This is a genomic window from Collinsella sp. AM41-2BH (genome assembly GCF_003468085.1).
Taxonomy (GTDB): domain Bacteria; phylum Actinomycetota; class Coriobacteriia; order Coriobacteriales; family Coriobacteriaceae; genus Collinsella.
Genome location: NZ_QSGH01000002.1, coordinates 57672 through 114703 on the forward strand (window position 1 = coordinate 57672; position 57032 = coordinate 114703).

The 57032-nt window shown below is 59.8% G+C and carries 55 protein-coding genes and 1 tRNA gene; 10 read left to right on the top strand and 46 right to left on the bottom strand.

The features are described from left to right. The first annotated feature begins 398 nt into the window (after positions 1-398). Positions 399-665, top strand: coding sequence for a type II toxin-antitoxin system Phd/YefM family antitoxin (locus tag DW899_RS01595; RefSeq protein ID WP_117799771.1), 267 nt, complete (start codon positions 399-401; stop codon positions 663-665). Next, the gene (locus tag DW899_RS01600; protein ID WP_117785945.1) at positions 655-960 is read left to right on the top strand and encodes a type II toxin-antitoxin system RelE/ParE family toxin; all 306 of its coding nucleotides are present in this window, start codon (positions 655-657) and stop codon (positions 958-960) included. The genes DW899_RS01595 and DW899_RS01600 overlap by 11 nt, the downstream gene beginning before the upstream one ends. Before the next feature lie 14 nt (positions 961-974). On the opposite strand, the gene DW899_RS01605 is transcribed toward DW899_RS01600, so the two are convergent. Beyond that, on the bottom strand, positions 975-1739 hold the full coding sequence (locus tag DW899_RS01605; protein ID WP_233539867.1) for a DeoR/GlpR family DNA-binding transcription regulator: 765 nt from the start codon (positions 1737-1739) through the stop codon (positions 975-977). Between the two features lie 206 nt (positions 1740-1945). Between DW899_RS01605 and DW899_RS01610 the strand changes: the two genes are divergently transcribed. After that, complete coding sequence (locus DW899_RS01610; protein WP_117799777.1) at positions 1946-2998, top strand: aldose epimerase family protein; 1053 nt, start codon at positions 1946-1948, stop codon at positions 2996-2998. A 194-nt stretch (positions 2999-3192) separates the two neighbouring features. Here DW899_RS01610 and DW899_RS01615 read toward each other — a convergent pair whose 3' ends face one another. Together DW899_RS01615 and DW899_RS01620 are read right to left on the bottom strand one after the other, a co-directional pair. Next, the gene (locus DW899_RS01615) at positions 3193-4458 is read right to left on the bottom strand and encodes an ATP-binding protein (RefSeq protein ID WP_158566545.1); all 1266 of its coding nucleotides are present in this window, start codon (positions 4456-4458) and stop codon (positions 3193-3195) included. Positions 4459-4912: 454 nt separating this feature from the next. After that, positions 4913-5395, bottom strand: a complete 483-nt coding sequence (locus tag DW899_RS01620) for a PTS sugar transporter subunit IIB (RefSeq protein ID WP_117799779.1) — start codon at positions 5393-5395, stop codon at positions 4913-4915. Between the two features lie 207 nt (positions 5396-5602). Here DW899_RS01620 and DW899_RS01625 point away from each other — a divergent pair. After that, positions 5603-5678: transfer RNA gene (locus DW899_RS01625), tRNA-Thr, on the top strand. Positions 5679-6459: 781 nt separating this feature from the next. After that, a complete protein-coding gene (locus DW899_RS01630; RefSeq protein WP_117799780.1) occupies positions 6460-6825 on the top strand; it encodes a hypothetical protein in 366 nt (121 codons plus the stop codon). A 135-nt stretch (positions 6826-6960) separates the two neighbouring features. Here the strand turns inward: DW899_RS01630 and DW899_RS01635 are convergent, their stop codons facing one another. Genes DW899_RS01635 through DW899_RS01650 form a run of 4 tightly spaced genes read right to left on the bottom strand, consistent with a single transcriptional unit; the run spans position 6961 to position 9515 of the window. Next, positions 6961-7434, bottom strand: a complete 474-nt coding sequence (locus DW899_RS01635; RefSeq protein WP_117799781.1) for a YhcH/YjgK/YiaL family protein — start codon at positions 7432-7434, stop codon at positions 6961-6963. A gap of 32 nt (positions 7435-7466) precedes the next feature. Further along, a complete protein-coding gene (locus tag DW899_RS10840) occupies positions 7467-7601 on the bottom strand; it encodes a hypothetical protein (protein ID WP_255415072.1) in 135 nt (44 codons plus the stop codon). A 37-nt stretch (positions 7602-7638) separates the two neighbouring features. Continuing rightward, positions 7639-8574, bottom strand: coding sequence for a hexose kinase (locus tag DW899_RS01645; RefSeq protein WP_117799782.1), 936 nt, complete (start codon positions 8572-8574; stop codon positions 7639-7641). Between the two features lie 59 nt (positions 8575-8633). Then, entirely contained in the window at positions 8634-9515 is an 882-nt protein-coding gene (locus tag DW899_RS01650) for an aldose 1-epimerase family protein (RefSeq protein WP_117799783.1), read from the bottom strand. 157 nt (positions 9516-9672) lie between these two features. Here DW899_RS01650 and DW899_RS01655 point away from each other — a divergent pair, with 157 nt between their 5' ends. Beyond that, a complete protein-coding gene (locus tag DW899_RS01655) occupies positions 9673-10257 on the top strand; it encodes a hypothetical protein (RefSeq protein ID WP_089572399.1) in 585 nt (194 codons plus the stop codon). A gap of 75 nt (positions 10258-10332) precedes the next feature. Here the strand turns inward: DW899_RS01655 and nagA are convergent, their stop codons facing one another. The 21 genes from nagA to tmk all read right to left on the bottom strand — a co-directional run bounded on the left by nagA (position 10333) and on the right by tmk (position 31510). Then, positions 10333-11502: an N-acetylglucosamine-6-phosphate deacetylase gene (gene nagA, locus DW899_RS01660; protein ID WP_117646248.1), complete on the bottom strand. Its 1170-nt coding sequence runs from the start codon at positions 11500-11502 to the stop codon at positions 10333-10335. 119 nt (positions 11503-11621) lie between these two features. Beyond that, a complete protein-coding gene (locus DW899_RS01665; RefSeq protein WP_117640368.1) occupies positions 11622-12788 on the bottom strand; it encodes an SIS domain-containing protein in 1167 nt (388 codons plus the stop codon). A gap of 114 nt (positions 12789-12902) precedes the next feature. Continuing rightward, positions 12903-13634 (bottom strand): GntR family transcriptional regulator, encoded by a 732-nt coding sequence (locus tag DW899_RS01670; RefSeq protein WP_117635805.1) that lies wholly within the window; start codon positions 13632-13634, stop codon positions 12903-12905. Between the two features lie 184 nt (positions 13635-13818). Beyond that, complete coding sequence (locus DW899_RS01675) at positions 13819-14901, bottom strand: PTS system mannose/fructose/sorbose family transporter subunit IID (RefSeq protein ID WP_089572402.1); 1083 nt, start codon at positions 14899-14901, stop codon at positions 13819-13821. Then, on the bottom strand, positions 14891-15691 hold the full coding sequence (locus tag DW899_RS01680) for a PTS sugar transporter subunit IIC (protein WP_035137676.1): 801 nt from the start codon (positions 15689-15691) through the stop codon (positions 14891-14893). The genes DW899_RS01675 and DW899_RS01680 overlap by 11 nt, the downstream gene beginning before the upstream one ends. Before the next feature lie 90 nt (positions 15692-15781). After that, complete coding sequence (gene agaV / locus DW899_RS01685; RefSeq protein ID WP_117716286.1) at positions 15782-16264, bottom strand: PTS N-acetylgalactosamine transporter subunit IIB; 483 nt, start codon at positions 16262-16264, stop codon at positions 15782-15784. Between the two features lie 36 nt (positions 16265-16300). Next, positions 16301-16582, bottom strand: coding sequence for a preprotein translocase subunit YajC (yajC, locus tag DW899_RS01690; protein WP_117564749.1), 282 nt, complete (start codon positions 16580-16582; stop codon positions 16301-16303). Next, positions 16582-17025: a PTS fructose transporter subunit IIA gene (locus DW899_RS01695; protein WP_117564748.1), complete on the bottom strand. Its 444-nt coding sequence runs from the start codon at positions 17023-17025 to the stop codon at positions 16582-16584. The genes yajC and DW899_RS01695 overlap by 1 nt, the downstream gene beginning before the upstream one ends. A gap of 629 nt (positions 17026-17654) precedes the next feature. Continuing rightward, entirely contained in the window at positions 17655-18740 is a 1086-nt protein-coding gene (locus tag DW899_RS01700) for a hypothetical protein (protein ID WP_117799784.1), read from the bottom strand. Positions 18741-18866: 126 nt separating this feature from the next. After that, positions 18867-19952 carry an isocitrate/isopropylmalate dehydrogenase family protein gene (locus DW899_RS01705; RefSeq protein ID WP_117799785.1) on the bottom strand — a complete coding sequence of 362 codons (1086 nt, stop codon included), beginning with the start codon at positions 19950-19952 and terminating at the stop codon, positions 18867-18869. A 6-nt stretch (positions 19953-19958) separates the two neighbouring features. After that, positions 19959-20657 (bottom strand): HEAT repeat domain-containing protein, encoded by a 699-nt coding sequence (locus tag DW899_RS01710; RefSeq protein WP_117799786.1) that lies wholly within the window; start codon positions 20655-20657, stop codon positions 19959-19961. Between the two features lie 15 nt (positions 20658-20672). Beyond that, the gene (locus DW899_RS01715; protein WP_055310425.1) at positions 20673-21101 is read right to left on the bottom strand and encodes a hypothetical protein; all 429 of its coding nucleotides are present in this window, start codon (positions 21099-21101) and stop codon (positions 20673-20675) included. A 5-nt stretch (positions 21102-21106) separates the two neighbouring features. Further along, complete coding sequence (locus DW899_RS01720; RefSeq protein ID WP_117785955.1) at positions 21107-22186, bottom strand: NAD(P)-dependent oxidoreductase; 1080 nt, start codon at positions 22184-22186, stop codon at positions 21107-21109. A 98-nt stretch (positions 22187-22284) separates the two neighbouring features. Further along, positions 22285-23238 (bottom strand): DegV family protein, encoded by a 954-nt coding sequence (locus tag DW899_RS01725; RefSeq protein ID WP_117799787.1) that lies wholly within the window; start codon positions 23236-23238, stop codon positions 22285-22287. 79 nt (positions 23239-23317) lie between these two features. Continuing rightward, positions 23318-23902, bottom strand: coding sequence for a ribosome hibernation-promoting factor, HPF/YfiA family (gene hpf, locus DW899_RS01730; RefSeq protein ID WP_035137685.1), 585 nt, complete (start codon positions 23900-23902; stop codon positions 23318-23320). Positions 23903-24219: 317 nt separating this feature from the next. Further along, on the bottom strand, positions 24220-25245 hold the full coding sequence (locus DW899_RS01735; protein WP_233503126.1) for an ABC transporter substrate-binding protein: 1026 nt from the start codon (positions 25243-25245) through the stop codon (positions 24220-24222). Between the two features lie 732 nt (positions 25246-25977). Continuing rightward, on the bottom strand, positions 25978-27087 hold the full coding sequence (locus DW899_RS01740) for a hypothetical protein (RefSeq protein WP_117799789.1): 1110 nt from the start codon (positions 27085-27087) through the stop codon (positions 25978-25980). A gap of 10 nt (positions 27088-27097) precedes the next feature. Next, positions 27098-27904: a ComF family protein gene (locus DW899_RS01745; RefSeq protein WP_233503119.1), complete on the bottom strand. Its 807-nt coding sequence runs from the start codon at positions 27902-27904 to the stop codon at positions 27098-27100. 102 nt (positions 27905-28006) lie between these two features. Next, complete coding sequence (locus tag DW899_RS01750) at positions 28007-29707, bottom strand: regulatory iron-sulfur-containing complex subunit RicT (RefSeq protein WP_117799790.1); 1701 nt, start codon at positions 29705-29707, stop codon at positions 28007-28009. Beyond that, on the bottom strand, positions 29698-30825 hold the full coding sequence (locus DW899_RS01755; RefSeq protein WP_117799791.1) for an ATP-binding protein: 1128 nt from the start codon (positions 30823-30825) through the stop codon (positions 29698-29700). Before DW899_RS01755 ends, DW899_RS01750 begins: the two co-directional genes overlap by 10 nt. 1 nt (position 30826) lies before the next feature. Beyond that, the gene (tmk, locus tag DW899_RS01760) at positions 30827-31510 is read right to left on the bottom strand and encodes a dTMP kinase (RefSeq protein WP_117799792.1); all 684 of its coding nucleotides are present in this window, start codon (positions 31508-31510) and stop codon (positions 30827-30829) included. Positions 31511-31729: 219 nt separating this feature from the next. Between tmk and DW899_RS01765 the strand changes: the two genes are divergently transcribed. Further along, complete coding sequence (locus DW899_RS01765) at positions 31730-32713, top strand: zinc-ribbon domain-containing protein (RefSeq protein WP_117799793.1); 984 nt, start codon at positions 31730-31732, stop codon at positions 32711-32713. Positions 32714-32855: 142 nt separating this feature from the next. On the opposite strand, the gene DW899_RS01770 is transcribed toward DW899_RS01765, so the two are convergent. The 7 genes from DW899_RS01770 to DW899_RS01800 form a co-directional block, all read right to left on the bottom strand. After that, positions 32856-35450, bottom strand: coding sequence for a DNA topoisomerase I (locus DW899_RS01770; protein WP_117799794.1), 2595 nt, complete (start codon positions 35448-35450; stop codon positions 32856-32858). A gap of 54 nt (positions 35451-35504) precedes the next feature. Further along, positions 35505-36188, bottom strand: a complete 684-nt coding sequence (gene hypB, locus DW899_RS01775) for a hydrogenase nickel incorporation protein HypB (RefSeq protein WP_117583579.1) — start codon at positions 36186-36188, stop codon at positions 35505-35507. A gap of 55 nt (positions 36189-36243) precedes the next feature. Further along, on the bottom strand, positions 36244-36600 hold the full coding sequence (gene hypA / locus DW899_RS01780) for a hydrogenase maturation nickel metallochaperone HypA (protein ID WP_117565013.1): 357 nt from the start codon (positions 36598-36600) through the stop codon (positions 36244-36246). A gap of 6 nt (positions 36601-36606) precedes the next feature. Then, positions 36607-37398, bottom strand: a complete 792-nt coding sequence (gene tatC / locus DW899_RS01785) for a twin-arginine translocase subunit TatC (RefSeq protein WP_055285525.1) — start codon at positions 37396-37398, stop codon at positions 36607-36609. Continuing rightward, the gene (locus DW899_RS01790; protein ID WP_158566546.1) at positions 37398-37970 is read right to left on the bottom strand and encodes a twin-arginine translocase TatA/TatE family subunit; all 573 of its coding nucleotides are present in this window, start codon (positions 37968-37970) and stop codon (positions 37398-37400) included. The genes tatC and DW899_RS01790 overlap by 1 nt, the downstream gene beginning before the upstream one ends. 153 nt (positions 37971-38123) lie before the next feature. Then, complete coding sequence (locus DW899_RS01795; protein WP_089572422.1) at positions 38124-38438, bottom strand: STAS domain-containing protein; 315 nt, start codon at positions 38436-38438, stop codon at positions 38124-38126. A gap of 66 nt (positions 38439-38504) precedes the next feature. After that, positions 38505-39809, bottom strand: coding sequence for an aminotransferase class I/II-fold pyridoxal phosphate-dependent enzyme (locus DW899_RS01800; RefSeq protein ID WP_117799796.1), 1305 nt, complete (start codon positions 39807-39809; stop codon positions 38505-38507). Positions 39810-39958: 149 nt separating this feature from the next. Between DW899_RS01800 and DW899_RS01805 the strand changes: the two genes are divergently transcribed. After that, a complete protein-coding gene (locus tag DW899_RS01805) occupies positions 39959-40213 on the top strand; it encodes a hypothetical protein (RefSeq protein WP_022093864.1) in 255 nt (84 codons plus the stop codon). 373 nt (positions 40214-40586) lie between these two features. Here the strand turns inward: DW899_RS01805 and nhaA are convergent, their stop codons facing one another. The 7 genes from nhaA to DW899_RS01840 all read right to left on the bottom strand — a co-directional run bounded on the left by nhaA (position 40587) and on the right by DW899_RS01840 (position 48169). Continuing rightward, positions 40587-41945, bottom strand: coding sequence for a Na+/H+ antiporter NhaA (gene nhaA / locus DW899_RS01810; protein WP_117637073.1), 1359 nt, complete (start codon positions 41943-41945; stop codon positions 40587-40589). A gap of 267 nt (positions 41946-42212) precedes the next feature. Further along, positions 42213-43136 (bottom strand): manganese-dependent inorganic pyrophosphatase, encoded by a 924-nt coding sequence (locus DW899_RS01815; protein ID WP_117799797.1) that lies wholly within the window; start codon positions 43134-43136, stop codon positions 42213-42215. A gap of 166 nt (positions 43137-43302) precedes the next feature. Then, complete coding sequence (locus DW899_RS01820; RefSeq protein WP_233539868.1) at positions 43303-44256, bottom strand: ROK family protein; 954 nt, start codon at positions 44254-44256, stop codon at positions 43303-43305. A 239-nt stretch (positions 44257-44495) separates the two neighbouring features. After that, on the bottom strand, positions 44496-44828 hold the full coding sequence (locus DW899_RS01825; RefSeq protein WP_199570242.1) for a PTS lactose/cellobiose transporter subunit IIA: 333 nt from the start codon (positions 44826-44828) through the stop codon (positions 44496-44498). 9 nt (positions 44829-44837) lie between these two features. Beyond that, positions 44838-45140, bottom strand: a complete 303-nt coding sequence (locus DW899_RS01830; RefSeq protein ID WP_117735519.1) for a PTS sugar transporter subunit IIB — start codon at positions 45138-45140, stop codon at positions 44838-44840. 155 nt (positions 45141-45295) lie between these two features. Continuing rightward, complete coding sequence (locus DW899_RS01835; protein WP_117799799.1) at positions 45296-46648, bottom strand: PTS sugar transporter subunit IIC; 1353 nt, start codon at positions 46646-46648, stop codon at positions 45296-45298. Positions 46649-46768: 120 nt separating this feature from the next. Further along, positions 46769-48169 (bottom strand): glycoside hydrolase family 1 protein, encoded by a 1401-nt coding sequence (locus tag DW899_RS01840; protein WP_117799800.1) that lies wholly within the window; start codon positions 48167-48169, stop codon positions 46769-46771. Between the two features lie 302 nt (positions 48170-48471). Here DW899_RS01840 and DW899_RS01845 point away from each other — a divergent pair, with 302 nt between their 5' ends. Beyond that, entirely contained in the window at positions 48472-49191 is a 720-nt protein-coding gene (locus tag DW899_RS01845) for a GntR family transcriptional regulator (RefSeq protein WP_117799801.1), read from the top strand. A gap of 73 nt (positions 49192-49264) precedes the next feature. Continuing rightward, positions 49265-50197, top strand: a complete 933-nt coding sequence (locus DW899_RS01850; protein ID WP_369832229.1) for a type I phosphomannose isomerase catalytic subunit — start codon at positions 49265-49267, stop codon at positions 50195-50197. 238 nt (positions 50198-50435) lie between these two features. Here DW899_RS01850 and DW899_RS01855 read toward each other — a convergent pair whose 3' ends face one another. The 4 genes from DW899_RS01855 to DW899_RS01870 form a co-directional block, all read right to left on the bottom strand. Then, positions 50436-51203 (bottom strand): hypothetical protein, encoded by a 768-nt coding sequence (locus DW899_RS01855; protein WP_117799803.1) that lies wholly within the window; start codon positions 51201-51203, stop codon positions 50436-50438. Beyond that, positions 51191-52129 (bottom strand): hypothetical protein, encoded by a 939-nt coding sequence (locus DW899_RS01860; RefSeq protein ID WP_117799804.1) that lies wholly within the window; start codon positions 52127-52129, stop codon positions 51191-51193. The genes DW899_RS01855 and DW899_RS01860 overlap by 13 nt, the downstream gene beginning before the upstream one ends. A gap of 551 nt (positions 52130-52680) precedes the next feature. Further along, positions 52681-55581 (bottom strand): ATP-dependent helicase, encoded by a 2901-nt coding sequence (locus tag DW899_RS01865; protein ID WP_117799805.1) that lies wholly within the window; start codon positions 55579-55581, stop codon positions 52681-52683. 356 nt (positions 55582-55937) lie between these two features. Further along, on the bottom strand, positions 55938-56918 hold the full coding sequence (locus tag DW899_RS01870; RefSeq protein ID WP_117799806.1) for an undecaprenyl-diphosphate phosphatase: 981 nt from the start codon (positions 56916-56918) through the stop codon (positions 55938-55940). Positions 56919-57032 lie beyond the last annotated feature (114 nt).

The window sequence follows — 57032 nt, forward strand, 5'->3', positions numbered from 1 at the left end:
GGCAACGAAGGCGATGAACACACCACCGGATGAACTGCATCCTGGCCTTTTTGTTTTTAGAATCGTGTTGAGCGTGTCACTTGCCCCTGCTTGCAAGCCTGCTCCACCGGCCGCCGCGACTATCGCGCGCGATTGAGCGCCTTACCAATCCCGATTGCATGGGCGCTGCGTCCATGCGCCTCTTTCCGTGTGGCGGATACGACCTTCCCGGTGGATGCCCCACATCCTTGGTCGTATCTGCCTTTTTTGCTTTTGAGCGGCCCGCGCCGCACGTTTGTCTCAATCTGTAACATCGAGCCGGGTTTTCGGTCCCAGCTGTTACAGACCGAGACAATTCGGCGACGCCGATTATTCGATACGGTGTGGTACAATTATATCCCAACGCAAAGGAGGTACCTATGCCCACCTGTGTGCCTGTCCGAGACATGAAGGACACCGCTGCATTTACCGCGCTTGTTGAGTCCGAGCGCGACGTCACCGTAACCAAGAACGGCTACGAGGCCATGCACTGCATCAGCAGCGACCAGTATCGCCTCATGCAAGACGAAATCGCCAAAGCCAAGCTGCTGTCTCGCATGATGCTGGCAGAAGACGAGATATCGCAAGGCGACTACAGCGACTACGACTCCTTCGCGACCTCGATACGAGACAAATATGACCTATAACGTCGTAATACTCAAAAGCGCACGATACGAATACGAGAGTATTGTCGGATACCTTGCTCAAATCCTCATGAATCCACGTGCAGCAGGCAATTTTGTCGCTGAGTTTGAATATCAGCTTGATCTGCTTCGCGAGCAGCCGCTCCTACGGCCTCTCTCCCATATACGAGAGCTGGCGGCACGCAATTATCGATCGTTTCCCGTCAACAACTACGTGTGTCTTTACAAGTGTGAGCGCGATACGATCTATATCGCCCATGTCTTTCACCAGTCACAGGACTACGCCCGCCTGGTCTAGCCCGGCAGCACGAGCTAGCAGATGACCTGCGTGTGTTCCTCGATGGCGGCGCGGTCCTCGGCGGCGATACCTGGCTCGCACACCACGGCGTCTAAATTGTCCAGGCGACAGAAGGTATAGAAATCGCGCTTGCCGATCTTGCTGGAGTCGGCGATCAGATAGCGCGAGTCCGCCTTGCTAAAGGCGAGCTGCTGGATACGGCCCTCGTCCATGTTGGACGTGGATACGTCACCGTCCAAGATACCGTTGGCGCCGATAAACGCCGCATCGATGCCCAGTGCACGTAGGGTATCCTCGGCCGTCGGCCCCACAAAAGCGGCAGTGCGGCGGCGGTACATACCGCCCACGAGGCACAGCTCGCAGTCCTCGCGCTCCTCGAGCAGGTTGAACACCGAAAGCGAATTGGTCACGATACGCAGGCGAAACGCCGGCAGCATCGAGGCCATCTGCTCAACCGTGGTGCCCGTGCCCAAGAAGATGGTCGAGCCTTCCTCGATAAGCTCCACAGCGCGGCGCGCGATCTGCAGCTTTTCCTCGGCATGCTTAGTGCGCTTTTCGCTGTGCGAATACTCGTGGCGCAACATAGCGTGGGGACGGCCCTGTGCACTGCGGGCTCCGCCGTGCACGCGCTCGATCTCGCCTAGGCTCGCAAGCTCCTCAAGGTCGCGACGGATCGTCATGTCCGACACGCCCAGCGCATCCGAAATCTCCTTGACCGAGACCGTGCCCTGCTCCTCGAGCAGCTGACGAACCTTATCCTGTCGCTCTGCCTTAATCACGATGAATCCTCGCCGTTCTTTGCGCGCATATCATTCAAACAGTAACGAACAAATTGTATCAGACTCGTACGCGTCAAAAATGAACGCCCGCACAGCTCCAATCATCACTTTTTTGAGAAAAATACCCCCCGCTTTAGTGGGGTGTAGTGATAATCTCGCCTGTTCGCGCTACAGTTTGTCCGAAATACCTCGATGTTAGGAACCAAATGATCACTTCCGAGCTTTTCGGCACCGCGCCGTGCGGTACCCCCGTTCATCGTTACACCCTCAACGGGCCCGAGATCAGCGTTCGCATTATGGACTATGGCGCCACCGTGCTGGGTATCGATGTGCCCGACATTCCCGGCAACGTGCGCGATGTGGCACTGGGCTTCGATAAGCTCGAGGATTACTTTGACAACCCCGCCTGCTTTGGCGCGACCATCGGCCCCGTGGCAAACCGCACCGCGGGCGCCACGATCACCATCGACGGCACGGACTGGCATATGCCCGCCAACGAGGGCGCCAATAACCTACACAGCGATCTTGAGCACGGCCTGCATAAACGCGTGTGGGACGTTGAACTCGACGAGACTCGCAACGCCGTTCGCATGACCGCCTCGCTTGAGGATGGCGAGCTGGGCCTGCCCGGCAACCGCACCTTTACGGCCGTGTTTACCGTGACGCGCACCGGCGTCTTCCGCATCGAATATGGCTGCGAGAGCGACCGCGCCACGTACGTGTCCATGACCAACCACACGTACTTTAACCTTGCCGGCCATAACGCCGGCATGGACTGTGAGCACTTCTTTGTTGTCAACGCTGCCCACTATCTGCCCATCAACGACCAGAACATCCCCACCGGCGAGATCGCTCCGGTCGAGGGCACGCCGTTTGACTTCCGTGAGCTGCGCCCCGTCGCTCCCGGCATGGAAGCCGACGACCCGCAGATTAAGCAAGCCCGTGGCTACGACCACTGCCTGTGTATCGATGGCTATCAGTACGGCCGTAATCTGCGCCGCGCGATGCACGTCGAGGAGATGTGGACCGGTCGTGAGCTGGACTACTACACCACCGCCCCGGGCGTGCAGCTCTACACCGGCAACTGGCTGGGCGACGAGCACGCCAAGGACGACGCCAACTATGGTTGGGGCGCCGGCTTTGCCCTCGAGGCCGAGATGTACCCCGACACGCCGCACCAGCCGCTGTTCCCGCAGGGCATTGTGGGCCCGGGTCACCCCTACAGCAATGTGATCGAGTACCACTTTATGAGGCATTAAGCCCACAACGCGACATATCGCACACCAGCGCCCGCCGGCACCACCGCCGACGGGCGTTTTTCTACCTAGTCGCCTGCGACGTTCTTAAACGACTAGTCGTTGTGGGCACTCTTTGTCGAATGTGGCCGCCGCATCATCGATGGTACCGTGTCCTCGCGCGCAATGGTGGCGTCCGTCCCGCTTCGACCGTCGCGTTACGGCGCGAGAACATCCAGCGGAACAACTTGGACGCCACGCTCGGTAACATAGGCTTGCGAACCAAACCCAATGATCACGACTTTCGAAACCGGCGGGTTGTTTCCGGCGGCAACCATGCGTTTCTCGACAGCAACAAGGCTGTCAGACGCCTCTTCGATTTGAGCAGAGCTGAGTTTAACTTCGACCGGAATCCACGTTCCGCCGGGAGCCGCAATGACCGCATCGACTTCTAGATCGCGAGAATCATGATAGTGATAGAGGCCCATTCCGTTTGCTCGCGCATAAACCCACAAATCATGAAGCACCAGCGATTCAAAAAGCAGTCCGAGCGTCTTGAAATCTAGCAGTAGTGTCTCCGGGGTCGCCCCGAGTGCGGCGGCCGCCAGCGACGGGTCGGCGAGGTGATGCTTCTTTGAGTCTCTTAAATGCACCGGAGATCTCATTGCAGGGTTCCACGCGGGAATATCGCGAACGAAACTAACCCGAGCAAGAAGAGATATATATGATGCCGCCGTCTGTCTCGACACCTCTCCGCCAAGATCGGCTACAAGCGTCTTGAGTGTCGCCAAAGTGGATTCATTTCGCGCAAGCGATTCGATGACGGCTTTGACCTTCTCAGGGTCGCGGCGAGAGCCATCAACACGAGATAAATCTTCTTCGGCGACTATGCCGATATAGCGTTTGGCCATCGCGGACGCAGCCCGCGTATCGCGTCCAGCCGCTGCAGGCCATCCGCCACGAACAACGCACTCGGCAATCGAGGCAGAGTCCAACGACCCGAAAGCTCCATTGAACTTTTCGCCAGAAATAATGCCCGATAGCTTAACCGCACCGCTGGATTTCCCGAGTTCGAAAAGCGTCATGGTGTCCATGCGCAGTTTGGCGAATCTTCCAGCGCCACTGTGCATCGGACGTTCGTCGTCTCGCGGTGTTGCCGATCCCGTAAATATGAACTGACCAGGCTCGCCACCGCGGTTGTCGCACTCAAACCGTGCCGCGTCCCAAAGTTTCGGAACCTCCTGCCACTCGTCAATCAGCCGCGGCACCTCGCCGGAAACGGCAAGAGCCGGATCCGTCTCGGCGCGTAAGCGATTCTCGAAGTTGCGGGACGGGTCCATGAGAAGGAGCCTAGACGCCGCACGGGTCTCGGCCGTGGTCGTCTTTCCACACCATTTCGGTCCTTCGATAAGAACGGCACCGAATATACCCAGCAGCTGGTCGAGCTCATTTTCGACAATTCTGGTGTAGTACTTTTTTGGCATATTTATCACCATTGCTACCAGCGTGTTTAACCAAATTCACAGTTTCCATTTAACCAAATTTCGGTTCTCTGATTAACCATATTTACACAATTCAATTAACGAAACAGATTTAGGAGCCATTTTTGCGAACGGCTTAAGCTGTGGTGCAGTCATTGACGTTCTAAAAGACTAGTCGAAAGGGACACTCTTTTCATAGCTCCGACACATGTGCCAACATGCCTGAAATCGGCGCGCTACAGATTGCGCCCATCTACTACTTTTACTCCCGCACCCCTGACCATACGCCCCTATTTTCAAAAATCGCACGTTCGCTACCTGCAGTTTTAATATTGCGATTTTCATCGTGCTTCGAGGTAAGCGACCAAAAGTAGTAGATGGCCCCAATTCCTGGCCGAGGGCATCTCGCCGCTCCTCCACGGGAAAATACGATCCGTTTTCCTCCGTCCCCAAGGGATCAGTTGAACAGATTGCCAATGGGGTCGGGGGCGGAACTGGGGAGATAACGGATTTCTAGCTCTATGCCGAGCGCTTGCAGCTCTTTAAAGGCGGCGGTATCTGCATCGCTTACGGCAACGGCAGGCGTTGCAGAGCGCTTGCCCTCCCCTGCCTGCATATGGCCGATGCTGATCTTGGTTATTGGCACACCGCCCTTAACCAGCGCGAGCGCGTCGGCAGGTGAGGCTACCATGACCAGAATCCATTGACGCGGCGTTGCGGTATGAATGATGTCGATAGTCCTTTGCACCGAGAAAAACCGCGTCCACACGCCGTCGGGCGCCGCCACCCTCATAGGGGCCCACTTACGCGAATCCGCCGCAATCTCGTCGTTGACGACGAGGACAAGGTTAGCATCTACGGCTTCGTTCCACAGCTCAACATCTTGCCCGTAAATGAAACGGTCGTCGATACGCGTAAGAAGGATCTTGGGTTGAGCCATGGCTGCCCCATTCTGTTTGAGACCCATACGAGCGGGACGTCGACCACCAACTCAACAGCAGGTCAAGTAACAAATGGGCACTGCAGACATCACGCCTCTAATATTAGTGCATTTAAAGTGAGAAAAGCCGTCAGAACACTTGCGCGGATGTGCGATGTCCCGTATCATAGACAGCCGTTGACGCCTCAGTTGCGTCATCATATGGCCGCCAGCGTAGCTCAGTTGGTAGAGCACCGCTCTCGTAAAGCGGGGGTCACCGGTTCGAGCCCGGTCGCTGGCTCCATTACACAAGATAGCCGCCTTCGGGCGGCTTTTTTGTTGCCGATTTTGAGTGCGTGCGCGCCAATCCAAACATCGCCACGTCAACGGCGGCCCACTCGGTGGACTTCGGGTTTAATGCTTAGGGGCGGGGATTTACCAAAGTGAAATCTTAATGAAAAGAAACCCAGCTGCAACAATTGCCATGGTGAGGGCTCAAATTGGCCATATAGATCTAAAATAGTCACAATATACAAATGTCGAGAGATATTGGCGATATAGATGAAAAGAACTAAGGGTTTTCTTTTGCTGGTATTGATGTTGCTCGGACTGTTCTGCCTGAGTGGCCCTTCTTGGGCCAAGGCTGCCTGTCCTGAAGGTGAGCCTTAGCAGTCTTATACGGGCAGCCTGCTGATAACTGCTAAGGAGGGCGATGCCGACTCTCAGTCTGGGGTAAATCCCCTTGCCACTTTTGAGGGGGACGGCGGAACGGTCAAGCTTGACCATATTGGTAGCGGGATTTTGAGGTGGCAAGTTCTTCCGGACAAAATTGCGAACGATCCCTTCTCTTTTGCTGGAACGATTTATCTATACAAGGTTGTGAGCGGAAAACAAAAATACGTCGATTGCTATCCGACAAACGGGTCTGGAATTGCATTCACCGGCATTTCGGGGCAGATTGATACACATGTACGAAAGGGAACCTAAGTGGTGCGTTGGGTTGGAGCTGCTGCAGGTCCGATACGGATTGCGGTCTTGCGCCCCGATGTCCAAATAGGTTTCTCTCTCTAGACGGGAAGTTGCTCATGGACGCCATATACGACGGGGATGACTGGGTCGATCATTATACTTGGCGCCTGGTCGGCTCGAACGACAATGGGGATGTGGTGTTTGATGGACTATGTCCAAAGCATCTCCATCCTTTTGTCTCGTCGTTAATTGAGAGTTCCGCTCGTGTTGCCCCCTACAGCTCGGCGTCGCTTCATGATACGGACGTTTTGAAGACCATAAGGGAATCAATTGACGATGGCACGATGAGCGGCTCGCTGTTTTCTCGGCTTGTTGGGCTAGATGAGATTGGCTCGAAACGACTGCTTGCGGGCGAAAAAGTGGAACTCACTTATCGGTCGATGATTTCAATCCTGCGGCTAGCCGATGTTCTTCGCAAATAAATGAGGCTTCCCTATTCAAAAACCGAAAACCCCGCCAAACGTGACTCCCCTAGGGAAAACACGTTTGGCGGGGTCCTAGCGTGATTTCCCTAGGGGAATCACGCCATCAGACGAGCAGCTCAACCGAGCAGTTCGCTACTCCTCCCAGTAAGCATCTGCAAGCAGCTTAAAGCAGATCTTCTTGACCGGCTGCGCGCCATCGCCCGGGAACTCGAGCGTGGGCATGTGAGGCTCGCCGGCAACAAACAGCGCAAACTTGTCGTCAGCAAGATCGCCGGCGATCGAGGCGTCGGAATCGACCAGATCGTAGTCGTCCTTCTCGTCAAACTCCTGGACCAGCGTCAGGCTGCCCGTAGCGACCTTAAAGGCCTCGCGACCCTCGACGTCGATCTGCAGGTCGTGATAGCGCTGATGCGTCTCATAGTGAGCCTCGGCCTCGGGACGCGTCGTGGGAGCCATGACGTTCGCAAAGACCTTGTCGCCCAGAATCGGATGGCTGCCGACCTCGAGCTTCGCCGGCTCGTTCTCCTCGAGCCAGTCGATCAGCACATCGAGGCCCTTGAGCATTCCGCGGTATTCCTCGATATCGCCCAATGCACCGTAAATCATCTAAATCCCCTCTCGGATCGTTTATTTGGCAGCTACTCGGTAAATGCATTACCGACGCTGTTGCCACCCACATACGCCTCGACCAGGGTAAGGTCGGGATTGAACACGACAGCATCGGCGTCGCGCCCCGGCATAATGCTACCGCACTTGTCGTCGACTCTAACCACAAGCAAGCAACCGATGCCGGGGGCGGCGCACAAGCTCCTACAGCTCGGTCACGACAACGCCGTTGTAGACATCATCCCAACGATCCATAACCAAGTGGCCAGTCATGGGATCCATGGCATTGAGCTTGCCGCAGGTGTTGGCGGTACGCAGCACCGTCTCGTCATCCGCGCCAGCAGCAATCGCATGTGCGAAGCCGGCAATGGTCGAATCGCCAGAGCCCGTAGCGTTAACGGCGGGGATATCGGGGGTCTTGGCGCGGAACGCACGGCCGTTATGGAAGCCCACGGAACCGGCGGCACCCATGGAAACGACGACCCAGGGGATATCGGAGAAGCGGGCATCAGAGGCGAGCGCGGCGCGGAGCTCGTCCACATCGTCGGTGGTAAAGCTCGTGCCCAGAAGGCCGTTGATCTCGGTCAGGTTAGGCTTAACCAGCTCGGGCTTAACTTCGGACTTAAGGGCGGCCTCGAGCGAAGCACCCGAGGTATCGAGCAGCACCTTGGCGCCGGCGTTCTCGGCAATGCCCGTGATCTTGGCGTAGTAGTCCGCCTCGACACCACGGGGCAGCGAACCCGAGATGGTAACGACAGCGGCCTTGCTCGCAAGCTCGGCGAACTTGGCGGTAAAGGCATCGAGCTCCTCGGGGGCAATCGTCGGGCCGCTCTCGAGTAGCTCGGTCTGGTTGCCGGCGTGGAGGATGTTAAGGCAAATGCGAGTCTCGCCCTTGATGGGTACAAAATCATTCTTAATGCCGTTGGCATCCATGAGCTCGGCCATGTAGGCGCCCATGTGGCCGCCGAGTAGACCGGTTGCCACAACGTCGTCGCCCAGCTGACCCAGTACACGGGCCACGTTGAGACCCTTGCCGCCGGCGGTCTTTTCGGGCGTCACACGGTTAACGTCGTCGATAATGAGCTCATCGAGCTGATAGCGTGTATCGACGGACGGGTTCATCGTAACGGTGAGGATCATTTTTAGCTCCTTATCTCGCAGGCTCCTTGTGCCTCGCGATACGAGTCGACAAAACGGAATTACAGAATCTCAATCGTGAACGAGCGAACGACGGTCTCCTTGGGCTTGGCGACAAGGCAGCCACGCTTATGCTCAAGCACGTCGTCCTCATCGGAGCAGGTCGAAAGGCCGCCCCAAGGCTCAACTGCCACAAAATCACCCTCGGGCTTGCTCCACACAATGAGATATGGGAAGCCCTCAAAGCTCAGGCGAACGCCCTTGTCCTCGCCCTTTTTGGAAAGCGTGACCTGGCGGCTCTCGAGCACGTCAAAGATGGTCTCCGCAAAATCGAAGAGCTCGTGCGACAGGGGCAGCGTCTTTCCCACCATGGGGTTCTTGGAGCGCTTGTCCACGTCAATCAAGCCAGTCGAAGGGACAGCGGTGCAAAGCTCTGCAGCCTCTTCTTTCTCAAAGCGCAACTCGTAGTCCGTATAGGCCTCGCCCTCATCGAGCGGGCACCTAAAGCCGGGATGCCCACCGATAAAGAACGGCATGTCCTCGGTGCCCTCGTTGGTCACCTCATAGGAGACGCGCACGGCGGCGTCCTCGAGCGTATAGCGGGCGACGAGCCTAAACGGATACGGATAATCGCTCAGCAGCGCGGCGTTATCCTCCGAAGCCAGGCACATAGCCAACTCGTTCTCGCCTTGGCTCAGCAGCTTCCACTCCTGCTTGCGCGCAAAGCCGTGGCGAGCGAGCTTTACATGATGCCCGGCAAACGTCATGGCGCTGTTGTCGCGCAAGCCTCCGCAAATCGGGAAGCAAATCGGCGCCTGGCCGGACCACACGGTGGGATCACCCTGCCACAAGTACTCGCGACCTCCGGCCTCAATCGAGGTAAACGAGCCATCAGCCGTGGAAACCTTAATAGAAATCGAATCGTTGGAGAGAGCGTATTCCATTACCCATCCTTTCGAACAACTGCTTTATTTCACGCAAGCGCCCGTTTCAATCCTAACCATAGAACAAACCCGCACGCTCATCGATGCGTCCGGTATCCCGGCCATGTAACGGGGTACCATACAGACATTGATGCAATTACAGCTGAAAGGCCTTCTTATGCGAACCATCATTCTTTATGCCTCACGCCACCACGGCAATACGAAAAAGCTCGTGGACGCCATCGTCGAGGCGCACCCCGAAATCGATACCCTCGACGTGAAAACACTCGGCAAAAACGAGTATCCCAACCTGCACGAATACCATCTGATTGGTGTCGCCACGGGCATCTATTACTCCGAGATCGACAAGGACATGGCACGCGTGCTCACTAACGTGTTGCAGCCGCAGGACAAGGTGTTTGGCCTTATGACCTACGGTGGCAAAAACAAGTGGTACGGCAAGGATATCGATGGCATCTGCCGCATGAGGCAGGCCATCTTTATGGGTGTCTACGGCTGCCCCGGCTTTGATACGTGGGGGCCGTTCAAACTCACCGGCGGTGTCCAAAAGGGGCACCCGACCGCTGAGGAAATTAAGGGTGCCGTCGACTTCTTCGACAAGATCGAAGACGAGTATGGAGACATCATCGTCGAAGAGTACGCCAAGCGCGAGAAGCGCCTAGCATACGAGAAGGAGCATCCTGCAGGAGGCCTGGTGGCCGGCGTTAAGCGTACGGCAAAGAAAATCGCTAGCAAGCTGTAACTGTAAAGGTGCTTTTGAGCGTTTAACCCGTACGGCGGGTCCGAGCAGATTCGGGCCCGCCGTCTTTTTCTTTCGTTACTCGGTAAAGGCGTTGCCGACGCTCTGGCCGCCAACATACGTCTCGACGAGGGTGAGCTCATGGTCGAACACGACAAAGTCGGCGTCGCGACCCGGCATGATGCTGCCGCACTTATCCTCGATGTGCGCGGAGCGTGCCGGCACCTCGGTTGCCATGCGAATGGCGATATCGGCGCTGGCGATGCCCCAGTCGACGATGTTCTTGACGCCCTGGGCAAGCGTGAGCACCGAACCGGCAATGCTCTTGCCATCGGCGAGCCAGCACAGGTTGTCCTTCATGATGACGTCCATGCCGCCGCTGGTGTAGCTGCCCTCGGGCATGCCGCCGCAGCCCAGGCAGTCGGTGATGAGTACCGTGTGCTGCCAGCCCTTGGCCTGCAGCAGCGCCTTGATGGCGGCAGGGTTTACGTGCTTGCCGTCACAGATGATCTCGGCGTAGGTCTCGGACGTGGACATAGCAGCACCCACGACACCGGGCTCACGGTGATGCAGCCCGCGCTGGCCGTTATAGGTATGCGTAAAGCAGCTGGCACCGGCGTTGATGGCGGCGATGCACTCATCGTAGGTGGCGTCGGAGTGACCGATGCTGGTCACCACACCCTTGGCGTTCAGAGCAGCCGCATAAGCAGCGGCACCGTCGCGCTCGGCCGCCATGGCGCTCTTAACGATGCGACCGCCCGCAGCCTCCTGCCACTGATCAAAGACCTCCTCGGAGGGATCGATAAGATAAGCGGGGTTCTGCGCGCCCACGTGCTTCATGGTAAAGAAGGGGCCCTCCAGGTAGATGCCCTGAATGCGAGCACCGCAGAAGTCGGGGCCGCGACCCTCGTCCGCCTGAGCGATGGCGGCGCAGGCGTCCTTGATCTGCTCGACGCCATCGGTGAACGTCGTGGGTAGCCAGCTGGTGGTACCGCGACGGGCGAGCTCAGTCGAGCTGATATCGATACCCTCGGGGTCGTTATCGGTAGTTGAGTGGTTGTAGAAGCCATGGATGTGGGTATCGACCATACCCGGTGCGATCCACGATCCCGTGTAGTCCTTGATCTCGCAAGAGGGCTCGTCGGCCTGCCAGGCGCCAAAGACGCCATCCTCGACCATAAGATAGCCGCCCAGCTGCGGACCTGCCGGCAAGAAGAACTTGTCAGCCTTAATTGCGTACGTGCTCATATGCACTCCTTGCTTCTAAAGCAGTTGACTATGGTGATGCTTATACCCGGTCCAAGTGAAAACAAAAAGCGCCCGCCCGCCGTTATGAGCGGACGGGCGCCCTTACAGGGGGGACGCGATTAAGCGGTGAAGGGGTGAATCGTCACGCCCTTAACCACGCGGTTGACCGTGCCGGTGGGGCTCGGCGTATCGGGCGTGTTGCCCACGCGCACGGAGTTGAGCAGGCTAATGGCCTGGGCAAACATCACGAACGGCAGGGCAAGGTAGCCCTCGGGGAGTGCCTCATAGCCCTTAAAGGTGAAGGACTCGCCCTCGTAGACGGTAGCGCCATCCTGCTGAACGGCAACGGTGTGCTGAGCGATCTTGTCGCCACCGATCTCGTTGAGGATGTCGATGTCGTACTGACGGGTGTAGGCGTCGTTGTTGACGAACACGAAGACGAGCGTCTTATCGTCGACGAAGGACTTAGGTCCGTGACGATAGCCCATGGAAGTGTCGTAGGAAGTAGCGACCAGACCGTGAGCAAGCTCGAGAATCTTAAGCTGGCTCTCCTGAGCAAGGCCGCCAAAGGAGCCGGAGCCCAGGTAGGTCACGCGGTTGAAGTCGCCAGCGAGGTAATCGGCGACCTCGGACTCGCGAGCGATGACCTCCTCGCCCATCTTGGCGATGGTCTCGACCCACTCGGCCTTCTGCTCGTCGGAAGCCTCGTCAAAGATGAGGGTAGAGAGCAGGGTCATGCAGGTGTAGGAACCGGTCATGGCGAAGCCCTTGTCGTTGGCGCGCGGGATGAGCAGCGTCAGCGCATTGGGGTCATCGGCGGACTCGACGGCAAGCTTGCCCTCGGGAGCACAGGTAATGTTGAGGAACTTGACGTTGTGGACGAGCTCCTTGGCGACGGCAACGGCGGCAAGGCTCTCGGGGCTGTTGCCAGAGCGGGCAAAGGAAACCACGAGCGTGGGATCCTCGGCGCGCAGGAAGTCGCGCGGAGCGCTCACGATGTCGGTCGTGGCGATGGGCTTAAAGTCGTAGAGATCAGTGTTGCCAGCGTGACGCAGGTACGGGGCGCAGGTATCGCCAACGTAGTCGGACGTACCGGCACCGGTGAAGACAACGGACAGACGGCCCTCGCCCATAGCGCGAGCCTCGGCCAGGAAGGCCTCGATGGCCTCCTTGTTCTCGCGATAGATGTTGAGCGTATCACGCCAAAGCTCGGGCTGCTGAGCAATCTCGGCCGTGGTGATCTGGGCGCCGAGCTCGGTGAGCTCCTCGACACTCTTCTCGAACATTTCTAATACCTCTCTCTAGAAGTAATCCTCTGACGTGCAATTATACACTTCGGTTGGTTATCTGGTAGTAACCAGTTAAATACAAAGAATCATCATATGGAAACGGTGCAGACACTAATCGCTACGCTGGTGGTAAACCTTGTATTTAAACTGATCGGCACGAGCAACCGAGAGCGTATACTCCACAACCTCGTTTGACTCGTTATACGTAGTCCTAACCAAATCGAGCACAGGCGAGCCCTCGACGATTTCCAAAAGGTGGGCATCGGTGGGACGGGCTATGCTCGCATAGAACTCCTCTTCGGCCACGCGTATTTTTTGCTTAAAGTCTTGCTCAATCACATCGTAAAGCGGCTTACGCTCCAGCAGCGGTCGCTTTAGGGACAGAAATTGACGAACCGGTAGATAGCTACGTTCGACCATCATGGGCATGTTGTCGGCAGAACGAAGGCGCTTGAGCTTAAAAATGCGATCACCGATACGTAATCCCATATGCTCGGCCAGATTCTTATCGGCCTCCATCTCGCAAAAATCGAGAATCGTGGTCTCGGGGTCGCGACCCATCGCACGCATCTGCTCGGTAAAGCTGTAGGACTGCATAAGATTGGTTGCCTTTGCCGAACGGTCGGTCACAAAGGTACCGCGACCGTGCTGCCGAACCACCAGTCCTAAACGCTCCAGTTCCTGCAGAGCCAGGCGTACCGTAGTGCGCGAGAGACCATAGCGCTCCGAAAGTTCGCGCTCGGAAGGAATCATGTCACCGGCGCGATATTCATGGTCAATCTTTTCGGTCAGAATATCGACCAGCTGATCGTACAGCGGTTGCTTGCGCGCTCCGATCGCCATCCTATCCTCCCTTTTGCTCAAACTAGGCTACTACCTTGGGTGTTTAGCATTATCTGTCTGCCACACCCGAATCATCAAGAAAACAAAAGCCGCGCGCTCTTTCGAGCACGCGGCTTTTAACATACACATGGCTTAAGGGGTCGGGGTGTGAGCCGCGTAGGGACACACCCCTCAAGCTAGAGCCTTACCAGATGCTCGGCCAGAGACCAAGCGGGCCAGCGCCCAGGATGCCGAGGACGAAGAGCAGCAGAATGCCCTTGGTCGGGGTCCAGCTGTGCTTAGCGAACATGTAGTAAAGCAGCAGCGTAAGCATAAGCGGGACGAGCTTCGGGACGATGGTGTTGAGGGTGTCGGCAACAGAGAAGTTGACCGGATCCTCGGTGACGGTAGCGTAGGTCACGGACTCCATGCCGTTGCCCAGATCGGCGACGCCGCACTTGACCTCGTTGCCGTCGGCATCGACGGCGGTGAGGGCGTTGCCGTCCTCATCGGTCATGGCGATGGTACCGGCCTCAGCGGTCTCGGTATCGATGCCCTCCATACCGGTGAAGTTCTCGGCCTCCTTCTCGGAGACGATCACGGTAGTAGGGGCAAGGCCACGGGTGGTGCCGTTGGGGATCTGGAGGTTGATCTGGGTGCCACCCATGGTGACGACCAGGCAACCGACGACGAAGACGCCCATGATGGAAGCGGCACGCGTGAAGGCCTGCATGTTGGCGGTCAGAGCGTCAATAGCGCTGGTGCCAAGCTTGTAGGACCAATTCATGAGCCAGAAGCGCAGAGCGAACTGGACGACGTTGAAGATCACCAGGAAGATGATCGGCGCAGCGGCGTTGCCGTTGATGGCCATGTTGGAGGTGATGCCGGCCGTGATAGGCACGAGCGTCAGCCAGAACAGGGCGTCACCGATACCACCGAGCGGGCCCATTGCGGCGACGCGGACGGCGCGGATCGTGGGGATGTCAACCTTGTTCTGCTCGAGCGAAAGCACGATACCCATAACAAAGGTGACGAGGAACGGGTGGGTGTTGAAGAACTCCAGGTTGTGGCTCATGGAAGCCGCGAGGTCGTTCTTGTTGGTGTGGATCTTCTCCAGACCGGGGATGATGGAGTAGAGCCAGCCAGCGGCCTGCATGCGCTCGTAGTTGAACGATGCCTGCAGGAAGCAGGAGCGCCAAGCCATCTTGTTGAGGGTCTTCTGGTCGAGCTGCGGAGCAGGAGTAAGATCCTCGTAGTGCTCCGGGATCACATACTCATTAGATGCCATCTTCGAAGTCACCTCCGTCAGAAACAGCTGCACCCTTCAGCTCGGTCTGCTGCTGGAAGTCCCAGAAAGCGATGCCGAAGCCGATGAGAGCGAGGATGAGCAGAGCAGGGGTTGCCAGAGAATCGTTGGCAACGGTGATGAGCGCGAGGCCAAAGCCCATGAGGAAGAAGCCCCACATATCACGGTTCATCATAACCTTGAGCAGGACGGCGAAGCCGACGAAGCGCATCATGCCGCCTGCAGCGGAGAGACCGGTCTGCAGCCAAGTCGGGATGGCGGAAGCGATGGTCTGACCGATGGTAGCGCCAGCGATGAAGAACAGGGTGACGACGACAGCGAAGATCAGGCCGAGCAGAGCCATGGCGAAGTAGTTCAGACGCTCGATACCCTTGGTGTCGGCGTTGTGAGCCATGTTGTCCGCGGAGGACATGAGCGGCGACATAAGCGTGAAGACCAGGGTAACGCCGAGCTGACCAAGCAGAGCGAACGGAATGGCAAGGCCGACTGCCGCGTTGGGCTCGAGGCCCGTAGCGATAGCGAGAATGGCTGCCATGATGCCGCCGATGACGGCGTTAGGCGGCTGAGCACCTCCGATCGGCATGTTGCCGATCGTCATGAGCTGATAAGTACCACCCACGAGAAGACCGGTGTTGAGGTCGCCAAGGATAAGACCAATGACGGCGCCGGTGACGATGGGCTGATAGAGAGACTCGAGGAAGTTAAACTGGTCGATTGCCGCGACGAACGTGACGATGAAGACCAGAGCGACCTGGAAGATCGTGTATTCCATCTTGCTCCTCCTTTCAAAATGTATGTACGCACTTTGGATTTCACGTACAGAATGTCAGGGTTTCACTCCTGACAACGTGGATCACGAAGACTACGAGAAGAGCTTGCTCGTGTCCTCAACAGGCGTGCTCGGAACGCGCCTGATCTCCAACTCCACCCCCAATTCCTGCAGCTCTTTAAACGCAGCGACATCCTCGTCGTTAACTGCGACGGAGGTGGCGACTTGGCGCTTTCCTTCCGACATGTGCATGTTGCCGATGTTTACCTTCTTTATAGGCACACCGCCCTTGACGAGCGTAAGCACGTCTTCCGGTGTTTCGGCCACGATGAAGATCTTCTGGCGCGGGCTCGCCTTGCCAATGACGTCGATGGTCTTCTGCAGAGAGAAGAAACGCGTAGCGACGCCGGCGGGAGCGGCCATCTTCATGAGGTTCTGGCGCATGGTGTTGGTCGCCACGTCGTCGTTGGCGACGAGGATGAGGTTGGAGCCCAGGGTGGAGTTCCACTGGGTGGCAACCTGACCATGAACCAGTCGGTTATCGATGCGGGTAAGAAGAATGTTGGGTTCTGCCATGTTGATCAGCTTCCTTTCGTTATTTGCTGACGACAGTTACTTGATCTCCTGAATCGCGTAACGCGAAACATCTACGACGGCACCGGATCGGACTTTGATCTGGACCTTTTCGCCTTCGATGCCCTTGACGGTTCCGTAGATACCGCCGGCGAAAAGAACCTCCTGACCCGGCTTGAGCTCGGTGTGCAGCTCCTTGAAGTACTTCTGCTTCTTCTTCATGTTGATTTGCGACCAGATGGTGTAAATCAAGCCCATGACGACAAGCAGGCCTAAAAGAGCGACCGAGGAGCTCAGGACGCTGGCTCCGAAATCGGCCATTAGATGCCGTCCTCGTCACCGAAGATATCCTCTTCCTCGGCACCAGCGACGGAGGCAACCGTCTGGGCGGTGATGCCCGTCTGGCCAACGGTCACGGCCTGCTCGCCAAGCTCGGCGAGCGTAGCGTTGCCGCGGAGGAACAGAAGCTCAATAACCATGGGAAGGTTCGTGCCAGTCAGAATCTCGACGTTGTCGACATCCTGGGCAATCATCATTGCCTGGTTGAACGGGGTACCACCAAGCAGGTCGGTAAAGACGAGCACGCCATCGCACTCCTCGCGCATGGCGGTGATAGCGGCGCGGAGATCCTCACCGTAGGAAGCAGCCTGGTCGCCCTCGAAAGGAACGACGGTAAAAGCGGGCTGATCACCGGCGACCATAGCGATAGCGCTTGCGAGGCCGGGTGCGAACTGTCCATGACCGGTAAGAATAAAGCCAACCATTCAAATTTCCCTTCCGAAGGTGTGTACGATCTGAGTCCGATGTTTTCGGAAGCCAGCGGGCGGACGCCCTTAAAGCTTCTTGGAAAGCGTTCTTTGAAGACCAGTGGTCTCTCAACTGGTAGTAACCACGTGACGTGTTGTTGTCACTATATCACCACAGAAGAGGTTGCTTTCGTTGATTCATACAGTAAAACGTTTTTGCACCGTTCACGGTGAAAAATCGACCGTTTACCGCTCGTTAACACTTCTACCTGCGGTTTTGAAACCGTTTCGAAATGATTTGACGAAAGATCGGAACTTTTTTTGTGTCTAAACAACGCAGGGTGGCTAAAAATGGCGTGTAGAAAAATTGCAGGTCATTGTGAAGATTTGTGAATTGGTCTTTTTGGCTTAATACCAGTTAGAACCAGTTTCGATATTATCGGTGAACGGTAGTTTTCGACCGTTCACCGGTTATTTGCAATCGTTTGCGGCCGTTTTCCAGGATGAATTGAGGATACCCGATGAAGCACTTGCACGGGCGCAAGTCCTATCCTAGTGGTTTCGGTAACAAAATGCCCGCTAGAACGTTGTCGTTCTAGCGGGCTTAATCAGGTAGATCGGTTAGCGCGCAGTAGTGCAGACAGATCTTACGCAAACAGGCCGTAGATGCTGATGTTGGCCTTGGCGTAGAGGCCGTTAGCATACTCGGTCCACTTGGAGCTGGCGCTCGAGGCCTGCGAAGAGTACTGCTGGTAGGCGGTGTAATAGGCGGTCATGGCCTGCTTATAGGTTGCGCTATCGGCAGTAAAGGCATCGTTAGCGAAGGCCTTAGCGTAGGTGCTGTCGGCGTCCTTCCAAGTGCCCTTCTCGCTATCCCACTCGTCGCCGGCAAGGTTGATGATGTAGTCGGCGTAGTCCTTGCTCGCGGTCTCCTCGTTGCCGTCAGCAGGCTCGGTCGGAGCGGTCGGCATGCTTGCGGAGCTATCGCCCACCTTCTTCTTGTAGAGCTTCTGCAGCGTCGCGGACTGACGGACGATCTGCTTGGCCTGGTCCTTGGACACGCCATACTGCTTGGCCATGGTGTCGTAGTCCGAGGTGCCGATAGAATCCTCGGCGTACTTCTTCATCTCCTTAGAGGAGACGGTAATGCCCTCGTCCTCAGCAGCATCGAGCAGAATCTTGTTACGCACGTAGGACAGGATGATGTCGGCAGAAGGAGCGGTGTAGTTGCCATCGCTATCCTTGACGGTATCGAGGCTGTACTGGCTCTCGATGGCCTCGCGCGCGGTGATATCGCTCTTCTTGCCGTTGTAGCTATAGCTTGCCACGGTCGAATCGAGCTGGTCCTCGGTGAGGGTAGCCGAGCCGACACCCTTGCCGCCAAAGCCGCCATTGCCAATAAAGAAGCCGACCACCGCAGCGATCACGATGGCGACCACAAAGGCGGCAATCATCGTCTTCTTGTGCTTGGATGCGCGGTCGTTCGCGTCGGAGTCGTCGTCCTCGTCCTGCTCCTCAGGCATAAGGTTCTCGTCGGCGGCGTCCGCGGCGATCTTTGCCTCCAGGCGGGCGTCCTCCTCCTCGGCGGTCGTGCCAGCGGCGATATGTTCGGCAGACGTGCCGGCGACCAGGTCGATCTTCTCGTCCTCGTCACCGTCGGGGCCTTCGCCGCGCTCGATGATCTGGATGCCGTCGATCTCGTCCTTCTCGTCCTTCTTTTGAATCAGACCCATATCAATTACTCCTTGTTAGGAAACATAGTCCCCAATAGAATACGCCCGACGAGGCGCCGGGCGTATTGATTCTTAGGTTATACGCAAACACTTAAGTACTATTTAGGCGTTTGCAGCGTGCATACCTTAGGCCAGGTGCGCGATAACGGCATCGGCAAAGGCCTGCGTGCCCACGGCGCCCTCAACGGAGCCGGTCTGAGCACGACGCACGTCACCGGTAACCTGCTCGCCCTCGTCGAGCGTGGCGGAGACGGCGGCACGAATGCGATTGGCAGCATCGTTCTCGCCCAGGTGATCGAGCATCATCGCGGCAGAGAGGATCTCGGCCGTGGGGTTGGCGATATCCTTGCCCGCGATATCGGGTGCGGAGCCGTGCGTAGCCTCAAAGATGGCGCAGTCGGCACCGATGTTGGAGCCGGGGGCCATACCCAAGCCGCCCACCAGGCCGGCGCACAGATCACTCACAATGTCGCCGTACAGGTTGGGCAGCACCAGGACATCGAAGTCGTTGGGGTTCTGGACCAGGCCCATGCAGGTGGCGTCGACGATCTTGTCGTTGAACTCGATATCGGGATAGTTGGCGGCCACCTCGCGCGCCACGCGCAGGAACAGGCCGTCGGTCGCCTTCATGATGTTGGCCTTGTGCACGGCCGTCACCTTTTTGCGGCCGCAGCGGCGGGCATACTCAAAGGCATACTCCACAATGCGGCGGCTCTTGGCGATGGAGATCGGCTTGATCGAGATCGCGGAATCGGCGGCGAAGGTCTTTTGGCCCGAACGCTCGACAAGCTGCGAGAGCTCCTCGACCTCGGCAGCGCCCTCATCGAACTCGATACCGGCGTAGAGGTCCTCGGTGTTCTCGCGCACGATAACCAGGTCGACGTCGCGGAAGCGCGAGCCGTCGCCCGGCTGCGACAGGCAGGGGCGCACGCAGGCGTACAGGTCGAAGTGCTTGCGCAGGGCCACGTTGACGCTGCGGAAGCCCGTGCCGACCGGTGTGGTGATGGGGCCCTTGATGGCGACCTTGGTCTCGGCGACCGCATCGAGCACATGCTGGGGCAGCGGCGTGCCAAACTCGTCCATGACGCCGGCGCCGGCCTCCTGGACGTTCCAGTTGATCTGGACGCCGGTGGCCTCGACCACGCGGCGCATGGCCTGCGTAATCTCGGGACCGATACCGTCACCGGGAATCAGGACTACATCGTGCGCCATAATCTGTTACTCCTCGTCTTCGGCGGCCTCAGATTTTTTAACGCTAGCACGCTTCTTCTTTTTGGAGAGATCCAGGCCAAAACGTTTAACAAGCATTTCGCAAATCTCGCTCGAACGGGCCTTGAGATAGCTGCCCTTACCGTTCTCGGCATCGAACTTAAGGCGCAGCGCAAGCTTCTCGGCAACCTCGGCGTCGATCTCGCCCTGGCAAAACTCGTACAGGCAACCGAGCATGTCGCGATACTCAAGGTCGCCGTGGTAGCACTGGATGGCCTCGTCCAGGATGGGCCAAGCCTCGCGTGAACGCTCGACACTCGTGGCACCCCACACGCACAGCAGGCGGAAGGCGGCATAGCGCAGCGTGGAGGAAATCTCGTCGAACAGCGCGGTCTCGGCGCCCTCAAAGGCATCGCCCAGCTGCTCGGGGCAGGTGGTGGCGAGCGCCGTCAGGGCATCGAGGGCCTCCCAGCGGGTCTGCGCCTCGGGGCGGTCGAGTGCCTCGATCAGCGCGGGCACGCAGGGCACGACGCGCTGCGGATCGCGCTCGGCAAGCAGGTGCAGCACGCGGGCGGCAAACTGGCGGATGCGGCGCGTGGGGCAGCCGAGCTCCTGGACCAGTCGATCGACGGCGTTCTCGTTCTCCTCTGCCAGCTGGAGCTGTGCCAGCTCCTCGTCGGTGAGCTGTTCGTCTTTGTTTTCTGCCATAGTTACCTCTTCTTTTTATTTCTTGGCGTGCTTGCCAGCACCCTTGCTGTCATCGGTGACCGAGATGAGCTGTCGGTCGGCCGCGCCATTGCGACGTGCACGGCGGCGTTCCTCGGCATCGCCCGCGTCGGCGGCGGCTCGATGAGCCTTGTTGACGTTAAAGACCTCGTCGTGCTTGCGCCACGGACCGACGGACTCGCCAAAGCTCATCTTAAGGCCGGCGATAAAGCCACCGAGCCAGCCGATCGGCGCAAACTGCACCAGCGGGAACAGCGAGAACACCCAGGTCAGCAGGACGACTGCCGCCGCTCCTGCAAAGTTGGCAATCCAGTAGTCGCGCTTGGTGATGACGCGCTTTTCGCACGCCCACTGGCCGCACAAAAAGCCGATGTAGATCGCAAAGAGAAAGAGCACCAGCGCAAGCACCACGAACGTCCAGCTCATGGGCGCTACTCCTCGTGATGGTGGCCGCAGCAGCACTCGTGGCCGTCATCGTGACCGTGACCGCCGCAGCACTCGTGGTCCTCGCCGTGGTGGTGGCCACCGCAGCACTCGTGGTCGTCGCCATGCTCGCCGCAACCGCAGCCTTCCTCGTGGGCACCGTGCTCCTCGGGACGATACTGCGACCAGTCCAGACCGGCGGCGATGGCGTCGGCCTCCTCCTTATAGAGGACCGTGATGGCCTGGGTGCCCAGCTTGGCACCACCGATGGCATCGAGCATGTCGTAGAGCGTAAGGGCCACGTCGGCGCCGGGCAGCGCAAGCTCGCGATCGTCGGCATAGGCGAGCGCCAAGCGCAGGTCCTTAATAAAGTGCTCGACCATAAAGCCGGGCTTGTAATCGCCGTCGAGCGCCTTGGGTGCCAGGCTCTCCATGGCGCCGGACTTGCCGGTGCCGCCCAGGATCATCTGACGGGTCTTCTCCAGATCAAGGCCGCTCAGCTCGGCAAACGCCAGCGCATCGGCCATGCCGACCATGCAGGCGCCCAGCGACACCTGGTTGGCGAGCTTGGCAGCCTGGCCCTTGCCGGCGCCATCGAAGCAGCAGATAGTTGCCGCAAAGGTGGAAAGGATGTCGCGGACCGGGGCGATGTCGTTCTCGGTGGCGCCCACGATGGCCGTGAGCGTGCCGGCGATAGCACCGGACTCGCCGCCGGTGACGGGGCAGTCAAACGCCATGCGGCCGGAAACCTGGGCGGCCTCGGCAATATCGCGCGCGAGCTCGGGCGAGCTCGTGGTGAGGTCGATCAGGACCGCGCCAGGCTTTGTGCACGCGAGCAGGCCGTCGCCCGCCAGGTAGAGCTCCTCGACCTCGGAGGGATAACCCACCATGGTAAAGACGACGTCGGCGTTCGCCACGGCATCTGCCGGCGTATCAGCCCAGACGGCGCCGCGCTCGATAAGCGCCGCGGCCTTGGACTTGGTGCGGTTGTTGACCGTAACGGGATAGCCGGCGTCCAGAATGTGGCCGGCAATGGGGGCACCCATGATTCCGGTGCCGATAAATGCGACAGAGAGCTTGTTTGCCATGAAACCTTTCCTTTTGGGTTGGGTGTTATTACCAGGTTGAATACTCGGTGCCAGCGTTTGGGCTGTGAGTTGGGATCGATTACGGCCGCGTTACTTGCCTACTGACCGCGCACGCGGCGGGCGATGCGGTCGGAAAGCGACGCCTTGTCGGCGCGGTTCTTACCCCAAAACGCGCAGGCCACCATGCCGGGGCCCACGTGCGAGCCAATGGTGGGACCCACGGAGCTGCGAATGATCGTGACGTCGGCGCAACCCTCCTCCTTGCGGATGGCGGCTTCGAGCCAGTCGCCGTCCTTTTCGGCATCGGCCGTCATAATGGCGATGGGCATGGTGCGATCGGGCACATAGTTCTCGCGGAACGACTTGAGAATGGACTTGAGCGCCTTTTTGCGACCGCGGTTGACGCCGATCAGCGACAGCGAGCCGGCCAGGTCGTAGGACAGCTCGGGTTTGACGTCGAGCTTTGCCGTGAGCTGTGCCGCCGCGGGCGGAATGCGGCCGCCGGCAGCCAGCGCGTCAAAGCTCTCGAGCGTAAAGTAACCGTGGACATAGGTCTTGGCCTCGTTTGCCCAGTCGACCAGCTGCTTGGCGGTCAGTCCCGCCGAACGCTGGCGCACGGCCTCAAGCGCCAAGAGCTCGCCGGTCGCACAGGGCAGAGCGTTGTCGACCACGTGCAGCTCAAAGTTGGGATACTCGGCGCGCACGGCGTCCGCCGCCTGGCACGCGGAGTTGTAGCTCGACGACAGCGCCGAGGTAAAGCACAGGTAGACCGTGGGCGTACCCTCTTTGGCGCACTCGGTAAAGAACTCGATATAGCGACCGAGCGACACAGCCGAGGTGGACACGCGGGCACCGGCGCGCATGCGGTCGTAGAACTCCTTGGGTGTGATGCTCGACCAGATGTCATCCGTGCGCTCCTCGCCATCGATGATAAAGGGGAAACCCAGGATATCGACATCGAGGTTCGCGGCGACCTCGGGGCTAAAGTCGCAGCAGGTATCGACGACGATGCGGCAACGGTCCGAATGACCGGCGGATGCGGCCTTGTCCATCAAAGCGACTCCTTACGTAAAAAGGCGGCCACCCGCATGGGATGGCCGCCAACCGTTAACTCATGCAAGTTAACGTATTTTACTCGTCAAGTGTTTCAATGCGGGGCTTGATGATGCCATATCCACCATTCTTACGGTGATACACCACATTGATAAGGCCGGTCGTCGCGTTCTCGAACACGTAGAAGTCGTGGCCGAGCAGATCGGTCTGCACCAGCGCCTGCTCCTCAGTCATCGGGGTGACGTCGATAACCTTCTCGCGGACGAGCAGGTCGTCCTCCTCCTCGGGCAGCAGCAGGTCGGCCAGATCCTCGACGCGCTCGACCGGTGCAACATCCGCGGCGCTGGCACCGCCCTGGCGGTTGTCCACGACCTTGGTCTTGAACTTACGCAGCTGGCGGGTGACCTTATCGGCGGAGAGGTCAATGGCGGCGTACATATCTGCACCGTGCTCGGCAACGCGAATCACCGAACCGCGGGCACGAACCGTAACCTCGACGATTGCCGGGTTGGGGTTCGAGGGGTTCTTCTCATAGCGAAGTACAACGTCGACCGTCATGGGCTCGATATCGAAAACCTTGAGCGCCTCGCCGATCTTCTCATCCACATGCGCACGCAGAGCATCGGTTACCGTCGTCTTGCGTCCAGAAACCTTGATATCCATACGTGGCTCCAATCTGCCTCGGGGACTTACTGTACTGGCTATGTACCCATTGCCATGCATTTATTCACGCGGATTCCTAAAGACCCGAATAACGATTGCTTGATACCGCATACCGAAGTCTCGCACTTTTCCGTGGCAAAGTGCGCTATGGGAGGGCGTCGGCGACTTTGTATTTGGTCCCGAAAATTGGCTTTGACCTGCTGGTTTTATAGGGATAAAAAAGCCGGGCTCCCCTATTGGGGAAGCCCGGCAGTGCGTGTTGAAACCGTGAAGAGGTGTCCTTTCCAACGTATAGGAGACACCACCCCTAGCAATAACTAGCTATTGAGTTTGTTAATGTCGTCGTCGGTGATGGTGCCTTCCTGGCTGGACGATTTGTCCTCGGAGGATGCGGTCTCATTGTTGGAATCGGAGGACTCGCTGCCGGAGGACGTGGTCTCACTGGACTCAGAGTCGCCCGGCTGCACGTTAGCGCCCGAAACCGTCTTAGTGGTGAGGTCGTAGGGAATCTGGCCGTACCAGACGCAGTGAACCGCCTCGAGCGTGCCGTCGACCGTGATGTCGTCGAGGGCATCACTCACGGCACGGCACAGTTCGTCATTGGACGAGAGGCCCGCAACACCAAGCGTCGAGGGCGCCTCGAGCGCACCGACATAGGAGACCTCGCTCATCAGGCGTGCAAGATAGCCGCCGGCTGTGGAGTCGCAGATCACATAGTCGACCTCGCCGGACTCGAGCGCCTCAAAGCACTCGTTGATGTTGGAGTAGGTCTTTTGGTTGGCGGTGATGCTCTGCTTAGCAAGCGCCTCCTGCGAGGCCGAGGACATCTGGACACCCAGAGTAGACGTGTTAAGGGTATCGGTGGAAACGCTTAGCGACCCACCATCGCTGGTTTTACCGAACACGGAAGCGGCATCGTACAGGCAGGTGCCGAGCGAGCTAACGTCCCCGTCCGTGGAGTTGATCTCGCCGATAAAGATATCGGCCTTTTTGTCGCCGAGCGCGGAACCTGCCGAGGACGCATCGACAAAGGCGACCTTAAGGCCCATGCGGCTTGCGAGGGCGCGGGCAGCGTCGACTGCATACCCCGTAAGCTCGCCGTCGGCGCCCTGCATTGCCTGCGGCGCATCGGAAGTATCGAGGGCGACCGTCAGGGTTCCGGGAGTAACCAGGGCATCGTCCGACACCGCCGGCGTGACGGTCTCGTACTCGATCTGGTCGATCGTGGGAGTCGTGAACGTAGACAGCGGGTTGAACGCGCATCCGCTCAGGCCCAAAACGGCAATGACCGCTGCGGTCCCAGCACCTAACCGAGCCGCGTGCATCAAGCTGCCCCTCACCATGTCCACTACCCTGCCTTCTGTGTCGTATACGATCCGTGCGTTGCGCGGAATATCGGGTTGTTCCCACCAGCTGACCTGGTATTTGACCCCACACTTGCGCACCGGGGTGTTTGCTCGGGAGGCCGCAGCCACCTTCACGACTGGCCCGCTCGCCCGCGAGGCGGTATTGCCCCAAAGAAAGTAGAACGGACGGTGCGGCTTACATCTAGGACGCGCCATGATCGCGCCGCGCGCACGCGGTCGCTTACGTGGATCCCTTTGACCGCGTCTGTCTTGGACTAGGACGGGCATTTCGTCCGTCCGCAACCACAGCCTGGCAGGAACGTAGCGCATTATAGCTAAGTTCAAGCTAAAGTTTAAGGTTAAGGGCGTCATTCGCATCGTGCGCACAGATTTTGCAGGTCGGAGTGGGCTATTCGTGCCCCTATGAAGCCCGGAGCTCCCCTGTGGGGAGCTCCGGGGCACCCTTCTTAGGGTGCCGTGGCCAAAAAATGGCAAATATGAGTACTGTCACCAATTTGGTAACAGGCAGTTTTGGCCTCTCGGACAGATTTCGCGTTCAGTGTCGCCAACCTGATGCTTGGTTATTCTACATTTGTTTATTATCTTCTTACTTTACGCCGCCTCCGAGTCCTAAATTCCTTGATTTTGCTGTTACTGATTTAGTGACAGTACTCATATTTGCCATATTTTGGCCAGGGTATATGATTAACCCCCTATTTTCGACGCGAATTAGACCGGCTTAAGCCCAAAACACACCCGCAGCGTGTTAAGCAACGCCTCTTGCTTCTTTCTGCGGGCATCGACACGATTCCGGTACCGCTTTCGCATACGCTGGTGGATGCGCCATGCGAGCGCTTCCATCGCTTCCATGTCGCAAAGCATTTCGTTGTTGACCGTTGCGACCTCGATTCCCATAGTAATCAAGCCCGTGTTGCGTTTTTCATCATGGATACGCCCCCTCCGGGAGGAATGGCCCGGCTCACCGTTGTATTCCAGGTCAAACCGGGCTGCCTCCTGATATGCATCGCAAACTGCATGGGGCATCCCCGAGATTGCCTGCGCGCGATCATCGAACTCGATCTTGTAGTCGGTCTTAAAGGGACCGCAAGCAAATCCGCCATAGGGAAACGGAAGCGAAAACAGGGCGAGCATGATGCACTCCATGGGCGAGCGCAGGTTTTCTGACAAGTAGGGACACAGACGCTGCAATTGTTTGGCCGCGTTCCCCTTGCATGCCGCGAGGTAATCTGCCAAGCGATCGGGCGTCAGCGCTGGCTCGACTTCAAAGTAGCCCACGTCTGTCGGTTGGTCCTTATCCTTTGCAAGTCTATTCACAACAGGCGAGGTATAGGGAGGCAGATACTTCCCGCGGTCGCTCAGTGAAATCTTAGAGCACAGTTCCTGGGCCAGGGCAAACGCCTGGATGCAGCCGACCTCGCGCGCAACGGCAACACAAAGGGCCTCGGGAGATAGGCTGTACACCCCCGGTTCCACCTCTAGAATCGAGCCTGCGGGCAACCTGGAACACACGGACCAGCCTACGCCAGGCATGCGGCGGCGCTGCGCCGCAGATCCCACCAGCAAGCACAGATCTTCTTGCACCTCGCCACTTTTGGCTCCAATTCGCACCAAGTCAGGAAGATAGATATCCTCGGTCGAGGGCGACGACGTGCGCAGCACACGGCGCTCTTCATCGAGATTAAGGTCCTTCCAGCTGATATAGCCCATCTGCCGGCGCTCGGCGCGCATCATGCGCAGCGCTGAAGCGCCTGTTAGGATTACGGAAGCCGCTAGCTGTTCGCCTGTCGGCTCGTTGCGCCGCTCAATCTTCACTGCCACAAAACCACCCCTACCAAACACGTGCGATAGCAAGGCCATCGACTGCCGCAGCGCCGGCACGCTTGAGCTCCGCCGAGGCTGCTGCCATGGTCGCGCCCGTGGTGATAACGTCATCGATAAGCAGTAAGCGGCGGCCGTGCACGTCCTCAACCGTCTCGTACATGCCTTGGGCACGCTCGCGACGCTCCTCACGACCGAGTTCGCGCTGGTCGCCATGCCCGTACTTGACGAGGGCATCGAGCAGGGGAACACCCGACAGCTCGCAAAATGGGCGCGCAATGGCCTCCATATGATCAAAGCCACGCCGCCGAAACGCTGCCGCCGTCGCAGGCACAAACACCACCGCATCCGCACCGGACAGCACACCTCCCAAGCGTTCGGGCGCTACGACCTGGGCATGCAGGGCGGTGTCGTAGAGCAGCTCCGCCAGATACGGCGCCAGGCGTCGCTCGCCCGCGTCCTTGTACGCTTTAATGATGCGCGGCAGCGGATGCGCATAGACGGAGCACGCCAGGCACCGGTCGAGTGCCTCCGCCATTGCCGAGGACGTGCCCTCGACCGAACACTCAGTGCACAGCAAATCCCCAAACGGGGCGCCACATCGGGTGCAGCTATGCCGTGGGTCGATGAGCGTGAGCGCAGCCAGGCAGTCTTGGCAAATAAGCGCACCGGCGCGCTCGCAGCCGGCACATCGTGTTGGCGACAATGCCTCGAGCGCCTCGCGTGCCGCCCGCTCGGCAAACGGTAGCAATCCGTCCGCAAACGGTAGGGCACCGGCACCTTGCAGGCATCCCAACACATTCAAATGTCTCTTCACGACACAACCCTCCCTACGTTCGATCGCAGGGAGGGTTGTTGATTCAGCGCTATGGTACCCCGACGCGATTGGGGCAAGGCTGGTTAAATCCGCTCGCGGGCGTTATTCGCCGGCAGGCGGTTGTGGTGCAGACGAAGACGGGGCCGAGCCCTCGCCACCATCCTGGCGCGGCTTGCGGGAACGGCGACGGCGACGGCGCTTTTGACCCTGGTCGGCCGAGCCCTCGCCACCGCGATCCTCGCGCGGCTCGCGCTCGTCGCGAGCGGCGCCACGCGAAGCCTTGGCAGCCGCTCCCCCGCCATCTCCGGGACGACGGCGCGTGACCTTGACCTCGCCATCCGAGACCTGATCGGCAACGGAGGGCACTGAGGGCTTCTGCTGCGCGCCCGAGGAATAGCGACGGCGCGAACGCGGCGCGCGCTCCTCCTCGCCACGTGACTTGCCGCCCTTGTCGGCAGGCGCGTCGGAGGCCGAGGCGCCCTTGGAAGCGGCACCAGCCTCGCGAGCAGCTGCGGCGCGGAAGGCGTCCTCGCGCTCCTCGCTCGACAGATGACGGCGACGACGGCGCGTGGGGTTCATGCCACCGCCGCGGTTTTGCTGCTGGGGCTGTTGAACCTCGCGCTCGCGAGCTCCGTTCTTGCCGGCGGCTGCGGCCTCGCCGGCATCGGCAGAGCCCGCACGCTTGCGGCGGCGACGGCCACCGGCGGTATCCTCGACCTCAGGCGCCTCGGCCTTGCTGCGGCCCTTTCCGCGGCCACGGCCCTCGCCCTGCCCCTGACCGGCGCGAGCATCGGATTCAGCATCGCGACGACGGCGCTTGGGCATCGACGTACCGGCCAGACGGTCGGCGCTCGACAGGCCATCGCCCACGTCGACGCCGTTCTCGCGGTCGAGCTCCATAAGCGCCAGACGCATCTCGGGCGACTCGATGCGCTCGAGCACGTCGCGCGTCACGCAGTCGGGGCGGCAGTTGCAGCCCTGCTCGGCGGCCTTCTTTTTGCAGCCCTCCGAGCAGGTCATATCGGCCAGGTTGACCTTAAAGACCTTGCCGTTCTCCAGGCGCAGCACCAGCTGCTCACGCGGCGTGTCATATTCCTGAATACGCGCCTTGCCGAGCGGCGTATCGATGAGCGTCTTCTTTTTGGGCGCACGGCTCTTAAAGTCCTTGTACGCTTCGAACTCATAGCGCAGGCAGCACATCAGGCGGCCGCAAACGCCGCTGATCTTGGAGGAATTGAGCGGCAGGTCCTGCTCTTTTGCCATGCGGATCGAGACGGGCTCAAACTGTCCGCCAAAGCGCGTGCAACAGAGCTCCTGGCCGCACTGGGCATAGCCGCCCACCAGGCGAGTCTCGTCGCGCACGCCGATCTGGCGCATGTCGACGCGAATGTGCAGCGTCGAGGACAGATCCTTGACGAGCTGGCGAAAATCGACGCGCTCCTCGGCCGCAAAGTAGAACACGGCCTTCTCGCCGCCAAACAGGTACTCGACGCCCACCGGCTTCATCTCGAGGTCGAGTTCTTTGACCAGACGGCGGAAATCGACCATGGCCTCGTCGCCCTGGATGGCAAGATCGTCGGCAAGCTGCAGGTCGATGTCGCTCGCCACGCGCAGCACGGGCTTGAGCGGCTGACCGATCTCGTCTTGCGGCACCTCGAAGGGATCGGCCGTAACCAAGCCGATCTCGGTTCCGCGCTCGGTGGAGCAAATGGCATAATCGGCCTCGAGGATATCCAGGTCCTGCGGGTCAAACCACAGGTCGCGCGAGGCGTAGGTAAACTTAACGGGTACGACTAACGGCATTTCAGTGCCTTCCTGATATCGAACAGCATGACCTCGATGGCCAGCTGGGGAGTAACGTTTCTGGCGATGTTGTGCTCGGCGGTTGCGACCGCCTCGAGCGCCTGGGTGGCACCCGCAACATTCGTCGCAGCGGCAAGCCGACCGATCGTGTCACGCACGTCTTCGTTCACCACGTCGGCCGCCTCGTCCTGAAGTGTCAGCAGCACGTCGCGCATGAGCGTCCGCGCGCTCGCCAGCGCTTCCATGATACCCGAACGCTCGCGCGCGTTGAGTTCGCGCTTGTTGCGGTCCTCAAGCTGCTTCAATGCTCCACGCGACAGGTAGTCGGCATTTTGCTCGAGTACCTTTTCCTGCGTGGACTTGACCTCGGCGAGCGGCGCCTTGACGGCGACGATGAGCGACTTGGCGCGGCTGAGCACGTCGGCCTCGTCGGCGGCGATGAGCGAATCGATGGCACGGACCATCTGGCGGCGAGCATCCTGGCGCTCGGCGCTCTTGAGGAACTCGATGCCACGCGTGGGGCTTCCCGCTACGGCGACGGCCATGCGGCAACGCGCAGGGTCCTGACCGGTGGCGCGACTCACGGCACGCGCGGCCACGGCGGGCGACACCAGCCGAAACGGCACGCACTGGCAGCGGCTCACGATAGTGGGCAACATCACGTCTGCCGAGGTGCCCAGCAAGATAAACATAACGCCCTCGGGCGGCTCCTCGAGTGTCTTGAGCAGTGCGTTGGCGGTGTTGGCGCGCAGTTGCTCGGCACGGTCTATGATGTAGACCTTGGCCTTGGCGCGAATGGGTGCCAGCGGCACGTCATCGAGCAGCTCGCGGGTCTGGGCAATAAGGTAGCCCGTGGCGCTCTCGGGCGTGTAATAGTGCACGTCGGGGTGCGTATGGCGGGCGACGCGCACGCAGCTATCGCATGAGCCGCAGCCATCCTGCTCGCACAGGAAGGCTTGGGCGAGCGCCCACGCGGCGTCGAGCTTGCCCGCGCCGGGAGCGCCCAAAAACAGGTAGGCGTGCGATGCGCGACCGCTAGCGACGGCATTGGTCAAAAAGTCACGCACGCGCTCTTGGGTGTCGAGCTTGGCCAGCAGGCTTGCCTGAGCGGGGGCCATGTTACTCGGCCTCCTTGGCAAGCGCGGCGGCGACGGCTTCCTGCGGAATGTCGAGACCGTACGCGCGAACCTGCTCGACCGTCTTCTCGAAGACTTCCTCGACGGTCGTAGTGGCGTCGATGAGCTTTACGCGGTCTGGCTCCTCGGCAGCAATTGCGCAAAACCCCTCGTAGACACGCTCCTGGAATGCCATGCCCTTAGCCTCCATGCGATCTGCCGCGCCACGGGCTGCCATGCGCAGCGCCGCCTGCTCGGGCGTGATGTGGTAGACGAGCGTGAGCGCCGGGTGCGTTCCCGCGACGGCCAGGTTGTTGGCGTCGCGCACCATCTGGCGGTCGAGCCCATCGGCAAATGCCTGGTAGCAGGTCGTGGAATCGTAGAAGCGATCGCACAGGACCACCTTGCCGGCAGCGAGGGCGGGCGCGATGACCTCGTGCACCAGCTGGGCACGCGCAGCCTCGTAGAGCAACAGCTCGCAGGTATCGCCCATCGTCGTGTTGGCAGGGTCGAGCAGCAGGGCGCGAATCTTTTCGCTGATGGCAGTGCCGCCCGGCTCGCGCAGGCTCACAACCTGATAGCCAGCGAGTTCGAGCGCGCGGGCAAGCAGGCGCGCCTGCGTGGACTTGCCGGCGCCATCGACGCCCTCGAGCGTAATGAAGCTATGTTGAGCGGGCTCAAAAGCCATGGGCGCAGCCCCTTCCTACAAGGCGCGTAAATGCAGATATATCAACCAAGCCATGATACCCCAGCGTCCGGCGCACCCCAAATCCGACCTAGTCGTTTGGGGCGGCAGTTGGGGACGTTCCTAAACTGCCGGCAGAAAAGGAACGTCCCCAACTGCCGGCTTTTTTGTACGCTGGGTATAATCGTCGTATTGCATTGAAATGTGGCGAAAGGAGTGGCAATGTCTCGGTATTGCGCCTCGTGCGGCAAGCGTCTTGCAGATGATGCCAAGTTCTGCACCTCGTGCGGTGCACCCGTTGAGCAAACAGCCGCGAGCGATAGCCAGCCCGCTTTTGAGCAGACCGGCTCCCTTGATGCGCCGCAAGCCAAGGCGGACGACCCCCTCGCCTATAGCCCCGACCCCGCCGCAAGGAACGAGGCCGTCGAGACCACGCAGCGCATACCCGTCGCGAGCGGCTCGCCCCAACAGCAGCCGGCTCCCGCATACGCGCCCGCTTCGCCACAGACCCCCGCTCCCAAAATGAGCGGCACCGGGCCGCTTATCGCCGTTATCGTTGTGCTGGTGGCGATCATCATCGCCCTGGTCATCTTCTTTGCAATCAGACCGTTCGACAACGCCGCCACGCAGACGACTGCCGAGGTAGCTAAGCTGCACCATGACGTCGACGACGATGACCTAAAGCCTCTCGGCGATCCCAACAGCCTGTACGACGATGATGACGATGACGACGAGGATGGCGGCGAAGCAACGCTCTCTGAGCAGAACCTCTACCGCCGACTGAGCGAATACTACGACCTGCTCGAAGATCTCGACAGCCAGGTCCGTGGCTGCGCGCAGAACTTCAACGGCAACTATCTGGAAGAGGATCGAACCACCCGTCAAAATCTCGCCGACGTCGCCGAGCGCACGGAGGACACCATCGAGCAGTATTACGACATCGTCGAGGACCTGGACGTCCCGACGAGCTCCAAGAACTACAGCCCCTGGAAGGACATCATCGCCCTGTACGACGACCTGGATCACCGCATTGACGCAATCTGTGATGCCTGGGAGATCAGCCTGAAATACGCCAAGCCTGCGGACCACAAGAATGAGATCGTGGCGCCGCTGTCGCGCGACAACGTGGCGGGCACCAATGACAATAAGTACCGCCTAGACTTTGAGGAGCGCTATCCCGGCGCCAAGCCTGTCGAGGTGAACTAGCGCTTTGTCGTTCCCGAGCCGGCAGTTAGGGACGTTCCTAAACTGCCGGCAGAAAAAGAACATCCCTAACTGCCGGTCAAAAAAACGAGCGAGGATCGCGGGGTCCTCGCTCGTTTTTTTGGGCAATGTTTCGACTGCGCCGCTACTTGTCGGTGGCCGCTTTCTTGGCAGTCGATTTCTTCGCGGTCGTCTTCTTGGCGGCAGTGGCTTTCTTAGCCGTCGTCTTTTTGGGCGCCGTTGTCTTCTTCGCCGTGCTCGCCTTGGTTGTGGTCTTGCGCCCGCGGGCCGGCTTTTTCTCCTTGGTCGGGCAGTCCATGTTCACGCAGATGCGCCACGGACCGCGCGCCGTGTTGACCACCACGATGGGGGCGCCGCACTCGGGGCAGGTCTCGCCCGTCGCCTCGAGCTTACCGCGCGCCGGCAGAGGATAGCTCACGCCGCAGTCATCGTAGTTGGTGCAGCGGATAAAGCGCTTGCCGCTCTTCTCGCTCTTGTGCGCGATCAGGTCGCCATGGCGTCCGGCCTCGGCGCACACCTTGCACTCGCCCACCTTAAGGTCAGGCTCGTAGTTGGTGGGGCACGTGGGGTTCACGCAAATCTCGAAGGCCTTCTGGCGGAACGGCTGGCACTTAATGCGCGGCGCGCCGCACTCGGGGCACACGGCCGCCTCGCCCTCGAGCGGGCTCACCTTGACGCCGCTCGGCACCGGATAGGTCACATCGCAGTCGGGCCAGCCCATGCAGCCGATAAAGCTGCCGCGGGTCTTGGCGCTCGTCTTCATAACCAGGTCCTTGCCGCACTTGGGGCAAGCGCCCACGCGCGCATCGGCCGTGACGGCGTCGCTGATGGCGTCGCCCAGTTCCTGCGTATGTTTGAGCAGCTCGTCGAGCACGCCGGCCAGCAGCGCGCGCGAGTGCGTCACGACATGTTCTTCGGTGTCCTCGCCGCGCTCCACGCGGGTCATGTCGCCGTCGAGCTCGCTGGTCATATCGGGGCTCGTGATGCGCGGGGCAAACTGCGACAGTGCATCGATAATGGCGATGCCCAGCTGGCTCGGCTCAACGGGATCGTTTTTGAGATAGCGCACGGCATACAGGCGCTCGATGATGCTCGCGCGCGTGGACTTGGTGCCCAGGCCGCGCTTTTCCATCTCCTGCACGAGCTTGCCCTGGCTGTAGCGCGCGGGCGGCTCGGTCTGCTTGGCCTCAAGCTTAATGTCGAACACGTCGACCGTGTCGCCCTGCTCTAGCGGCGGCATCTGCTCGTCGCGCTTGAGTCCGTACGGGTACGCCTCGCGGAAACCCGGGGTCACGAGCACATCGCCCGAAGCCACGAACGGCTCACCGTTCACGTCGAGCTCGAGCTTGGTATTCTCGATGGTCGCGGGACCCATAAGCGTCGCCAGGAAGCGGCGGGCGATGAGGTCGTAGAGCTTGCGCTGGCCGCCATCGAGCGTGGACGGATCGCCTTCGCCCGTGGGGTAGATGGGCGGGTGGTCGGTGGTCTCGACTTTGCCGCGCGTGGGCTTCATGGGGCCGGCGAGTACCTTTTTGCACACGGGCGCCAGCGCCGGGTTGATCTTTGCCAGGTCGCTCACCACGGCGCCCAGATCGAGCGTCGCGGGGTACACGGTGTTGTCGACACGCGGATAGCTGATGAGGCCCGCCATGTAGAGGGACTCGGCGATGCGCATCGTACGCGCAGGCGAGATGCCCTCGGCCGCGGCGGCAGCCTGCAGCGAGGTCGTCGCAAACGGCGTGGGCGGCTGCTGCTTGCGGGAGCGCTTGGTCACCGCGGCGACGGTTGCCGTCGTAGCGCCGTCGACGTGGCCGTACGCCGTCTCGGCAGCATCTTTATCGGTAAAACGTGCCGTCTTGTGCGCAATCTTAAAGCGGTCATCCTCGGCAGCACCCTGAGCGGCACCCATGCCGCGAATCTGCCAATAGTCCTCGGGCACAAACGCCATGCGCTCGCGCTCGCGCTCGACCACCAGGGCAAGCGTCGGCGTCTGCACGCGGCCGGCGGAGCGCACGTTGCCAAAGCCGCCAAACTTGGCGAGCGTCAGGTAGCGCGTGAGCACCGCACCCCAAATGAGGTCGATGTGCTGGCGGCTCTCGCCGGCGTCGGCCAGATTCTGGTCGAGCGAGACAAGATTATCGAAGGCCTGCGTAATCTCGGCCTTGGTAAACGAAGAATACTGAGCGCGGGCGACCGGCAAGTCCGGCGCGACCTCGCGCACCTTGTTGAGGGCGTCCGAGCCGATCAGCTCACCCTCGCGATCGAAGTCCGTGGCGATGATGACGCTGTCGGACTTCTTGGCAAGGTTCTTGAGCGAACGAATGAGCTCCTTCTCGGCCGGCAGCTTAATGACGGGCGCCCAGGTAAGGTAAGGCAGGCTCTCAAGCTTCCAGCCCTTGATGGAGATACCATCGGCAAGGAACGGCTTGCGCTTGGTGTCGTACGGCGGGCGGGCCAGGCCATCGGGCATATCGGCCGGCAACATCTCGCCGTCCTCGGTGACCGAATACCAACCCAGCTTTTTATCGAACAGCACACTGTCGCAAAAATCGGGTGCCAGGATGTGACCGGCAAGGCCGATGGTCACGCACTCCTCGCCCTTCCACTCAAAACGGTAGATGGCGGTGTTGTACACCTTGTCCTTTTTGGGCTTACCCGTGGACAGCCGCTCGGCGATTTGACGCGCGGCATCGTTTTTCTCGGCGATGATGAGCTTCAAAAGAGGCTCCTATCTCGTATCTCTGCGGCTACGCCCGCCCGTATGGCGGCCGACTTACGCCCTTGCTTGCTCAATCTGCCCGATGAGCCAATCGCACCAGGCATCCATGCCCTCGCCCTTGCGCGCGCTCACGGCAAACCGCGGCGCTTGCGGATTGAGGTCATCGAGTGTCTTAGTATACCTATCCATGTCAAAATCGAAAGCCGGGGCCACGTCGACCTTGTTGAGCAGCTGCGCGCCGGCGTGCTGGAAGATGCCCGGATACTTGATGGGCTTGTCGTCGCCCTCGGGCACCGAGAGAATCATGATGGACAGGTTCTCGCCCAGGTCAAAGTCGACCGGGCAGACCAGGTTACCCACGTTTTCGATAAAGATGACGTCGATGTTCTCCAGACCCACAGCCTGGTCGAAGGCATCGACAGCCTCCATGATCATGTTGCCCTCGAGGTGGCACAGACCGCCCGTGTTGATCTGGATGGCGGGCATGCCGGCTTCCTTCATGGTGATGGCGTCGACATCCGAGGCGATATCGCCCTCGATGACGGCACAGCGTAGGCCGGCCTTGTCACGCAGGCGCTCGTTGGTGCCCAGAATCGTGGTGGTCTTACCCGAGCCGGGGCTCGACAGCACATTGATCACGTAGGTGCCTGCCTCATTAAATCGCTGACGCAGCTGATCTGCCAGGCGCTCGTTGCGCGACAGGATCGGCGACGCGATATCAATCGTTTTCTCGGCCATACTTAGCGCTCCTTACTTTGGCCCCTTTATACCCCATCATTAGATGGCTAGCGGGCTAATCGTCGGGGGTTTCGATTTCGATACTTGCGATATCGAGCTCGCGGCCGTGCAGCAGGCGCACGTTGGCGCCGCCACACTGGGGGCAGCGACAATGGAAACGGTCGTGCTCAAAGACCTCGCCGCAGTCCAGGCACTCGCTTTGTGGATGGACCTCCTCCACGGCAAGCTCGCAGCCGCGCGTGAGCGGGTCCTCATCGCGAAACGTCTCCCACGCAAAGTCGAGTGCCTCGCGCACGACCTCGGTCATATCCCCGATACGAAGCGTTACCAAAACGGCGCGCGAGGCCCCCGCCCCACGCGCCGCGCGAATCACTGTATCGAGTATGCCGTTGACAATGCCAACCTCGTGCATACCGATTTACTCCTCGTCGTCCTCGTCGTCCGAGAACAGGTCCAGACGGCTCACGAACAGGCCCTCCTTGCCCTCGCGCGCGGTAATGACCACGCGAGCGATGGCGAGCGAAATCTCGTAGAGCGAGAGCAGGGCGCCATACATGAGACCCAGCGTAACGGGCGAGCCGTCGGGCGTAATCACAGCCGAACCCACGAGCAGGCCTACGTACACGTAGCGCCAGGCGCTGCGGAAGGCCGCATAGGACACGATGTGGAAAACGGACAGGTAGAAGATGATGAGCGGCAGCTCAAACGCCACACCAAAGCCGATCATAAAGAGCAGCTCCATGTTGACGTAGTTCTCCAGATCGGGCAACGCCGTAGCGACAGCCGAGGTCTCGCCGATGAGCCACTCAAAGCCCGCCGGGATGATGATGAAGTAGCAGAAGATGGCACCCAGGAAGAACAGCACCGTCGAGGCGAGCACCGTGGGCACAACCCACTTGCGCTCGTTGGGGCGCAGTGCCGGCAGGAAAAATGCCAGAATCTGCCAGATGATCATGGGCGTGCACATGACCACGGCCATCTTGATGGCAAGCGAGAAGCGCAGGCCAAAGCCGCCGAGCGTGGTGGTGATGTAAAACTTACCGTCCGGCACAAAGGAGCGGATGGGGTCCTCAAGAATATCGAGCACCACGGGCGTGGCAAAGTACAGCACGATGGCGGCGGCAAACACCGAAACGACCACGATGGTCAGGCGGCGACGGAGCTCTCCCAGGTGATCGAAGAGCGGCATGCGCGCAGGTCCGATCGGCATTACTCATCGCCTCCCTTCGGGGCGTCGGCGGCAGCAGCCTCGGCATCGTCCTCGACCTCGAGCTCGCGAGCGAGCTGGTCGACGACGGCCTTGCGCTTGCGGGGACGACGGGCGTAGAGGTCAGCCGTCGTGGGCTCTGCCGGCTCGGGCTCGGGCTCTGCAGCAGGCTCGGGCTCGACGGCAGCAGCAGGCTCTGTACCCTCGGCCTCATCAACAGCGCCTTCGCCCTCAGCAGCACCCTCGCTTGCGGCCTTCTCGGCAGCAAGACGGGCGCGACGCTCGGCAAAGGTCTCCTTCTTGGCGGGCGCTGCCGTCTCGGCGGCATCCTCGTCCACATCGGAATCGTCGTCGGTCGCAGCAGTCTTCTTGGGCTTGACCGGGGCCGACGCGGCCTCGCTCACCGGATCGATAATCTCGGACTGAACAACGGCCGTCATCTTTTCCTGCGTCTCGCGGAACTGACGGATGGCACGGCCGATCGTGCGGCCCATCTGCGGGAGCTTATCCGGGCCAAACAGCAAAAAGCCGAAGACCACGATGATCGCGAGCTCACCCTCTCCAATACCAAACACACATACCTCCAAGGCTCGATGTGAGTCGAGCCCGCACCGCGCCATTCGGCCGGAACTCGTCTATTCATTCGGTCAAGTATAGCGCCCGGACGCCAAAACGTCCGAGCGCATCACAAACATATGCCAAACGGCACGCCCTTTTGGGGGCAAAGATTATGCAGCGGTGATCGAAATCTCCTGGTCGACGCCCAACAGCTGAACCACGCGCATCACCGGGGGCTGCACGTTGACGCAGCTAAAACGCTTACCATGATCAGCTGCGTGGTGTGCGGCGCCCACAAGCACGCCAATGCCCGTCGAATCGATGTAGCTCACCTGGGCAAAATCGAGCTCAACGGCCTCAGTGGGCTGCTCGAGCGCCAGGTCGATGGCATTGCGCAGGCTATCGGCGTTAGAGATATCGATCTCACCGGTCACCTTAATGGTGTAGAGCTCTGGCGTGGGGTTGGTGGAAATACCCAAATCCATGTATACGCTCCTTTACGTATCGAAAGTGCGGATAGTACTAGGCGCGGACTTGCGGGGCCCTACGCGTTAGGCGCGCTCGGCACGCGCAAGCTCGGCAGCGACGAGCTTGACAGCCAGCACCAGCACATCGAGCGCAGCCTCCAGGTCCTCGACCGTGGGATAGCTCGGCGCGATGCGGATGTTGGTGTCGCGCGGATCCTTGCCATAAGGCCAGGTGGCACCAGCCGGCGTGAGCTTGACGCCCAGGTCGGCACAAAGCGCGGCGACCTTCTGGGCCGAGCCCTCGGGGCCATCGAAACTCACAAAGTAGCCGCCATGGGGATGAGTCCAAGTGGCGCAACCCGTGTTACCCAAGCCCTCGGTGAGTTTACGCTCAACGGCCTCAAAGCGCGGGCGCAGGAACTCGGCATGCTTTTTCATGTGCTCCTTGACCGCCTCGATGGTGGGAAGGAAACGCACGTGACGCAGCTGGTTGAGCTTGTCGGCGCTGATGAGACCGGCCTTCAGGCGCTTGGAGAACTCGGCGATAACCGCGGGGCTCGCACCGATAAAGCCGATGCCGGCGCCCGGGAAGGTGATCTTGGACGTCGAGGCAAAGGCCACCACGCGATCCTCGGTGCCCGCCGCGCGAGCGAGGTCAAAGATGTTTGCGAGCTCGTCGGTCTCGTCGTACAGGTCGTGCACGCAGTAGGCGTTGTCCCAGAAGATGCGGAAATCGGGCGCGGCCGTGGGCATCTCAACCAGGCGGCGCACGGTGTCCTCGCTAAAGGTGATGCCCGTGGGGTTGGAATACTTGGGCACGCACCAGATACCCTTGATGGAATCGTCGGCGGCAACGAGGCGCTCGACCTCGTCCATGTCGGGGCCGTTGTCGGTCATCGCGACGGGGACGTTCTCGATACCCAAGTCGGCGGTGATGCCAAAGTGGCGATCGTAGCCGGGAACGGGGCACAGGAACTTGACCTTCTTGCCGTCGTGCGCGGCCTCGTAGGCGTCCCAGGGCTCGCTGCCGCACGAGCCACAACGCCAGAACATGCCGGCGATGTCATGCTCGATCAAAAGGCTCGACGAACCCAGCACAAGCGTCTGCTCGGCGGGGCAGCCCAGGAACTCCCCCGCCAGCTTGCGTGCCGAGGGAATGCCCTCAAAGCAGCCGTAGTTGGAACAATCGACGTTGCCGTCGTGCAGATCGGCGTCGGCATTGAGGATATCGAGCATGGGGCGCGAGATGTCCACCTGGGAGGGCGACGGCTTGCCGCGGGCCATGTCGAGCGCCAGGCCCTTGGCCTTGACCTCGGCGACCTCGGTCTTGAGCGCCTCGATGGCGGTATCGAGTTCGGTGGTTTCCATCTTCTGGTAGATCGTCTGCATGGGTGCGACCTTTCGCGAAGCGGTACGTTGCAGTTCGTCTAAGTATAGACCGCCACCGCCGCAACGTTATGAAGCCGTGATAGATTAAGTTCATCGCAATCAATTACGAATCGCCGCGCATGCCGGCGTGGGGCGCCCAAGGAGGCACTATGGAGTACGGATCGTTTCAGGCCGAGGAATTCGGCGACTTGCAGCGCCTGGTCGACGGACTGTTTTACGACCGCCACGCCATCGACCGCCTGGATCTGATCGTACAGGCCGAAATCTTGGACCTGGCGCCCGACCTCATGGAGATCGTGAACCTTTTGCCGCCCGGCTACTACGACCGCCAGTCACTTTGCGACCAGCTCAACTCCGCCTTGGCCGCCCACGGCTGGGGCGCCGTCTACGGAACGGTGGAATAAGCCTCGAGGCCGGCGATTTGGCCCGCTTCCCGACCTTGGCGAGGCTTGTTTTAGGGCTTGTGGCCAAAAAAGGGCAAATATGAGTACTGTTACCTTTTTAGTAGCAGCGATTCTTGGTCGAAATCGGCAAAACTCGACTTGAAACTTCCTAATCACCGTCAGCTAGCGCCAAATTGGAAGTCGATGGTCACTCATTAGCGTACAGTTCTTATAACTTTGTTCATTATTTTCCGCACCTAAAATGATACGCCGTTTGTGACAGTACTCACAAACGGCGTTTTTTGACCACTGGCGTGTCTGGCAGGCGGCAAGCACCGCCCGAATCCGCATTTTGAACGCGCCCGAATCGGTTCTGGAGCCGGTTTTCGCGCTCTTACTCGTCTTTGGGCGAGGGATGCTTGCAGACCACGCTCATGTAGATCATGCCGAGCACGGCTGCGGTGACCGAACCGGCGAGAATAGCGGCCTTGGCTGCAAGAACCTCAAACTGGGCCGTCGGGAAGGCGAGGCCGCTGATGAGGATCGACATGGTAAAGCCGATACCGCCCAAAATGCCCACACCGGCGATCATGTGCCAGTTGACATTATGCGGCAACTCGGAAATCTTGAGTTTAACCAGGGCAAACGTCATGCCAAAGATACCGATCGGCTTGCCCAGCAGCATGCCAAAGTACACGCCGAGCGTCACCGGGTCGGTGAGCAGCGTGCTCATGTCCACGCCCACCAGGCGAACCTGCGCGTTCACGAACGCAAAGATCGGCAGGATCACGAAGTTGACCGGCGTGGAGATCAGACGCTCCATGCGGATGAGCGGCGGGGTTACGCGGTGCATGACGCGCTCGACCTTGGTGGTCGAGACGGTAAAGTCATGCTGGCCCAGGATGTGCGCCTCGTCGTCGTAGCGATCATCGAGCAGCGGCAGGCACTCGCCCAGCCAATCGGTGAGGCTATCGAGCTTGACACCGCACTTGGCCGGGATGGTAAAGGCCAAGATGACGCCAGCAAGCGTAGCGTGCACGCCGCTCTTGAACATGCAAAACCACAACAGCAGACCCAGTACCGAATACGGGGCAAGGCGGTAGTGCTGCGTCTTGTTGAGCCACACGAGCGCGCAGGTCACAAGCGCGGCGGCGCCCAACCAAAACGGATTGGGGCTCTGACCGTAGAAGATGGCGATGGCGGCGATGGAGATGAGGTCGTCGGCGATGGCGAGCGTCGAGAAGAACACGCGCACGCCGTTGGGCACGCGATTGCCCAAAAGCGACAGCACGCCCAGCGCAAAGGCAATATCGGTTGCCATGGGGATGGCCCAACCGTTGCGGGCGCCGGCATGGTTAAAGATCAGGTAGATGCAGGCGGGAACGACAACGCCGCCCACGGCCGCCAGCATGGGAAGCATGGCCTGACGCGGATTCTTGAGCTCACCGACCGTCATCTCGTACTTAAGCTCGATGCCCACCAACAAAAAGAAAATCGCCATGAGGAAGTCGTTGACGAAAAGCTCAACGGTGAGACCGGCCGTAAGGTTGCCCAGACCCACATACAGCGGGGTCTCCAAAAAGTGATGGATGGCCTCGTAGGCATCGGTATTGGCGCAAATGACGGCGGCGATGGCGGCGAAGACCATGACGGCGGCGGAAATCGTACCGTTCTCGGCGATGCGCTCCCAGATGTCGTGACGTTCAAAGCGCTTGCGCTCACGAACGTTGAACAGCTGCTCAGTTGCTGCCATGGGCGGCTCCTTTCACGGGAAAGCTCCCGTCTTAAAAAAGCACGGCCCGCCCAAGTGGCGGCGCCGCGCTCTAACGTATTACGCTTGCATCTAGCCTACCCTGCACGACAAGCACGCAGGCGTGGCCGAAAAGCGGAACCACAGGTTGAACATTATTTGCTCAACGGCACGGGCACGCCTGTCCAAGAGACGACGCGGCGCCGTGCACAAAAAACGACCGGAGCGCGGGACGTCCGCGATCCGGTCGTGGCGTTTGGTCAACTAAACCTAGCAGGCGGCCATGATGGGGGCAGCGACCTGCTTCTTACGGGAGAGGACACCCGGCATCCAGATGCCGTCGTGCTCGTCGGCAATGCCCAGGCCCTTCTGAGCGGCCTCGGTCTCGCCCTCGAGCAGGACCTGCGAGCCCTCCTCCATGATGTCGGTGATGCACAGGACAATGCCATCGGCACCCTTCTCGGCGGCATAGGCGCGCATGGCCTCGCGGATCTCGTCAATCATGCCAAGCGCACGGCTCTTGTCGACAGTCTCGTACTGGCCGATGAGCAGCTTCTTGCCAGCGGACTCGAACATCTTGATGTCGTTGCCAACCATCTGGGCTGCGGTGAAGGAGCCGGACGGACGGGTGAGGAAGACCTCCATGCCAAACTTGACCGGGTCGACGCCCACCTGCTCACCGAGCTTGGCGGCGACGGCACGATCGACATCGGTGGTGGTGGGGCTCTTGAGCATGAGCGTATCGGTCATCATGGCCGAGAGCAGCAGCTTGGCCTGAACGTCGGAAAGCTCAACGCCGAGCACGCCGGCGAGCTTGGTGACGATGGTGCAGCTGGAGCCCCAGGGCAGGCAGATGTAGTGCAGCGGGCCGGCGGTCTCGAAGTCGCCGATGCGGTGATGATCGACAACACCAAAGACCGTGGCGTCCTTAAGGCCGGCGACGGACTGGGCAGACTCGTTGTGGTCGGTGAGGACGACGAGCTGACCGGCCTCGACGGAATCAATCACGCGGGGCTCGGCAATGCCGGCGTCGGCGAGCAACTTGGCGGACTCGGCCGGAAGCTGACCAAGGGCGCAGGCCTCGTAGGTATTGCCGGCATACTCAACCTGGTTAAGCAGCTGGGACAGGACGACGGCGCTCATGATGGCGTCGTTATCGGGGTTCTGGTGACCAAAGACAAGAACGTTTGCCATGGATATCCTCCACTTGATATGTGTACTTGGACGTAGCTATGGTAGCACGCCGATGCCGAGCCTTCGCAGACGGAAGGAGCACGGCATATTTTGGGGCAGGCATGGAGGCCAAGGCTGTCCCTTTTGCACCATGTTGGTGCAAAGTAACCTGGCCCCCTTGCACCAGCTATTTGCCGGCGGCGCGCAGGGCTACGTAGGCGGCACCGATGATGCCGGCGTCGTTGCCGAGCGAAGCGACCTTAATGGGCGTCTCGCGCGAGGCGGAAAGCGCGTACTGCTTAAAGTGCTCGCGAACCTTGTCGAGGTAGACATCGGCCGAAGCGGAAGCACCGCCGCCGATCAGGAACATCTCGGGATCGACCACGTTGGCAATAAGCGCCAGGGCGCGGCCGAGATAGTCGGCCATGGTATCGGCAGCTGCCAGCGCGAGCTTGTCACCCTCGCGGCAGGCCTGGAACACGTCCTTGGAATCAGAAGGCCCGGTGAGCTCGATGGGCTCGACGCCTGCCTTCTTGCACTCGGCAAGGTAGTTGCTCACCACGCCGGTGGCGCTGGAATACTGCTCCAGGTGGCCATGGCCGCCGCAGCCGCAGGTGCGCTCCTCTTCGGGGTTCAGGCACATGTGGCCAATCTCGCCGCCGGCGCCCACAACGCCCGACACCACGTCGCCGTTGACGATAACGCCGCCGCCCACGCCGGTACCGATGGTGACCATCACCACGTTCTGCACGCCCTTGGCAGAACCGAGCCAGGCCTCGCCCATGGCAGCGGCGTTGGCATCGTTCTCGTACTTAACGACCGCGTCGGGGCAGTGCTCCTGGATGGCGATCCTAAGCTCGGGCAGGTTGATGGCAATGTTGGCCTTGACCTTGGCATCGCCCGAAGCCGGAATGGGGCACGGAACGGCCAGGCCAATGCCCGCCACAAAGGCACGCGGGATCTGCGCCTTGGCGACCACCTGGTCGATAGCCTCGGTCACCGCGGCAAAGCCCGCAGCATCAACGATGGGAGGCGTGGGCACGCTGGCCTTGGCAAGCAGGTTGCCGTCCTCGTCGAACAGGCCCTCCTTAACCGAAGTGCCGCCGACGTCGATGCCGATATAGTACTGCTTAGGTTCCATGGGAGCCCACCTTTCTCGTTTAAACATTGCCTGTATGGTACCGCTCCCAAGACAAAAACCTGCCAAAAAGGGACAGGTTTGTTTTGGCAGGTTTTATCTGGGAAAACGCAAACGACCGCTCAAAAGGTCGCGCAGGGCCTTCGCCAAATATAAGGGCGCCGGGAGGCGGAGACTCCCGGCGCCCGTCAAAGGGACTGTGTTGTCTGTTGGACCGCGGTCCATCGCGGCGATAACGCCGACTAGGCCTTAAGCGCCTGCAGCAGCTTGTGGACCTCGATGAGCTCCGTCGCCATGACGCGCATGGTCTCGGTGCCGGCCATCTGGTCCTCGGCATGCAGCAGAATCAGCGGGGCCTCGCCGTTACGCTCGCCGTTGGCCTCCTTTTTAAGGAGCCCCATATGGACATCGTGGCCACCGTTGTAAGCCTCGTCGCCCTGCTTAATAAGCTCCTCGGCGGCGTCAAAATCGCCCTCCTTGGCCTTTTGCACGGCATTGATGTACATGCTCTTGGCGGTTCCGACGAAACTGATGATCTCGAAGCAGGTCATCTGCAGCTCGTTCATATCCTCCATGCGCTGCACCTAGCCCATCACGCTGACGCAGTGGTCGATGATGCCAGCAGCGTTCATGCGGCCGTAGTCGACCATGTTGATGACCTCAACCGGGAAGCGGCCAGCGGCCTCCTTCTCAAAATCGCCCTTGGTGTAGCCAATCTGCGGGCCGAGCAGCAAGATATCGCACTCGTCCAGGTGATCGTGAGCCTCGTTCATAGGACGGGCCTCGACCTCGATGTCCAGACCACGGCTTGCGACCTCGGACTGCATCTTCTGGACCAGCAGGCTCGTGGACATACCGGCATTGCAGCAGAGCATGATCTTCTTCATGGTTTCCTCCTTATAACTGCGCGGCGCGCAGACGACAACTGGTTTTATTCCTTGCGGCTACTGTACCCACCCCCTGCGTCTTCACACAAGAGGAGAGCCGCGGGCATCGGCACCGCGTACCGGTGCCCGCAACGGTGGAAGGGAAAACGAACCGTTTAGGCGTTCTGCTCGGCAAGGGCCTCCTGCTTGGCGATGGCCTTCTCGGAGATCCTCATAAAAGGCAGGTAGACAGCCATGCCGATGACAAGCTCGAGGGCCTGCCACACGCCGGCGCGCCAGTCAAAGCCCGTGGCAAGCAGGGCGTTAATGACGGGAGGCATGGTCCAAGGCACCTGGGCGATGCAGGGACTGATGATGCCCGCGCAGGTCAGGCCATAGGTGATGCCGATGAACAGGTCGGGAAGAAGCACGAACGGAATCATGAGCGGCAGGTTGTACACGACGGGGTAACCGTAGATGACCGGCTCGTTGATGTTAAACAAGCCAGGAACGATAGCCATCTTGGCAACGGTCTTGGAAGCCTTGTTCTTAGAGAACAGGAAGGTATCGAGCAGGAGCATGAGGGTGCAGCCCGAGCCGCCGATAAGGGCGAAGCTGTTGACGATCTGCATGTTCATGTAGTGATCGGGCTGGATGGTGCCGCCGGCGGCAAAGGTAGCCATGTTGTCGACGATGAGCATGGTCAGGATCGGCTCGACGGTAGCGCCAGAGATGGTGGACTGGTGAATGCCGACGCAGAACAGCAGGTTCGCAAGAGTGTAGATGAGGATAACAGCCCACGGACCGGCGTTCATGATGCTCTTGAGCGGGTTGGAAATGCACGTGGAGATGATGGTGCACAGATCGGTGCCGGCAAACACGGCGAGCAGAGCCGCGGCAATGGCGAAGATCGAGAGGTTGAGCAGCATCGGGATCATGACGTTAAAGGAGTTGGAGACCGCGGGAGGCACACCCTCGCCCAGCTTGACCTTAAGCTTCTCGACGCCGGAAATCTTAATGAAGAGCGTGACGGAGAGCAGGGCGATGATGATAGCCGCGAACAGGCCGTTGGTGCCGGTGTTGGCAGTCGAAAGGGCGCCCGTGACCTCGGCAGAGGTGATCTTGTCGGTGAGCAGCGGGCTCGTGGCGGCAAGCGTGGCGGTGATCTGCTGCGGCATCATGATGACGAAAGCAGAGATGGCGACGACCACGCAGGCAAGCGGGTTATCGAAGCGCTCGTTCTTAGCGAGGCTGTAGCCAATCAATCCGGCCAAGATAATGGCAGAGACGTTGAGGGTGCCCAGCGTAATTGCCGAACCCCAGGTCTGAAGGTTGGCAAGGCCCGCTGCATCGAGCGGGAACAGGGGGAACACGACGTTGTTAATAAGAACCGCGATACCCGCAAGGATATAGAGCGGCGTGATGGTCGCGAAGGCATCGCGCAGGGAACGCAGGTGAACCTGGTTTCCCACCTTCGCAGAGACCTCGGCAAACTTGTCGAGGAAGCTCTTTCCGTTGTCACTGGCCATGATTGCTCCTAACTTTCAAATCCGGCCTTTTCCTATGCGCACGGTGGTCTGTCGCCCTCTGCCACCAGATGTGCCATGTTTTGCGCGCGGCGGCGCGCGGTCTGGGCGTTCGCCCGGTCGCTAATCAACCACGTGGGTCGTGGCGACCTGTTTGAGCCAGGCCGCCGACTTCTTAAGGCGGCGCTTGTAGCCGTCCATGAGGTCGACCTCGACAAAGCCGTAACGGTTCTTAAAGGCATTGGCCCAAGACCAGTTATCGATGACGGCCCAGTAATGGTATCCGCGGCATTTGGCGCCCTCGGCGATTGCCTTGGCGACCCACTCCAGGTGCTGGCGCACAAAGTCGACGCGGTAGTCATCCTGGATGGTTCCTTCGGCGTCACGGTTCTTGTATTCGTCCATGATGCCGATACCGTTCTCGGATACAAACCACTCAAGATCGGGGTAGTTCTTAGCGCAGTCCATGCCAAAGTCGTAGAGGCCCTGCGGGTAGATTTCCCAGCCGCGGCTCTCGTTCATAACGGCGTCGGGCCATACGTACTCGTCGGCAAAGTGCGGCAGGCCGTACTGGTCGACCTTGCTCGCCGGCGCCTGAACACGCGTGGGGTGGTAGTAGTTGCAGCCGAGCCAGTCGACAACACCCTGCTTGAGAATCTCTTGGTCGCCGGCACGGAACGGGAGCTTAACGCCGCCCTCGGCCAGGCTGTCGAGCACGTCGGCGGGAAGCTCGCCCTTGGTAATAAGGTCGAGCCACCAGCGATTGTTGATGCCGCTGGTCATACGCACGGCCTCGAGGTCTGCCTCGCTGGGGTTCTGCTTGGTGTAGACCGGGGTAAAGCAGTTGATCATGCCGATCTTGGCATCGGCGCGAATAGCGCCCTCGTCATAGGCCTTACGATAGTTGGCCACGGCCAGCGCGTGCGCCAGCGAGATGTGATACTGCACGGTGCGGGCGCGGTTATAGTCATGGAGCTGCGGGTACCACACGCCCTCCTGATAGCGCTGCTCGGGCTCGACGATGGGCTCGTTAAAGGTGAACCAGTACTTGATCTCCTGGCCAAACTCGCGGAAGGCAACGTCGGCGTAATGAGCGTACGCCTCGACGACCTCACGGCTCTCCCAACCACCACGGTCAAAGAGGTAGGTGGGCATGTCAAAGTGGTACAGGTTGACGAACGGCTCCAGGCCGGCCTCGCGAGAGGCACGGAACAGCTCGTGATACCACGCGGCGCCCTCCTCATTGAGGTTGCCGTTAGCATCGAGCAGGCGACTCCACTGGATGGAGGTGCGGTAGGTATCCAGGCCCAAGTCCTTCAAAATGCGAAGGTCCTCCTGGTATTTAGCCATAAAGTCATTGCCAGCATAAGAGCCAACGCGGTTATAGAACGAATCCAGATCCTGGATGGACCAGGTATCCCACAGGTTCTCGAGCTTGCCGCCCTGGTTCCACTGACCCTCAGTCTGCGGGCCGGACATAGCGGCGCCAAAGAAGAAGTCACGGGGCAGCTGATACTGAGCCATCAAAGTCCTCGCTTTCGTGTCTAGAGCTTTCGGTTGGAGACGGGTTTGCTTTGGCAAGTTATCCGGCGCGGGCGCGCACCGGTTATCCAGATATCCAGCCCGCCAAAACAAAACCGTCCCCAAACGGTCGGCCCTGCCGGCGGCAGGGTTCCGTTCGTTGCGTACAACTATAGCGCTCTAATTTCTAAAGTAAAGCGTCTTTTTGTTTTTTCTTTCTCGGACTTCTTATATAAAAGTAATATGGGTGCCTCGTTGTGGGTTATACTTACTTGCGTATTCTTATATGTCGGAAAGGAGGTTCCATGATTCCCAAATACGAGGCGATAGCTGCAGATATCCGTCGAAGCATCGAGGATGGCGCTCTTAAACCGGGCGACAAGCTACCCACCGTCGTTGAGTTCTGTGAGCTCTATAGCGTTTCCAAAATCACCGTCAAACGAGCTATCGAGCAGATCACCGAAGAGGGTCTTGTTACCAGCCGGCGCGGATCGGGCACCTACGTTAAAGACACGGCGGGGCTTCCCGACAAGGCGTTTTTCCAGGGCAAGAACGACCGCGCCCAGGGCTTTTCGTATGAGCACCGCGGGGAGAAGGTAACCTCGGTGGTCTACGATTTCTCGATTGTCAATCCGCCGGCAGAGGTTGCGACTCAGCTGGGAATTGCCGAGGATGACTTTGCCTATCACATCGTGCGCGTGCGCCAGGTCGACGAGAAGCCCATCGTTATCGAGTACACCTACATGCCCCTCGAGCTGATTCCGGGCCTTAAAAAGAAAGACCTGTATGGATCGGTCTACAGCTTCATCCGCGAGCAATGCGGGCTGAAGATTTCGAGCTTCCACCGCACCATTCGCGCCGTAGCGGCAACCGAGGAAGAGGCTGAGCGCCTGGACACCAAACCCGGCTCTCCCCTGCTCGAGCTCAACCAGATTGGCTTTTTGGATAGCGGCACCGCCTTTGAGCATTCGATCTCGCGCAACGTTGGTGACCGCTTTGAGCTGCACAACGTAACGTTGGCATAGTTTTGTAGTCATGCGGGCGCTCGTTATGGCTCGTTTAGAGTGGGCAACCGCACAACACCATGGGGGTATGAACATGTCCGATTTGATTAAACTGACGCCGATCTTCCACGAGAAGATCTGGGGCGGCCGCCAGCTCGAAACCGTATTTGGTTACGACATTCCCGAGGGTCCCATCGGTGAGTGCTGGGCCATCTCGGCCCATCCCAACGGCGACTGCCAGATTGCGGAGGGCCCGTATGCCGGCCACACGCTGTCGTGGCTGTGGGCCGAGCACCGTGAGCTCTTTGGCAACTGCGAGGGCAAGGAGTTCCCGCTGCTCATTAAGATTCTGGACGCCAAGGACGACCTTTCGATCCAGATTCACCCCAACGACGAGTACGCTGCCGAGCACGAGAACGGCAGCCTGGGCAAGACCGAGTGCTGGTATGTGCTGGACTGCGAGCCCGGTGCCACGATCATCGTCGGCCAGCGCGCCAAGGACCGCGCCGAGGCAGCGCAGATGATCGAAGATGGCCGCTGGGACGACATGCTCAACGTGCTGCCGATTCACAAGGGCGACTTTTTCCAGATTGACTCCGGTACCGTGCACGCTATTAAGACCGGTACGCTCATTTTGGAGACGCAGCAGTCGAGCGATGTGACCTATCGCCTGTACGACTACGACCGCCCCGGCACCGACGGCAAGCTGCGCCCGCTGCATATTGAGCAGAGCCTCGACTGCATCGATTTTGATGTTCAGGCGCCGACCGACGGCACCGTGGCCGCGCCCGAGGTCGACGGCGTGACCGAGCTCGAGTCCAACCCCTGCTACACCGTCGATCGCGTGCGCGTCGACGGCAGCAAGACCCTCGAGCAGCGCTGGCCCTTCATGTGCCTGTCGGTCATCGACGGCGAAGGCACCGTCTGCGGCGACCCCGTCCACAAGGGAAGCCACCTCCTGGCCCCCAGCACCGTCACCTCCATCGACCTCGAAGGCAAGATGGAACTGATCATCTCGCACCTGTAAGTCATCGATCCCCGAGCGCTCGCCGGGACGGGCGCGGGGATTGGTCGCCTGCTCGGGCAGTCCCGCTCGCACGGAGAGCACATTAAGTGCTCTCCGGCTCGTGCGGAACTCGCGATCGGCCAAACCCCGCGCCCGTCCCGGCGAGCCTCTGGCTAGTTACGACAATCAAAAAGCAACAAGGGGCTCCCCCGCCCATCAAACGGGAGAGCCCCTTGCCATATATAACGAATCACGACGCCTACAAATAGACCCTCTCCAGAAACGATAACGTGTCCTGAAGTCGTGTCCTTTCCTTACGGTTGGTCTGCCGATCTACATAAGAAGAAAAGTCCGCAAAAAAATCCTCTGCGTCAATCCTCATTTGCTCTGTTAGCTCCAAACGAGCCGAAGGCGGCAACAAACCAGCAAGCCGAGCAACATCCGAACGATGCTTTCGTCGATCAATGCTATTGCAACGACGTCCTTCCTCATAACTTCTGTTGATATCAATGTGCGCACGCATCTTAAGGGGAATGATATGGAGTGCATCGAGCAACGTGACGCCCCCTACGTTCGTTGCGTTATCACGAATAAACTCATAGTAGCCATCATCGAGAATAATGGCAGAGAGACTCGATATCGCTCCGTCAAAGGATAGAGGAGCCACTTCGCTCGTTTCATCTTCAAGCGTAAAGTCTGGATGCCGGGCAAACAACTCGATTTGGCCGGGATAATCTAAGGCCTGCCTTGATCCTTCGGGTAAACGGAATCGATAGTAAGTACACTTTCCATCGCCGACTTTTCCAATCTCGTATCCAGCGATTTTGATAAATATCCAAAATGCAGTGGCAAATTCGATGCTATTTCCATCAACAATTACAACAACATCCAAATCTTCGGTAGCCCTAAATGAATCACCTTCGCTGTCAAATAGAACGCTGCAGGCTCCTCCGCCAATAAGGACATAGCCGCCCTCGCAATTGCTCATGGCAGCGGCAAACCGCTCTATTCCCCTTACTTTTGGCATATCGTCCTCCTGAGCTGTTCGACCGCATCGAGCAGACGGTCGTCTTTGTAGTCTGCTTTCGCGCAGGCAACATATAAGGAAAACGGGTCAACGCATTGCAGGCCCGCGGTGTCAAAGCTAACATCGGACGGCTCGTCCACGGGATACGACCAAACCTCAATCTCGATAGCAGCCGATTCGTACCACTGGGCCTCCAGCCATCTGTCACCCATACGCTCTTTTAAGGCCTCTAGCTGATACTTTTCGAGAGCAATGGTTGGGGCAGAGCCATCATGAGCAAGGTCGGACATATAGCTAAGGGCAGACACGCCGGAAAGCAGCGCATCAACGGCCCGCAAATCTACCCTGTCGACTGCCTCCTTAAGCCGGATGCGTTCTATAACTGGCGAGCGAAGGTAGTCCTCAAACCCGTCTAGCAACGTCTCGGTCGACAACCCGGTGTCGTGCAATATACGCTTTTTGCCATCCCGCACAATCAATCCAGGAGCTATAGCGGCAATTTCTGAAAGATAGTTGCTTACGCTCGCCGCGCTTTTACCACACAGGCGCGCCAGGTCGCCGGCAGAACAGTCAACCCATCGCCCTGCAATGTAATTTAATACGACTCGCTGGGATTGGGGTGAAAGCGGGGCTGCAGAGGGAGCGTTCAGTATCTCATCAGAAATGAAGGCACCCATAAACGGCAGAAACGTATTCTGCCCATCTCGAATATATGCAATTCCCTCCGAAGCCAGCGCATGCATAAAGCCCAAATCCATGGCATCCCAGCAAATTGCCACCGGACGAGCATCGACCTTGCGCACGGCATCAACAATGTTTCGTGCCGAAATAACACTGGGCAGCTCTTTTGGCTCGGCAACAATAAAGCCACCTTGCTCAGACGTGCCAAGCTGCGCCAAATGAAGCGAAAACCGCTCGAGATACATACGGGGAATCTGCACCTCTACCGGCCTTGGATCGATAGCGAGCTCTAAGGAGAAGATGCGTTTCGGGGGACAGGATATTAACACTCCCTATCACCATTTTCATTTCACTAACGTTTTAGTTACTATCTAAAATTATACTGAACAGTATAAAACGTTCAATCACCAAAACCACAAGGTAACAACCCAAACGCAACAAGGGGCACTCCCGCTCATCAACGGGGGAGCCCCTTGCCATGTCTAATTATTCAGCCCACCCGGCTCTCCAGACCAAAAAGCGACCGAGCAGAGCGCCGATCGCAAGCTGCGCTACCTGAGGACCTGGGCGGGCGTATAGGGCAACGTCGGTCGCGAGTTCCGCACGCAAAGGAGAGCACTTAATGTGCTCTCCACCTTGCGCAGGACTGCCCGAGCAGGCGATGTTGCCCTATACGCCCGCCTAGCCGGATGTACGGGTTTTCCAGGTGCGGCAGATCGGCCTGAAAGAGGAGGGCATAGACCTTGAGGTCATGCCCGACGATTGAAGGCCGAGGTGCCGTGCCTGGGAAAGCCGCCTAGGTCAGTTTCACTATAGGCGCAAAGCCCTTCATAAGCTTTTTGGTCTGGCCGGTTTTTTCGAACTGGACCTCGATCATGTCTCCGGCGACCGAGATCACGGTACCGGTGCCAAAGGTCTTGTGGCTCACGGTATCGCCCGCGGCAAAGTCCTGCGACGCGCTGGCGCGATCGACCTTGCGCTCCACCGTCGGCGACACCTTGGACGACGGCTTTTTAGCTCGCGGCGCGCCCGAACCAAAGGTCGAGGCAACACGGCCGGCGTCGGGCGAAACCCCGCGATGGCGCTCGGTGCCATAGGTGCTGCCACCAAAGAAATCGTCGAAGCTCGATCCGCCGCGCGAACCGGAACCGCCGGTCGAGCGCGTATGCGAACCGAACACCTTGCCGCCATACATATCCGAGCCCATGCCCGAGCCAAAGGTGCCGTGACGGTCGCCGCGCTTCTCCCAGCCCGTGCCCTCAAAACCGGCAGAACCGATACCGCTAAACTCGATATCCTCAAACGGAATCTCGTTGAGGAAACGAGAGCGCGGGTTGGCAGAGGTCGAGCCGTAGGTGCGACGCGTGGCCGCATAGGTCAGGAACAGGCGCTTACGGGCACGCGTGATGGCAACGTAGGCCAGGCGACGCTCCTCCTCGAGCTTGCCCGGGTCATCGCTGCCGCCAAAGTCGTGCACGTGCGGGAAGATACCCTCCTCCATGCCGGCCACGAACACCGCCGGGAACTCCAGGCCCTTGGCGGAGTGGATGGTCATCATGGTAATGGCATGCGTCTCGCCGGCCAGGGAATCCAAGTCGGAGCGCAGGGCCAGCCACTCCATGAGTGCCGGCAGTGCCTTACAGGTGAGCGGACCGTAGGTGCGCTCGATCTCGTCGGCATGCACGGCGCCCGCCGGTAGCTCTGTTGGCACGGCATACGCGTTGCCCGCGATGGCGGCGGCCAAGGCATCCTGCGGCGAGAGCGCCGGGGCGGCTAGGCTATCGAGCGGATTGGAGCCCGCGGCGTCACGAGCGCCGACAAGTGCCTCAAACGAGGATGCCGGAGCGGACGGCCCCGGCTCGGGCGCGGGCGCACTCACCACGACGGGCTCGGGCTCGGCACTGACAGGCACATCGGCAACACCGGCTGCACGCAGCTCTTCCAAGCTCTCGAGCGTGCCCTCGATATCCTCGTGCGTCTCCTCAAATTCGGCAGCGACGCCCAGGAATTCCTGGATGTTCTCGGCGCGGCTCTCGGACTCCATGGTGCCCTCGGCGCGGAACGCCTGCAGCAGGCCCGTCTTGTCGACAATCATCTCGACGACATCCTTGAGCTCGCCGTCCATGCGACGGCCCTCGCGCACCAGCGCCACAAAACTCGACAGGCCGTTGCGCACCTTGGCACTAAACATGCCCGTCTCGGCTGTTGCGATCTCGCAGGCCTGGAAGAACGAGCAACGGTTGTCGCGTGCCAGCTGCTCAATCTTTTGGATCGAAGTGGAGCCGATGCCGCGGCGCGGCGTGTTGATGACGCGCTTGACGCTCATCTCGTCGGCCGGGTTCACGATCATCTTGAGATAGGCCATGACATCGCGGATCTCGGCGCGGTCGAAGAATCGCGTGCCGCCGACGATCTTGTAGGGCACGCCCGCGCGCAGGAACATATCTTCGAGGATACGCGACTGGGCGTTGGTGCGGTAGAACACGGCGATATCGTCGTAGCTCGTACCCTTGGCATGCAGCTTCTCGATCTCGCCGGCAATCCAGCGGCCCTCGTCGCGCTCGTCGCTCGCCTGGAAGGCCTGGATCTTCTCGCCGTCGCCCTCGGCCGTAAACAGGCGCTTGTCCTTGCGCTGCGAGTTGTGGCGCACCACGGCGTTGGCGGCGCTCAGGATATGACCCGTAGAGCGATAGTTCTGCTCCAGCTTGACGGTCTTGCAGTTTTTAAAGTCCTGCTCAAAGTCCAGGATGTTGGTGATGTCGGCACCACGCCAGCTATAAATGGACTGGTCGTCGTCGCCCACGACCATAAGGTTTTGGTACTTGGCGGCCAGCAGGTTGGCGATCTCGTACTGGACGTGGTTGGTGTCCTGATACTCGTCGACGCTAATGTAGCGGAAGCGCTCTTGATACTTGTCGAGCACCTCGGGGCGGGTGCGCAGCAGCTCGAGCGTGCGCACGAGCAGGTCGTCGAAGTCCATCGCGTTGGCGGCGCGCAGGCGGCGCTCCAGCTCCAGGTAGACCTGCGCGGCCTTTTTGTCATTGGGGCTATCGGCGCTCTTGAGCATGTCCTCGGGGCCGATCATGGCGTTTTTGGCCGAGCTGATCTTGCTGCGGATCATGTTGATGGGGAACTGCTTTTGCTCGATGCCGAGCGCCTGCATAATGTCACGCACCATGCGCTTTGAGTCATCGTCATCGTAGATGGTGAACTGGCCGGTGTAGCCCAGCAGATCGGCGTCCTCGCGCAGCATGCGCACGCACATGGCATGGAAGGTGCACACCCACATGCCACGGGTGCCGCTGGGGATGAGTGCCGTCAGACGCTCGCGCATCTCTGCCGCAGCCTTGTTGGTAAACGTAATGGCAAGAACCTGCCAAGGCTTAACACCCAAGTCGCCGAGCATATGTGCGATGCGGAAGGTCAAGACGCGGGTCTTGCCCGAGCCGGCGCCGGCGAGCACCAGCAACGGGCCCTCGGTGGTCAGGACCGCCTCGCGCTGGGCGGGATTAAGGCTGTCGATGTCGACGAGCGGCTTGGCGGGTTTGGGTGCCGGCGCAGGAGCGTCGTAGATGTCGAGCGGAACGAGCTCGGGCTCCGGCGCAGCGGGGGCGGTGTATGCATCGAGTGGCACGGGTTCCGGCGCGGGCGGCACGGGTACCGCAGCATTCTTTTCCCAGGGCAGGGGCTGGGTCATGGGCGACTCCTCATCTGACGGACGGCGCGCCTGCGGGCAGCGCCATAGTTTGAGCCGTACCAGTATACCGAGCCGCGCGGACACCGACGCAAATCACACCGCGACTCCGTGCGCCACCGTCAGGCCCGCCCCGGCAGATTTGGTGCAATGGGGTCAGGTTGGTCTGCACCACGTTGGTGCAAGGAATCTGACCCCCAATGCACCAATCACGGAGCCACCGATGTCATGGCAACGGTAGCGAGCGGCGGCCAGAGCGAACAAATTGGCATGAAAAGAGGGCGGCATAGACCTTTTGGTCATGCCACCCTCTTTGAATGACAAGTTGTCGCTCTGGCCGCCGCGCAGCGTCAACCAAGTTACAGGCCGAGCATGGGCTCCAGGACGAAGAAGTACGCGAGCACCACGATGCCCAAGATGATGCGGTAGACGCCGAAGCACTTGAAGTCGTGACGGCGGACGAAGCCCATAAGCCACTTGATGGCGATGAGCGAAACCACAAAGGCCACAACGCAGCCCACGCCCAAGATGGCGATCTCGTTGGTGCCGAACGTGCCGCCCTTGATGAAGTACTTGACCAGCTTGAGCGCACTCGCGCCAAACATGACAGGGATAGCTAGGAAGAACGTGAACTTAGACGCCACCGAGCGCGTGCAGCCCAAAAGCAGGCCACCGATGATGGTAGAACCGGAGCGAGATGTACCAGGCACCAGCGAAAGCACCTGGAAGCAGCCGATACCCAGCGCAGTCTTCCAGCTGAGGTCCTCGAGCGTGGCGATGGAGCCAAAGTCCAGGTTCTCGTCATCGTCCTCATCCTCAGCGGTAGCCGTGGCGGGCGCCGCAAAGTGCGCACCGGCGGGACGTCCACCCGACACCACAGCACGCGAACCAAACGAACCGGCAACGGCCATTTCCTCGCGCTTGTTTGCGCGCCAGTTCTCGATCACGATAAACAGCACGCCGTACACAATGAGCGCCAGCGCCACGACGGGAGCATTGTAGAAATGCTCCTCCATCCAGTCGTTGAGCGGCAGGCCGATCGCCGCCGCAGGAATGCAACCGAGCACAATCTTGCCCCACAGCACCCAGGTGTCGCGACGGCCCTCCTTGCCCTTGCTGGGCGAGAACGGATTGAGCTCATGGAAGAACAGCACACAGACGGCCAAAATGGCGCCAAGCTGAATCACGACCAGGAACATGTTCCAGAACGTCTCGCTCACGTTCATCTTGACAAACTCGTCCACCAAGATCATGTGACCGGTCGACGAAACAGGCAGCCATTCGGTGATGCCCTCGACCAGGCCCATGAAGGCAGATTTTAAAAGCTCGATGATATCCAAAGGGACCCCCTCGTTAGACACCCGCCGATATTGTTCTGCGGACGGTGCGGGCGATGTCCTATTATCAACCGTTGGCGGCGCGCCTGCGCCTACCCTTACCAAAAAACTCGCCCG

Bases quoted from the DNA above. Each gene is read 5' to 3' on its own strand.
- DW899_RS01595 (WP_117799771.1), top strand. From the start codon at position 399: ATGCCCACCTGTGTGCCTGTCCGAGACATGAAGGACACCGCTGCATTT.
- DW899_RS01600 (WP_117785945.1), top strand. From the start codon at position 655: ATGACCTATAACGTCGTAATACTCAAAAGCGCACGATACGAATACGAG.
- DW899_RS01610 (WP_117799777.1), top strand. From the start codon at position 1,946: ATGATCACTTCCGAGCTTTTCGGCACCGCGCCGTGCGGTACCCCCGTT.
- DW899_RS01615 (WP_158566545.1), bottom strand. From the start codon at position 4,458: ATGCCAAAAAAGTACTACACCAGAATTGTCGAAAATGAGCTCGACCAG.
- DW899_RS01620 (WP_117799779.1), bottom strand. From the start codon at position 5,395: ATGGCTCAACCCAAGATCCTTCTTACGCGTATCGACGACCGTTTCATT.
- DW899_RS01630 (WP_117799780.1), top strand. From the start codon at position 6,460: ATGGACGCCATATACGACGGGGATGACTGGGTCGATCATTATACTTGG.
- DW899_RS01635 (WP_117799781.1), bottom strand. From the start codon at position 7,434: ATGATTTACGGTGCATTGGGCGATATCGAGGAATACCGCGGAATGCTC.
- DW899_RS01645 (WP_117799782.1), bottom strand. From the start codon at position 8,574: ATGATCCTCACCGTTACGATGAACCCGTCCGTCGATACACGCTATCAG.
- DW899_RS01650 (WP_117799783.1), bottom strand. From the start codon at position 9,515: ATGGAATACGCTCTCTCCAACGATTCGATTTCTATTAAGGTTTCCACG.
- DW899_RS01655 (WP_089572399.1), top strand. From the start codon at position 9,673: ATGCGAACCATCATTCTTTATGCCTCACGCCACCACGGCAATACGAAA.
- nagA (WP_117646248.1), bottom strand. From the start codon at position 11,502: ATGAGCACGTACGCAATTAAGGCTGACAAGTTCTTCTTGCCGGCAGGT.
- DW899_RS01665 (WP_117640368.1), bottom strand. From the start codon at position 12,788: ATGTTCGAGAAGAGTGTCGAGGAGCTCACCGAGCTCGGCGCCCAGATC.
- DW899_RS01670 (WP_117635805.1), bottom strand. From the start codon at position 13,634: ATGGCGATCGGAGCGCGCAAGCAACCGCTGTACGATCAGCTGGTCGAT.
- DW899_RS01675 (WP_089572402.1), bottom strand. From the start codon at position 14,901: ATGGCATCTAATGAGTATGTGATCCCGGAGCACTACGAGGATCTTACT.
- DW899_RS01680 (WP_035137676.1), bottom strand. From the start codon at position 15,691: ATGGAATACACGATCTTCCAGGTCGCTCTGGTCTTCATCGTCACGTTC.
- agaV (WP_117716286.1), bottom strand. From the start codon at position 16,264: ATGGCAGAACCCAACATTCTTCTTACCCGCATCGATAACCGACTGGTT.
- yajC (WP_117564749.1), bottom strand. From the start codon at position 16,582: ATGGCCGATTTCGGAGCCAGCGTCCTGAGCTCCTCGGTCGCTCTTTTA.
- DW899_RS01695 (WP_117564748.1), bottom strand. From the start codon at position 17,025: ATGGTTGGCTTTATTCTTACCGGTCATGGACAGTTCGCACCCGGCCTC.
- DW899_RS01700 (WP_117799784.1), bottom strand. From the start codon at position 18,740: ATGGGTCTGATTCAAAAGAAGGACGAGAAGGACGAGATCGACGGCATC.
- DW899_RS01705 (WP_117799785.1), bottom strand. From the start codon at position 19,952: ATGGCGCACGATGTAGTCCTGATTCCCGGTGACGGTATCGGTCCCGAG.
- DW899_RS01710 (WP_117799786.1), bottom strand. From the start codon at position 20,657: ATGGCAGAAAACAAAGACGAACAGCTCACCGACGAGGAGCTGGCACAG.
- DW899_RS01715 (WP_055310425.1), bottom strand. From the start codon at position 21,101: ATGAGCTGGACGTTCGTGGTGCTTGCGCTGGTGCTCTTTCTCTTTGCG.
- DW899_RS01720 (WP_117785955.1), bottom strand. From the start codon at position 22,186: ATGGCAAACAAGCTCTCTGTCGCATTTATCGGCACCGGAATCATGGGT.
- DW899_RS01725 (WP_117799787.1), bottom strand. From the start codon at position 23,238: ATGGACAAGGCCGCATCCGCCGGTCATTCGGACCGTTGCCGCATCGTC.
- hpf (WP_035137685.1), bottom strand. From the start codon at position 23,902: ATGGATATCAAGGTTTCTGGACGCAAGACGACGGTAACCGATGCTCTG.
- DW899_RS01735 (WP_233503126.1), bottom strand. From the start codon at position 25,245: ATGGTGAGGGGCAGCTTGATGCACGCGGCTCGGTTAGGTGCTGGGACC.
- DW899_RS01750 (WP_117799790.1), bottom strand. From the start codon at position 29,707: ATGCCGTTAGTCGTACCCGTTAAGTTTACCTACGCCTCGCGCGACCTG.
- DW899_RS01755 (WP_117799791.1), bottom strand. From the start codon at position 30,825: ATGGCCCCCGCTCAGGCAAGCCTGCTGGCCAAGCTCGACACCCAAGAG.
- tmk (WP_117799792.1), bottom strand. From the start codon at position 31,510: ATGGCTTTTGAGCCCGCTCAACATAGCTTCATTACGCTCGAGGGCGTC.
- DW899_RS01765 (WP_117799793.1), top strand. From the start codon at position 31,730: ATGTCTCGGTATTGCGCCTCGTGCGGCAAGCGTCTTGCAGATGATGCC.
- hypB (WP_117583579.1), bottom strand. From the start codon at position 36,188: ATGGCCGAGAAAACGATTGATATCGCGTCGCCGATCCTGTCGCGCAAC.
- hypA (WP_117565013.1), bottom strand. From the start codon at position 36,600: ATGCACGAGGTTGGCATTGTCAACGGCATACTCGATACAGTGATTCGC.
- tatC (WP_055285525.1), bottom strand. From the start codon at position 37,398: ATGCCGATCGGACCTGCGCGCATGCCGCTCTTCGATCACCTGGGAGAG.
- DW899_RS01795 (WP_089572422.1), bottom strand. From the start codon at position 38,438: ATGGATTTGGGTATTTCCACCAACCCCACGCCAGAGCTCTACACCATT.
- DW899_RS01800 (WP_117799796.1), bottom strand. From the start codon at position 39,809: ATGCAGACGATCTACCAGAAGATGGAAACCACCGAACTCGATACCGCC.
- DW899_RS01805 (WP_022093864.1), top strand. From the start codon at position 39,959: ATGGAGTACGGATCGTTTCAGGCCGAGGAATTCGGCGACTTGCAGCGC.
- nhaA (WP_117637073.1), bottom strand. From the start codon at position 41,945: ATGGCAGCAACTGAGCAGCTGTTCAACGTTCGTGAGCGCAAGCGCTTT.
- DW899_RS01815 (WP_117799797.1), bottom strand. From the start codon at position 43,136: ATGGCAAACGTTCTTGTCTTTGGTCACCAGAACCCCGATAACGACGCC.
- DW899_RS01820 (WP_233539868.1), bottom strand. From the start codon at position 44,256: ATGGAACCTAAGCAGTACTATATCGGCATCGACGTCGGCGGCACTTCG.
- DW899_RS01825 (WP_199570242.1), bottom strand. From the start codon at position 44,828: ATGGAGGATATGAACGAGCTGCAGATGACCTGCTTCGAGATCATCAGT.
- DW899_RS01830 (WP_117735519.1), bottom strand. From the start codon at position 45,140: ATGAAGAAGATCATGCTCTGCTGCAATGCCGGTATGTCCACGAGCCTG.
- DW899_RS01835 (WP_117799799.1), bottom strand. From the start codon at position 46,648: ATGGCCAGTGACAACGGAAAGAGCTTCCTCGACAAGTTTGCCGAGGTC.
- DW899_RS01840 (WP_117799800.1), bottom strand. From the start codon at position 48,169: ATGGCTCAGTATCAGCTGCCCCGTGACTTCTTCTTTGGCGCCGCTATG.
- DW899_RS01845 (WP_117799801.1), top strand. From the start codon at position 48,472: ATGATTCCCAAATACGAGGCGATAGCTGCAGATATCCGTCGAAGCATC.
- DW899_RS01850 (WP_369832229.1), top strand. From the start codon at position 49,265: ATGTCCGATTTGATTAAACTGACGCCGATCTTCCACGAGAAGATCTGG.
- DW899_RS01855 (WP_117799803.1), bottom strand. From the start codon at position 51,203: ATGCCAAAAGTAAGGGGAATAGAGCGGTTTGCCGCTGCCATGAGCAAT.
- DW899_RS01860 (WP_117799804.1), bottom strand. From the start codon at position 52,129: ATGTATCTCGAGCGGTTTTCGCTTCATTTGGCGCAGCTTGGCACGTCT.
- DW899_RS01865 (WP_117799805.1), bottom strand. From the start codon at position 55,581: ATGACCCAGCCCCTGCCCTGGGAAAAGAATGCTGCGGTACCCGTGCCG.